The 51,285-nt window shown below is 63.4% G+C and carries 42 protein-coding genes, 3 tRNA genes and 1 other RNA gene; 8 read left to right on the top strand and 38 right to left on the bottom strand.

The features are described from left to right. The first annotated feature begins 478 nt into the window (after positions 1-478). The 5 genes from ACWI6D_RS04025 (at position 479) to ACWI6D_RS04005 (ending at position 4,095) form a co-directional block, all read left to right on the top strand. The gene (locus ACWI6D_RS04025) at positions 479-1,894 is read left to right on the top strand and encodes a CCA tRNA nucleotidyltransferase (protein WP_449133734.1); all 1,416 of its coding nucleotides are present in this window, start codon (positions 479-481) and stop codon (positions 1,892-1,894) included. 62 nt (positions 1,895-1,956) lie between these two features. Continuing rightward, a tRNA-Gln gene (locus ACWI6D_RS04020) sits at positions 1,957-2,030 on the top strand. Between the two features lie 21 nt (positions 2,031-2,051). Beyond that, positions 2,052-2,128 (top strand) — tRNA-Glu (locus ACWI6D_RS04015). Positions 2,129-2,163: 35 nt separating this feature from the next. After that, a tRNA-Glu gene (locus tag ACWI6D_RS04010) sits at positions 2,164-2,240 on the top strand. Positions 2,241-2,445: 205 nt separating this feature from the next. After that, positions 2,446-4,095 (top strand): amidohydrolase, encoded by a 1,650-nt coding sequence (locus tag ACWI6D_RS04005; protein ID WP_449133733.1) that lies wholly within the window; start codon positions 2,446-2,448, stop codon positions 4,093-4,095. A gap of 299 nt (positions 4,096-4,394) precedes the next feature. Here ACWI6D_RS04005 and thiD read toward each other — a convergent pair whose 3' ends face one another. From thiD to ACWI6D_RS03990, 3 genes are all read right to left on the bottom strand, one after another. Continuing rightward, entirely contained in the window at positions 4,395-5,204 is an 810-nt protein-coding gene (gene thiD, locus ACWI6D_RS04000) for a bifunctional hydroxymethylpyrimidine kinase/phosphomethylpyrimidine kinase (protein ID WP_449133732.1), read from the bottom strand. A 384-nt stretch (positions 5,205-5,588) separates the two neighbouring features. Then, complete coding sequence (gene thiC / locus ACWI6D_RS03995) at positions 5,589-6,911, bottom strand: phosphomethylpyrimidine synthase ThiC (protein ID WP_303251396.1); 1,323 nt, start codon at positions 6,909-6,911, stop codon at positions 5,589-5,591. A 127-nt stretch (positions 6,912-7,038) separates the two neighbouring features. Then, positions 7,039-7,698 carry a thiamine diphosphokinase gene (locus tag ACWI6D_RS03990; RefSeq protein WP_449133731.1) on the bottom strand — a complete coding sequence of 220 codons (660 nt, stop codon included), beginning with the start codon at positions 7,696-7,698 and terminating at the stop codon, positions 7,039-7,041. Between the two features lie 42 nt (positions 7,699-7,740). Here ACWI6D_RS03990 and rnpB point away from each other — a divergent pair. Then, positions 7,741-8,087, top strand: an RNA gene (gene rnpB / locus ACWI6D_RS03985) — RNase P RNA component class A. A 420-nt stretch (positions 8,088-8,507) separates the two neighbouring features. On the opposite strand, the gene ACWI6D_RS03980 is transcribed toward rnpB, so the two are convergent. The 21 genes from ACWI6D_RS03980 to ACWI6D_RS03880 form a co-directional block, all read right to left on the bottom strand. Further along, positions 8,508-9,392 carry a DivIVA domain-containing protein gene (locus ACWI6D_RS03980; RefSeq protein ID WP_302937817.1) on the bottom strand — a complete coding sequence of 295 codons (885 nt, stop codon included), beginning with the start codon at positions 9,390-9,392 and terminating at the stop codon, positions 8,508-8,510. Between the two features lie 43 nt (positions 9,393-9,435). Further along, the gene (locus ACWI6D_RS03975) at positions 9,436-9,696 is read right to left on the bottom strand and encodes a YggT family protein (RefSeq protein ID WP_129423051.1); all 261 of its coding nucleotides are present in this window, start codon (positions 9,694-9,696) and stop codon (positions 9,436-9,438) included. 48 nt (positions 9,697-9,744) lie between these two features. Then, positions 9,745-10,650 carry a cell division protein SepF gene (locus ACWI6D_RS03970; protein ID WP_449133730.1) on the bottom strand — a complete coding sequence of 302 codons (906 nt, stop codon included), beginning with the start codon at positions 10,648-10,650 and terminating at the stop codon, positions 9,745-9,747. Positions 10,651-10,727: 77 nt separating this feature from the next. Beyond that, positions 10,728-11,429, bottom strand: coding sequence for a YggS family pyridoxal phosphate-dependent enzyme (locus ACWI6D_RS03965; protein WP_288285360.1), 702 nt, complete (start codon positions 11,427-11,429; stop codon positions 10,728-10,730). A gap of 4 nt (positions 11,430-11,433) precedes the next feature. Further along, positions 11,434-12,285: a polyphenol oxidase family protein gene (locus tag ACWI6D_RS03960; RefSeq protein WP_449133729.1), complete on the bottom strand. Its 852-nt coding sequence runs from the start codon at positions 12,283-12,285 to the stop codon at positions 11,434-11,436. Positions 12,286-12,299: 14 nt separating this feature from the next. After that, a complete protein-coding gene (ftsZ, locus tag ACWI6D_RS03955; RefSeq protein WP_129423055.1) occupies positions 12,300-13,421 on the bottom strand; it encodes a cell division protein FtsZ in 1,122 nt (373 codons plus the stop codon). Between the two features lie 176 nt (positions 13,422-13,597). Beyond that, positions 13,598-14,566: a cell division protein FtsQ/DivIB gene (locus ACWI6D_RS03950; RefSeq protein ID WP_449133728.1), complete on the bottom strand. Its 969-nt coding sequence runs from the start codon at positions 14,564-14,566 to the stop codon at positions 13,598-13,600. After that, positions 14,520-15,449 (bottom strand): UDP-N-acetylmuramate dehydrogenase, encoded by a 930-nt coding sequence (murB, locus tag ACWI6D_RS03945; protein ID WP_449133727.1) that lies wholly within the window; start codon positions 15,447-15,449, stop codon positions 14,520-14,522. Before murB ends, ACWI6D_RS03950 begins: the two co-directional genes overlap by 47 nt. A 3-nt stretch (positions 15,450-15,452) precedes the next feature. Then, positions 15,453-16,853 carry a UDP-N-acetylmuramate--L-alanine ligase gene (gene murC, locus ACWI6D_RS03940; protein ID WP_449133726.1) on the bottom strand — a complete coding sequence of 467 codons (1,401 nt, stop codon included), beginning with the start codon at positions 16,851-16,853 and terminating at the stop codon, positions 15,453-15,455. A gap of 118 nt (positions 16,854-16,971) precedes the next feature. Next, positions 16,972-18,081 (bottom strand): undecaprenyldiphospho-muramoylpentapeptide beta-N-acetylglucosaminyltransferase, encoded by a 1,110-nt coding sequence (gene murG / locus ACWI6D_RS03935; RefSeq protein WP_449133725.1) that lies wholly within the window; start codon positions 18,079-18,081, stop codon positions 16,972-16,974. Between the two features lie 3 nt (positions 18,082-18,084). After that, positions 18,085-19,431: an FtsW/RodA/SpoVE family cell cycle protein gene (locus ACWI6D_RS03930; protein ID WP_449133724.1), complete on the bottom strand. Its 1,347-nt coding sequence runs from the start codon at positions 19,429-19,431 to the stop codon at positions 18,085-18,087. A 12-nt stretch (positions 19,432-19,443) separates the two neighbouring features. After that, positions 19,444-20,958: a UDP-N-acetylmuramoyl-L-alanine--D-glutamate ligase gene (murD, locus tag ACWI6D_RS03925; RefSeq protein ID WP_449133723.1), complete on the bottom strand. Its 1,515-nt coding sequence runs from the start codon at positions 20,956-20,958 to the stop codon at positions 19,444-19,446. Position 20,959: 1 nt separating this feature from the next. Next, positions 20,960-21,997, bottom strand: coding sequence for a phospho-N-acetylmuramoyl-pentapeptide-transferase (gene mraY, locus ACWI6D_RS03920; protein WP_288285352.1), 1,038 nt, complete (start codon positions 21,995-21,997; stop codon positions 20,960-20,962). Positions 21,998-21,999: 2 nt separating this feature from the next. Then, entirely contained in the window at positions 22,000-23,481 is a 1,482-nt protein-coding gene (locus ACWI6D_RS03915) for a UDP-N-acetylmuramoyl-tripeptide--D-alanyl-D-alanine ligase (RefSeq protein ID WP_449133722.1), read from the bottom strand. Positions 23,482-23,484: 3 nt separating this feature from the next. Beyond that, positions 23,485-24,978 (bottom strand): UDP-N-acetylmuramoyl-L-alanyl-D-glutamate--2,6-diaminopimelate ligase, encoded by a 1,494-nt coding sequence (locus ACWI6D_RS03910; protein WP_337368995.1) that lies wholly within the window; start codon positions 24,976-24,978, stop codon positions 23,485-23,487. 9 nt (positions 24,979-24,987) lie between these two features. Then, complete coding sequence (locus ACWI6D_RS03905; protein ID WP_449133721.1) at positions 24,988-26,994, bottom strand: peptidoglycan D,D-transpeptidase FtsI family protein; 2,007 nt, start codon at positions 26,992-26,994, stop codon at positions 24,988-24,990. A 6-nt stretch (positions 26,995-27,000) separates the two neighbouring features. Then, positions 27,001-27,468, bottom strand: a complete 468-nt coding sequence (locus ACWI6D_RS03900) for a hypothetical protein (protein WP_288285348.1) — start codon at positions 27,466-27,468, stop codon at positions 27,001-27,003. A 90-nt stretch (positions 27,469-27,558) separates the two neighbouring features. Further along, positions 27,559-28,518: a 16S rRNA (cytosine(1402)-N(4))-methyltransferase RsmH gene (rsmH, locus tag ACWI6D_RS03895; protein WP_449133735.1), complete on the bottom strand. Its 960-nt coding sequence runs from the start codon at positions 28,516-28,518 to the stop codon at positions 27,559-27,561. A gap of 18 nt (positions 28,519-28,536) precedes the next feature. Then, positions 28,537-28,986, bottom strand: a complete 450-nt coding sequence (locus ACWI6D_RS03890) for a division/cell wall cluster transcriptional repressor MraZ (RefSeq protein WP_449133720.1) — start codon at positions 28,984-28,986, stop codon at positions 28,537-28,539. Positions 28,987-29,396: 410 nt separating this feature from the next. Continuing rightward, entirely contained in the window at positions 29,397-30,314 is a 918-nt protein-coding gene (gene xerD, locus ACWI6D_RS03885) for a site-specific tyrosine recombinase XerD (protein WP_449133719.1), read from the bottom strand. A gap of 165 nt (positions 30,315-30,479) precedes the next feature. After that, the gene (locus tag ACWI6D_RS03880) at positions 30,480-32,084 is read right to left on the bottom strand and encodes a CTP synthase (RefSeq protein ID WP_449133718.1); all 1,605 of its coding nucleotides are present in this window, start codon (positions 32,082-32,084) and stop codon (positions 30,480-30,482) included. 279 nt (positions 32,085-32,363) lie between these two features. Here ACWI6D_RS03880 and ACWI6D_RS03875 point away from each other — a divergent pair, with 279 nt between their 5' ends. Then, positions 32,364-33,845 carry a DUF1846 domain-containing protein gene (locus ACWI6D_RS03875; RefSeq protein ID WP_129423070.1) on the top strand — a complete coding sequence of 494 codons (1,482 nt, stop codon included), beginning with the start codon at positions 32,364-32,366 and terminating at the stop codon, positions 33,843-33,845. A gap of 81 nt (positions 33,846-33,926) precedes the next feature. Here ACWI6D_RS03875 and murJ read toward each other — a convergent pair whose 3' ends face one another. Beyond that, positions 33,927-35,612: a murein biosynthesis integral membrane protein MurJ gene (gene murJ, locus ACWI6D_RS03870; RefSeq protein ID WP_449133717.1), complete on the bottom strand. Its 1,686-nt coding sequence runs from the start codon at positions 35,610-35,612 to the stop codon at positions 33,927-33,929. A gap of 64 nt (positions 35,613-35,676) precedes the next feature. On the opposite strand from murJ, the gene ACWI6D_RS03865 reads away from it, so the two are divergent. Next, positions 35,677-36,561 (top strand): NAD(+)/NADH kinase, encoded by an 885-nt coding sequence (locus ACWI6D_RS03865; protein ID WP_303251380.1) that lies wholly within the window; start codon positions 35,677-35,679, stop codon positions 36,559-36,561. A gap of 172 nt (positions 36,562-36,733) precedes the next feature. Here the strand turns inward: ACWI6D_RS03865 and ACWI6D_RS03860 are convergent, their stop codons facing one another. From ACWI6D_RS03860 to rpsJ, 13 genes are all read right to left on the bottom strand, one after another. Continuing rightward, positions 36,734-37,411, bottom strand: a complete 678-nt coding sequence (locus ACWI6D_RS03860; RefSeq protein WP_449133716.1) for a flavin reductase — start codon at positions 37,409-37,411, stop codon at positions 36,734-36,736. Between the two features lie 208 nt (positions 37,412-37,619). Further along, positions 37,620-38,837 carry a murein hydrolase activator EnvC family protein gene (locus tag ACWI6D_RS03855; RefSeq protein ID WP_449133715.1) on the bottom strand — a complete coding sequence of 406 codons (1,218 nt, stop codon included), beginning with the start codon at positions 38,835-38,837 and terminating at the stop codon, positions 37,620-37,622. A 108-nt stretch (positions 38,838-38,945) separates the two neighbouring features. Continuing rightward, positions 38,946-40,814 carry an asparagine synthase (glutamine-hydrolyzing) gene (gene asnB / locus ACWI6D_RS03850; protein ID WP_449133714.1) on the bottom strand — a complete coding sequence of 623 codons (1,869 nt, stop codon included), beginning with the start codon at positions 40,812-40,814 and terminating at the stop codon, positions 38,946-38,948. Between the two features lie 18 nt (positions 40,815-40,832). After that, positions 40,833-41,567, bottom strand: a complete 735-nt coding sequence (locus tag ACWI6D_RS03845; protein ID WP_161566576.1) for an aspartate/glutamate racemase family protein — start codon at positions 41,565-41,567, stop codon at positions 40,833-40,835. A gap of 23 nt (positions 41,568-41,590) precedes the next feature. Beyond that, positions 41,591-42,829, bottom strand: a complete 1,239-nt coding sequence (locus ACWI6D_RS03840) for a carboxylate--amine ligase (RefSeq protein ID WP_449133713.1) — start codon at positions 42,827-42,829, stop codon at positions 41,591-41,593. Positions 42,830-42,915: 86 nt separating this feature from the next. Beyond that, the gene (rpmE, locus tag ACWI6D_RS03835; RefSeq protein WP_302718017.1) at positions 42,916-43,389 is read right to left on the bottom strand and encodes a 50S ribosomal protein L31; all 474 of its coding nucleotides are present in this window, start codon (positions 43,387-43,389) and stop codon (positions 42,916-42,918) included. 279 nt (positions 43,390-43,668) lie between these two features. Continuing rightward, a complete protein-coding gene (locus tag ACWI6D_RS03830) occupies positions 43,669-44,991 on the bottom strand; it encodes a trigger factor (protein WP_449133712.1) in 1,323 nt (440 codons plus the stop codon). Between the two features lie 270 nt (positions 44,992-45,261). Further along, positions 45,262-48,555 (bottom strand): FtsX-like permease family protein, encoded by a 3,294-nt coding sequence (locus ACWI6D_RS03825; protein ID WP_449133711.1) that lies wholly within the window; start codon positions 48,553-48,555, stop codon positions 45,262-45,264. 3 nt (positions 48,556-48,558) lie between these two features. Further along, the gene (locus ACWI6D_RS03820; protein ID WP_129423080.1) at positions 48,559-49,260 is read right to left on the bottom strand and encodes an ABC transporter ATP-binding protein; all 702 of its coding nucleotides are present in this window, start codon (positions 49,258-49,260) and stop codon (positions 48,559-48,561) included. A gap of 112 nt (positions 49,261-49,372) precedes the next feature. Beyond that, positions 49,373-49,660: a 50S ribosomal protein L23 gene (rplW, locus tag ACWI6D_RS03815; protein WP_129423081.1), complete on the bottom strand. Its 288-nt coding sequence runs from the start codon at positions 49,658-49,660 to the stop codon at positions 49,373-49,375. Continuing rightward, positions 49,660-50,286: a 50S ribosomal protein L4 gene (rplD, locus tag ACWI6D_RS03810; RefSeq protein WP_129423082.1), complete on the bottom strand. Its 627-nt coding sequence runs from the start codon at positions 50,284-50,286 to the stop codon at positions 49,660-49,662. Before rplD ends, rplW begins: the two co-directional genes overlap by 1 nt. 31 nt (positions 50,287-50,317) lie before the next feature. Continuing rightward, positions 50,318-50,938: a 50S ribosomal protein L3 gene (gene rplC / locus ACWI6D_RS03805; protein ID WP_129423083.1), complete on the bottom strand. Its 621-nt coding sequence runs from the start codon at positions 50,936-50,938 to the stop codon at positions 50,318-50,320. A gap of 13 nt (positions 50,939-50,951) precedes the next feature. Further along, complete coding sequence (rpsJ, locus tag ACWI6D_RS03800; protein WP_042433704.1) at positions 50,952-51,260, bottom strand: 30S ribosomal protein S10; 309 nt, start codon at positions 51,258-51,260, stop codon at positions 50,952-50,954. Positions 51,261-51,285: the final 25 nt, after the last annotated feature.

The raw sequence follows: 51,285 nt of genomic DNA, 5'->3' as shown, positions 1-51,285 counted from the left end.
GGCCCTGCCTGCGCTGGCTTCACTGGCTATTGTGATCGTCTCTTGTCCAGTATCCGGTTCTCAAGGTTCCCGCCTGCGGGGTCTCCCCCGCGGCTTTCCCTTCGGAGCAGGCCCGCTTTCGCTTGCCGCCCCTCAAGGCGAGGATGTACTTTACGCCTCCTCCGCCGCCTTGGCAAGCCCCTATCTTCGAGATGCGGTGGTCTACACGTTTTGCACACATTTGGCGTCAGCGAAGCCCGAACTTGGCCTTCGTGCGCCTGAGCTTCCTTGTCCAAGGGCGGTACAGCGCAAGATGGAAGACACGTGAGCTCCGTTTTGCGCCCTTCGGGCTCTTCTTCTTGCACTTCACGGGCTCCGCTCCGCTTTACCCTTCTCTAGTTCATTTGCTCTTCCGTCCTTTCATTGTTGAATCTTCTTAGTATGTCGTTGGCTCTTTCGCCTACTATAGGGGTATTACTTTTATGAGGCGGTGATCCTTATGGTTGATTGTTCGCGTATGGTGCTGCCCGAGCGGGCTTGCAGGGTTATGCATGCGCTTGATGCAGCTGGTTATGAGGCATGGGCTGTTGGCGGTTTTGTTCGCGATGCCCTGCTGGGGCGGCCGTGCTCTGATGTTGACATTGCCTGTAGCGCATCTTGGCAGGAGACGAAGCGCGTTTGCGAGCTTGCGGGCATGCGGGCGCACGAAACGGGCACGCAGCATGGAACCATTACCATTGTTTGCGACGACGAGGCTTTCGAGGTGACGACGTTTCGCTCCGATGGGCAGTATAAGGATGCGCGGCACCCTGACGCCGTGACGTTCGTGCAGACCATCGAGGAGGATTTGGCTCGACGCGACTTCACGATGAATGCGCTGGCCTACCGACCCGACCGAGGGGTGCTTGATCCGTTCGGCGGGCAGGCGGATATGGAGCATGGGGTTATTCGCGCCGTTGGCAATCCTTATGCGCGGTTTTCGGAAGACGCGCTTCGCATTTTGAGGGCTTGCCGCTTCAGCTCGGAGCTTGGGTTTTCGATCGAACCGGCAACATATGAGGGGATGCTGGCCAACAAGGGGTTGCTTTCCCATATCTCGGCGGAGCGCGTGACGCACGAGCTTGAGCGTTTGCTGTTGGGCGAGCATGCCGGCGATGCGCTGCTGGGTTGTGTGGATGCGCTGGCGGCCGTGCTTCCAGAGCTGGTGGCGATGAAGGGGTTTGAACAGCATACCCCCTACCACATTTACGATGTGCTTGAGCACACCGCGCGCGTTATCGACGGGGTGCCGCGGTATCCGTTGGTTCGATGGGCGGCGTTGTTCCACGATATGGGCAAGCCGGCCTGTTTCTTCTTCGACGAGAACGGCACGGGGCATTTTTATGGGCATGCTGCGGTAAGCGCGCCCATTGCACGCGGCATTATGCAGCGCTTGACGTTTTCCGGGGCGTTTATGGACAAAGTGCTGACGCTGGTTCTCCGGCATGATGATGTGGTGCCAGCGCAGCCGAAGCCGGTGAAGCGCATGCTGGCGCGGTTGGGAGGCGATACCGAGCTGTTCGCGGCGCTGTGCGATTTGAAGCGCGGGGATGCCCGCGGGCAGTCGCCCGTTTACAGCGAGGGGCGCATCGAACTGGCCGATGGCCTGCAGCGCACGCTTGACGATATCGTTGCGGCGAACGATGCGTTCACGGTGAAATCACTGGCTATTTCGGGGCGCGATGTTATGCGGCTTGGCGTGCCGCAAGGGCCGCTGGTGGGCAGCGTGCTGAACGAGGTGCTTGAAGCCGTCATTGATGAGCAGGTGCCGAATTCAGCTGATGACCTGGTGAAATTCATTGAGACGTTAATTGGCGAGGAAAAATTTCAAAAAAATTTGCAATTAGGTGTTGACGAAACGAAGCAAGGTGCGTAATATATCAACTCGCGCTTGGCACTACGAACTAGTTCGAAGCAACAAGCGCTAAGGTTTGCCACTGGGGTGTCGTCTAATGGCAGGACAGCGGTTTCTGGTACCGTATGTGAGGGTTCGACTCCTTCCACCCCAGCCATTTCTTTGGTGAATCGATTTTGGCTCCGTCGTCTAGCGGTTTAGGACGTCGCCCTCTCAAGGCGAAGGTCGCCGGTTCGAATCCGGTCGGAGCTACCAACTTTTCTGGCCACGTTTTACGCGGCCTTTTTAATGGCTCCGTCGTCTAGCGGTTTAGGACGTCGCCCTCTCAAGGCGAAGGTCGCCGGTTCGAATCCGGTCGGAGCTACCAAGGAATCAAGCCGAGGTTAACACCTCGGCTTTTTTTGTTTTCTGCAACGATTGGCTGCAACTGCCGATGCGCGGATTGCGCCGGCCGGATTGTTTCCGTAAGCCCTGGACAGAGCTGGTCGGTTGGTTATATCCTCGCTGCTATTGGCGAAACCGATTATGCGCCGCGCAAAGGGGATGTGCGGCTTTGAAAGGGGTTGATTGCCGTGCGCATCGATCATGTGATTTGCTCGTCAAAGCTGTTTACCGGCGAAGGGGACAACGCTGCAGCAGGGGCCGTTGCCATAGCGGGCGACACCATTGCCTATGTTGGGTCACGCGACGATGCTGTCGCGTTCGCAAAGGAGCACAATGATGCCGGCGGATATGAAGCGGCGCGCGTGACCGATTATGGCGATGCGCTTATCGTGCCGGGATTTCACGATTCGCACGTGCACTTCTTTCATTCGGCTGTGTATTCGTCGCCGTTGGCCACGAACTTCTTGGGCGAAAACGAGGCGGATTGCGTTGAGCGCATGAAGCGATTCGCCGAGGGGCGCCCGACCGGGTGGCTGCTGGCGCAGGGGTGGCGCGAGTATCGCTGGAATCCGCCGGCGCTGCCCTCGAAGCGCTCGCTTGACGAGGCCTTCCCCACCCGACCGGTTGCCCTGTACTCCGGCGACGCGCACACGTTGTGGCTGAACAGCTGCGCGCTGGCCGAGCTGGGAATCACACGCGACAGCGTGGCGCCGGCGGGCGGCAGCTACGATCGCGATGAGGACGGAGAGCTGACGGGCATCGTGCGCGAAGCTGCCGCCATGGAGTTGATGCCGCGTATCATGAACGCGTTTTCTGACGACGAGATCGCAGATGCTTACCGTGGATTTTTGCGGACGCTGGCACGCAACGGCATCACGAGCGTGTGCGACATGTCGCTGATGGCCAATCCGGGGCTTGATTTCATCCGCGACGACGTGCACGCGCGCTTGCTTGAGAACGGAGAGTTGACGTGCCGCGTGAACCTGTTCCCCACCCTGCTTGACGATATGTCGAGGTTCGAGTCGATGAACAGGCAATATCGTGGTCCGGTCCTGCGGTGCGCGGGGTTCAAGCAATTCTTCGACGGCGTGTCGAGCCAGCATACTGCATGGGTGACCGAGCCGTATTCGAACGCGCGTTGCGACGACGATTGCGGACGCGCGACCATCGAGCCGGAGAAGATGCGCAAGCTTGTGATGAAGGCCGCCGAACATGGCCACCCCGTGCGCATCCACACAATCGGCGATGCCGCCATCCACGAGGCGCTGAATATCTTCGAAGCAGCGCGAGAGCGGTTCGGCAGCTTACCGAGACGGCAGCATAACTGCCTGGAGCATCTGGAGAACTTCCTTCCCGGCGATGTTGAGCGCTTGGCGCAGTTGGGCGTAGTTGCGGCCGTGCAGCCGCCGCACATGACGCTTGACCCCGGCGGTCCCGAGCGCGATTTGGGACCCGAGCGCGTGCCGTTGATGTGGCCGTTCAAGACGATGCAGGAAGACGGGGCGACGCTGGCGTTCGGCACGGATTCGCCGGTGGTTGACGTGAATTCCATGGGCGTGCTGTATAGCGCGATAACGCGGCAGGACCCGTATACGCGCGAGCCGCGCGGCGGATGGTTGCCTGAGCAGCGCATCAGCCGCGCCGATGCGATTCGCGCGTATACGGCCGGCAGCGCGGTAGCCGCGCAGCGTGCAGGGGAAGTCGGCGAGCTGCGCCCGGGCATGCTGGCGGACCTTGCCGTGGTGGATTCCGATTTGCTGGCATGCGATGCCGAGGACATTCTTGACGCGAAGGTTGTTGCCACCTGGATGGGCGGAACGTGCGTGTACGAGGCGTAAAGGTAAAGTAGCGAAAATGGGAGCGGTCCCGGCGGATTGGTTCGCCGGGACCGCTTTGCGTTGCTGGTGCGCCTTCGCGGTGGGATGTTGGGAGGTATAAGTTGCTTTGCAACTTGTGCAGTGCCGTGGGTGCTTTGCTGGTTTGCGAGCGTTTTTTGGGGAATGCGGTGACGCGCCTTCGGCGCTTTCTATTTGGGGTCAGCGCTTTCGTTCGACGCTACGGGATAGGGTTGCGAATCACCGGGATTCCCCAGGGTTACGTTGTGCGGGAGTCTTTGGTTTTGTCTTTTAAAGGCGAGTTACTGCGCGTAGGGCAGGTGGGGTTTGCCGTGGCACCACATGTGGTTGAGCGGGCCGCTTCCTTGTCCGAGGTTAAGGCCGGTGGACATGGCGCCGCGTACGAAGCCTTTCGCGCGGCGGACAGCTTGCTCGATGGTGTTGCCCTGCGCAAGGCCGCAGGCGATGGCGCTTGAGAGCGTGCAGCCGGTACCGTGGGTGTTTTCCGTGTCGATGCGCTTTGCGCGCAGCCAGGAAAGGCTGCCGTCGGGCAACACGAGCAGGTCGTCGGCCGTATCGCTGCGATGGCCGCCTTTGATGAGCACCGCGCCGTTGGTGTTTTGCGCAATGGCTTGCGCGGCGCGCTGCATGGCTTCGTCGTCTTCAACGGGAAAACCGCAGAGCACCTGCGCTTCGGGCATGTTCGGCGTGATGACGGTTGCAAGCGGCACGAGATGCTCGATAAGCGCCGCTACGGCCTGCTCGGCGATAAGGCGCGAGCCGCTTGTTGCGACCATGACGGGATCGAGCACGATATTGCTTGCTTCATGCGCGCGCAGGCGTTCAGCGATAACGGCAATGATGTTCGCGGAGGAGACCATGCCGATCTTCACGGCGTCGGGGCGGATATCCTCGAACACGGCGTCGATTTGGGCGGCAACCACAGCAGGGTCGATATCCTGCACCGCGCGTACGCCGCACGTGTTCTGGGCCGTGATGGCGGTGATAGCGGTTTCCGCGAACAGACCGTAGGACTCGATGGTTTTGATATCGGCCTGGATGCCGGCACCGCCGCTGGAATCCGAACCCGCGATGCTGAGAACCGTTTTCATGCAAACCCCCTCTTCGGTGATGGATTTTACACATTGAAGGCCTGAGAGCAGCCTTTGGTTGAACGGGCTTCATTATAGGAGAACTGTGTGCGAAAGGAAGCGAGACGAGTGCGCGCCCGCTAGGATGCCCGAGGAGGTTGTGGTGGGTTCACCTTTTGCGACGCGTGTGAATACGGTGGCGCGCCTTCGGCGCTTTTGATTTGGGATCGAGCTTTCGCTCGACCCTACGAATTTTGTTGAGACGACATCAGCTCAAGCAAGCGGAAGCTTGCCGCGAGGTAGATCTTGCCAGGCATTTGAAGCTATTTGCCCGAACAATGCTTCGAGCACAAAAGGCTCCCGAGCGATGCTCGAGAGCCTTTTGCGTTGGCGTGGCGGTTGAGATTACTCGTTATCAAGGTCGATGACGAGGCCGTCCATGATGGTGTTTACCGTGCGGACGGCGCACATCTTGCCGCACATGGTGCAGGTGCCCTCGTTGGCCGGCGGGGCGCTTTCGAAGACCTTGCGCGGGCGCACCGGGTCGATGGCCAGGCCGAATTGCTCTTCCCAGTCCATACGGCGACGGGCGTCGCTCATGCGGTTGTCGCGGTCGCGCGCGCCGGGGACGCCCTTGGCGATATCGGCCGCGTGCGCCGCGATTTTCGTGGCCACAAGGCCGTCGCGCACGTCCTGGGCATCGGGCAGGCGCAGGTGCTCGGCGGGCGTGACGTAGCAGAGGAAGTCGGCACCCGTTGATGCGGCAACGGCGCCGCCGATGGCGGCCGTGATGTGGTCGTAACCGGGCGCGATGTCGGTGACAAGCGGGCCGAGAACATAGAACGGCGCGTTGTGGCACAGGCGCTTCTCCAGGCGCATGTTCGCCTCGATTTCGTTGAGGGCCATGTGGCCCGGGCCCTCGACCATGACCTGCACGCCCGCGTCCCAAGCGCGCTTCGTGAGCTTGCCGATTTCGATGAGCTCGGAGATTTGCCCTGCGTCGGTGGCATCGTAGTTGCAGCCGGGGCGCATGGCGTCGCCGATGGAGATGGTGACGTCGTGCTCGTGCAGGATTTCCAGCACCTCGTCGTAGTGCTCATAGAAGGGGTTCTCGTTGCCCGTGGCTTCCATCCAGGCGAAGATAAGCGAGCCGCCGCGGCTGACGATGTTCATGAGGCGGCCGGTTTCCTTGAACGACTCGATGGTGCGACGGTTCATGCCGGCATGGATGGTGACGAAGTCCACGCCGTCCTCGGCGTGGCGGCGCACGACGTCGAGGAAGTCCTCGGCCTTGATGGCGATGAGCGCCTTCTCCAAGTAGCCGATGGCGTCGTACATGGGAACCGTGCCGATCATGGCCGGCGACTTCTCGATGAGCTTCGTGCGGAACGCCTGCGTTTTGCCGCTGTTCGACAGGTCCATGATAGCTTCGGCGCCCAGTTCAAGCGCGATATCAACCTTCTGCCACTCAACGGCCTCGTCGGCAAGGTCGCCCGAGATGCCGAGGTTGACGTTGACCTTCGTGCGCAGGCCTTCGCCGACGCCTTCGGGCGACAGCGACGTGTGATGGATGTTCGCCGGGATGGCGATGCGGCCGGCGGCAACGCCTTCGCGAATGAATTCCGGGCTGCGGCCTTCCTTTTCCGCCACGACGCGCATGGCAGGCGTGATCTGACCGGCGCGGGCGTAGTCGATTTGCGTGATGAGGTTCGACGATGCGTTCGTCATGAATGCTCCCTTCGTTGGCATTACCCATACAGGTTCGGCGGGTCGAAGCGTTGCGGCGCTTCCTCTCAGCCCGCCCGGCGCCGCGGCGCTTGCGAGCTCCCCCGATATGCGATTGATGTGGTGGCTATTATACGCCGGCGACCTGTTCGGCTGCGGCTGCGAGCGGGTAAAAGACATAAAGCGTGCCCGACTCGACGGCGATGGACGCCTCCTGGCCGATAAGCTCGTTGGAAAGCCCCAGGCTGGTGCGGTTCGTGAGCGGCTCGTCGTCAAGCGAGTACTCCAGGCCGCGTTCGATGACGCCCTCGGCCCGGTCGTTCGCCGCGAAAACGGACACGGTGCCGCTGTCGATGCCCTCGGGGATGGTGAAAGCGTCGGGGCCGGTGATAAGGCGGATGGCGAACGCGTCGGCAATGGCCGTGACGTACGCGCCGCGCTCGGAGAAGCTTGCGAACAGCTGCAGGTTCGCAAGCGTGTGATCGAGCCTGCCGCCGATGCCGCCGTAGATGAACAGCGCGTCGTGGCGGAAGTTCACGGCCTTTTCCATGGCAAGTTCCATGTCGGACTGGTCTTTGTGCTCGGGATAGCGGCTGACGCGCTTCGCCCGCGGCACGTAGCCGAGCGAATCGAAGTCGCCAACGGCCATGTCGGGGACGACGCCGGCCGCCTCAAGCGGGGCGAACCCGCCGTCGACGGCGATGATGCAATCGAATTCACCCGCGCGGTAGCGCCGCATGAAGTCCGCTTCGTTGAAATATGTTGCCCCGACTAATGCACAGGTTGTCATGATGCTCCTTGTCTTGTGTTCGGTATGGTAGAATACCACACGCGAGTGGGCCAGGCGATCGCGCGCCGCGGTTGCGGCGTGAGGAAAGTCCGGGCTCCAAAGGGCAAGATGCCAGCTAACGGCTGGGCGGGGCAACCCGACGGAAAGTGCCACAGAAAAGTAAACTCCCCCGTTCATACGGGAGAAAAGCTGAAACGGTGCGGTAAGAGCGCACCAGCGCGTTGGCAACAACGTGGCTTGGAAAACCCCATCTGGAGCAAGCGCAAATAGGAACGCGACACGGCCGCCCTTCCGTGCGTTCGGGTTGCGTGCTTGAGACGTGCGGCGACGCACGTTCGAGATAAATGGTCGTCCAACGACAGAACCCGGCTTATCGACTCACTCGCCTTTTCGATGGGAAAGCCCCTTGCATCCGTGGATGCAAGGGGCTTTTTGTTTTGCGACGAATGCCGAAGCTACGTGAGCCGCAACGTTGCTGCGCGTGATATAAGGGGGATTTACTGGTGCACCTTCGGCGCTTTTTGTTTGGGGTCGAGCTTTCGCTCGACGCTACGGATTAGAAGGAACGGAAACTTGTATTTGAGGCTCCCCTACGGCCGCAGCAACACTCGATAACCTTGCGTTCCGAATGTCCATCGCCGCAGGTGGCGCAAAAGTCAGCGAGGGCCGCTGTGGTGCCCGGAATTCGTGGGTTCGCGAAGACGCCGCGTACTTTGGTACGCAAGTCTTCGGGAACGCGCGAAGGCCGGGTGCCACAGTGGCCCACAGCGTCGAGTTAATTCGCCGGCCGGCAGGCCGGCGAAACCCATTTAGTCGAGGTCGTCGATTTCGAAGTCGTCGGCGGCGTCGCCATAGCCAGAGAAGTCTTTCTCGATACCGGCAGCGATAGGTGCGGCGGCAACCGTGGCGCCAGCAGCGGCGGCGGGCACAACGGGCTCGACAACCGGTGCGGGCTTGGAGTCGTACGCATCGGAACCGTCGATGGTCAGCGGCGCCTGCGGCGCGGTCATGGCCGCGGATTCAGACGGTTTGGCCGGAGCTTCCACATGCGTGGCGTAACGACCATGCTGGCCACCGGAAATAAGGGAAGCAGACGGGGCCTTCTCGCCGATTTCGGCCAGCTTGCGCGTGGCGTCGGTGATGTAATCGGACAGCAGGTCGCGATATTCCTCGCGCGCCTCCTCGCGGTCTTCCTCGAGCTTCTTGATGGCGTCCATGACCTTCTGGCGATCGTTCTCGGCCTTGTCGAGAATGCGATCGGCCTCGTCCTCGGCGTCCTTGATGGTGGCAGCGGCATCGGCCTTGGCGTTCGCGAGGATTTCGTCAGCGGAACGCTGAGCGATGATGAGCGCCTGCGCGATGGCGTTGTCGTCGGCCTTCTTCGCCTCGAGCTGACGTTCGAGCTCGGCGATGCGGGCGTCCTTCTCGGCCAGCACGGACTCGTCGATGGCGGGAGCAGCGGGCGCGGGCGTAGGCTCGGGCTGCGCAGGCTCTTCCTCTTCGATGACGGCCGGGCGGTCGAAGCCAGCGAACGCGTCGTCGCTGACCTGGCCCTGCAGCGAGGCAATCTGCTCGTTCAGCGCATCGATTTCGTCAGCGACATGCTCGAGGAACACGTCCACTTCGTCAACGTCATAGCCCTTGCGGTCAATGGAGAAGCTTTGGTTGTGGATTTCTGCCGAGGTGATAGCCATCTCATATCCCTTCATCAGATGTGCAGGTGCGCCCGGGGCGCAATTAGAACAAGTTTACCAACAAACGTACCCCGAATTGTAGTACAAGCAACGCGATGATGGGCGTAACGTCCACCATACCGCCAATTGGCGGGATGAGGCGCTTGAACAGGTTCAAATACGGGTCGCACACGCGTGCGAGCACGTTGTTGATGTCGGCGAGGATGCCTCGATCGGTCGGAAACCACGACAGCAGCACATACACGAAGATGATCATGCAGTACGCGTCGGACAGCGACACGATGAGGTATTTCAAGCTGAGCACGTGATAACTCCTTGCGAGAGCCGCCGGCAAGGCCGGCGGCACATCGGTTTACAGAACGCCTTGCGAACGCAGGCTTGCGCGCTCGGATTCGGAAAGCGCCGCGCCGCGCGCGATGACGAACACCTTGTCGGCAATGCAGTCGACGCTGGCATCGAGGGCGCTTGACACGCCGAACGAGAAGTCGAGCACGCGTTTTGCCAGTTCATCGGGCGTTGCCTTCAGGGCAAGCACCACCGCATCGCCCGCTTTGAGCGCCTTAGCCACCTTTTCGACCTCGCCATAGCAGGCGGGCTTGATGACGGTGACCGAGCGCGTGGGGCTGTGCGTGCCCGTGGCCGTGCCCTCGTATGCCTTGTACGGGTCGAACGACGAAGCGGCCGGCTTGGGCTTAGCCGTTGCAGTTGCTGCGGCAGCGGCGGGCGCCGCAGTGGCAGCCTCGCTGTTACCCGCCTCGGCAGCCGTGGTGCTGAACAGGGCGTTCAAGCTTTCGGAGCGCTCTTGGTTCGCTGCAGCGGCCGCGCGGCCGTTCGGCGTGTTCGCCGGTACGGAGAACGCTGGTTCAACCATGGTGCGGTTGCCGAACGAGCTGGACGTTGACACCTTGCGAGGCGGCAGCGGATCGCGATTGAGGCTGTCGGGGACCGTGGTGTGCGCGCGCACGTCGTCGATGGAGACAAGCTTGGCCGGACGATACCCGCTGCCTTGCGTCGTCGAGGAGACGCGGGCATGATTGCCGCGCGCCGGGCGCGTGGTGACTGACGAGTACGGGTCGTAGTTCGAGCTGGGCGCATCGTCTGCGTCGTCGTCATAATCGTCGTAGTCGTCGTAGTCGTCGAAATCATTGCGACCGCGGTCGTAACCGCTGTCGTAGCCAGACGTGCCATCGGAAAACCCGAGCTTGGACTTGATGCTGTCGAGCATGCCTTCGGGCTTATTGAACTTGGGCATTGCCATACCGCTCTCCTGCTTCGTTTCTTTGGGGACGACGGTCGAGCCGTCGCTGCGTGTTCGGTATATGCGAGGCCGCACGCTTAAGCGTCAGGCGCCTCGAACGTGTCGCTGAACAGAGCGCGGCCTATCCGCACCATGGTAGCACCCGCGCAAACGGCCTCGCGCCAGTCCTCGCTCATGCCCATGGAAAGTTCATTGAAGGCAGCCGCTTGTTCAGCAGAAAGCTGCGTTCGAAGCTGGTCGCGCAGCGCGGCCAGACCGTCGAAGCACTCGCGCGCCACCGCAAGGTCGCCCTGCGGAGCCATGGTCATAAGGCCGCGCACGCGAATGTGCGAAAACTCGACGGCATGCGCAAGCACGTCGGCAACGTCGGCCGGGGCCAAGCCGCTTTTGCTTTCCTCACCCGACACGTTCACCTCAAGAAGCACGTCTTGCACCTTGCCGACAGCTTGCGCGGCCGTATCGAACTTCGCAAGATGGCTTTCCTTGTACAGCGAGTGTACGAGCGTGGCGTTCGCCACAATCTCGGGGATTTTGCGCGATTGGATGTTGCCGATGAAATGCCACGTTTCGCTAGGAAGCGCTGCGACCTTTTCGGCAAGCAGGTCGGGACGGTTTTCGCCGAAGTCGTGCGCACCGGCGGCAACGGCCGCGCGCACGGCATCGATGCCAACCGTTTTCGAGACGGCGATGACCTTCACGTCGCGCGGGTTGCGCCCACACGAGGCGCAGACGCGGGAAAGCTCGTCGAGCGTGTTCTGGTAATGTTGAGCGAATGGCATGGTATCAAGCCTTTCTGAACGCGACGGCACCATGGCGGCCGCACGTGCCGCCCGATGCGCGATACGAATAATACGCTTGGGAATTGCACTGAGTGCAGATGCCCGCATCGCAGATGCGCGCCGCATCGACGCCGGCGGCAACAAGCGACGTGCGCAACGCGTCGAGCATGCTAACGTGGCGCTGCCCCTCGATGCAGCTAGCTCCGAACTGGGAACGGAACGTGTCGGCAACATCTTGGCCGACCTCGAAGTGGCAGGCGTGGATGTGCGGCCCGATGTAAACGTTGTAGCCGCCCAAGTTCGCGCGCACCTGATCGGGGCAGCACGCGCCATCGGCTTGCGCAAGGCGCTGGGCAGACAACACGGCGATGTTGCCGGCGACGCCGCGCCAGCCCGCATGAGCCACGACGAAGCGCCCTGTTGGCGACACGATGATGACAGGTGTGCAGTCGGCGAAGCACAGCAGCGCCGCGACGCCCGGAACGGATACCGCCAACGCGTCGGCCCCTGCTTGCGCGCGCTGCTGCGCGGCAACAAGCTGGGCAGCGCTGGCCGAGTTGATATCGACGATGGTGGTTCCGTGCACCTGGTTGGGAACGATGACGGGGGTATCCGGCGCGCCAAGCGCCTCCATGACGCGGGCTCGGTTCTCCATGACATGATCGAGGTTGTCCTGCACATGCGCCCCCAGGTTCAACGACGCGAATACGCCTTCGCTGACACCGCCCGCGCGACCGGTAAACGCCACGCGGACGCCGCACACATCGAAAAGCGCTTGGTCGGTGAGCATGGAAATGCGACGCGCGCCGCAAGGGCGCGCGTCGAGATGAGGTGCTGGTAACGTGTTGCACACCATATGCAAGCTATCCTTTAGCGCTGGCGCTTCAGGAAGTCGGGGATGTAGTCCTCGTCGGCGAAACGGCCGGGCGTGCTGGTGAGCGTGGAGTACGTGGACGGCTGAGGCGCCGGAGCAGGCTCAGGCGAAGACGTGGATGCGAACAGGTCTTTGCGGGAGAAGTCCATGGAAGACTGCTGCGGCGCGTTGACCTTGAAGCCCGTGGCGATAACGGTGATGCGCACGCTGTCGCCCATGCCTTCGTCGATGATTTGGCCGTAGATGATGTTGGCGTTCTCATCGGCGCACGCCTCGACGGTGCGGGCAGCCTCGTCGACCTCGGTAAGCGTGAGGTCGGGACCGCCGGAGATGGAGAACAGCACGCGGGAAGCGCCGGCGATGGAAGCCTCGAGCAGGGCGGAATTCGTGGCCTGCTGCGCGGCGTCGAGCGCGCGGTTTTCACCGGAGGAGATGCCGATGCCCATCATGGCCGTGCCGGCGTCCTTCATGACGGTGCGGATATCGGCGAAGTCGAGGTTGATAAGACCCGGGATGGTGATGAGGTCCGTGACGCCCTGGATGCCCTGGCGCAGCGTATCGTCGGCGATGCGGAACGCGTCGAGCATGCTGGTTTTCTTGTCGACGATTTCCAGCAGGCGGTCGTTCGGGATGACGATGAGCGTGTCAACCTTCTGCGACAGCAGATCGATGCCCTGCTCAGCCTGATTGCGGCGCGTGCGACCCTCGAACGAGAACGGCTTCGTAACGATACCAACCGTCAGAGCGCCGATTTCCTCGCGCGCGATTTCCGCGATGATGGGAGCAGCGCCCGTGCCGGTGCCGCCGCCTTCGCCAGCGGTGACGAAGACCATGTCGGCCTCCGCAAGCGCTTCGCGAATTTCAGCACGGGATTCCTCGGCTGCCTGGCAACCAACCTCAGGGTTGGCGCCGGCGCCCAGGCCGCGCGTGAGCTCTTCGCCAATGTGGATGGTTTTGTCCGCATCCGACATCAGCAGGGCCTGACGGTCCGTGTTGACGGCGATGAACTCGACGCCTTTCACGCCCGCCTCGACCATGCGGTTCACGGCATTCGTGCCGCCGCCGCCGACGCCGACGACCTTGATGACCGCCAGATGCTCGCCCGAATTGTTTGGCATTGTATTCCTCCACACTAATACGCTTGCTGTGAGCTGCGTTTCACACACTCGTGGTTATATTCACGTGGGATTATTTTACACAACGACCGATGGTTTGCAACGCTTCCCACGCATTCGACAACGACATGTTCATAGGATGCGCACCCGAAAGGCCTGATTGCACGGGCGCGCAGCTCCTACAGCGACCGCCACGTGGGACGATCGGGCGTGCGCACGTTGATGTACGTGACGCCTTCGGGGTGCTCCTTGAGGATTTGCAGGCACACGCGCTCTTTCTCGCGGATGTTGTCCGCCGTGCCGAAGACGATGTCGGGACCGTCTTTGATGGTGAGCGTGGTGGACTCCGTTTCCGTGGCCTTCACCGACGTGACGCGGTCGGCCAGCTCGGTGGTCATGCCCGCCACGATGGAAAGCGCGTTGTTCACGTTCGCGTCAGAGCAATACGAGCCGACGGCCGGCTTCGTGCCGTAGGGCACGTCGGTGATGTGCAGCACGTTTTCCGCGTCCTCGTACACCTTTGAACTGGTGCGACGGCCCGCGTCGGAGTCTTTGGCGGGGATGGGCATGAGCCACATGCCGTCGGAGGCGATGGCCCACTGCGTGGACGACTGCGCGTTTTCGGACGGCACCTCGACCACGGCGGTGATGGTGCGCTCCGTCACGTCGATTTCCAACGTGCTGGGAAATACGCGGCGCACCTTCACGTCGGCGACCCAGGCGTCTTTCATAAGGTTTTCCTTGATGCCGGCCGCATCGACGCGCAGAAGCGTGGTGCCGGCATCGACGCCGGCAAGCTGCTGCATGTCAGAGGCCGTAAGGTGCTCGACGCCTTTGACCGACACGCTTTCGATGGTGAATAGGCTTGAGTTGTACGCGATGGCGGCCGCAATGGCAAGCGCCACGATGACGCCGGCAACCACGCCGAGGCGCGCAAGGTAGCGATGATAGGTTTTCTGCGCGCGGGCGGCGCGATCGACCTGCGGCAAGTCACCCACGCGCACCGAAGTGAGGCGCGTGGCGCCGGACCGCTCGTACGTGCGGGCTTGGCGCGGGGCCACAGGGCGGCGGGTGTTGCCGGCCTGCGCGCGCGAGGCGGTCCTACGCGAACCCGAGGAAGCGGACTTCCGGTTGTAATTCGATGCCATACGCCTCGTATACCTTCGACCTTGCCAAATTGATAAGCTCCAACACATCGCGCGCCGTGGCGTTGCCGCGATTCACGATGAAATTCGCGTGCACCTCGGAGATTTGCGCGTCGCCGGATTGCACGCCTTTGAGGCCGACCGCTTCGATGAGCTGGCCCGCCGAGGCGCCTTCCGGATTCTTGAACACGCTGCCGCAGCTGGGAAGCGTGAGCGGCTGCGTTTTCTTGCGCCGCGTGTGCGAGGCTTCCATTTTACCGCGCAGCAGGTACGGGTCTGCCGGCTTGACGGAAAGCTCGCATTCGACGATGACGTCGTCGGGCGCAAACGAGCTTGAGCGATAACCCCACGTGATGTCGGACGCTTCGCGGCGCACAAGCCCCGTGCGCGGAGACAGCGTGGTGACGGACACCACCTGCGAGGCGATGCCCTGCTCGCGCGTGCCGGCGTTCATGCGCAGCGCGCCGCCAACGGTGCCCGGCGTGCCCACGGCAAATTCAAGCCCCGACAGGCAGCGGCGAAACGCTTCCTGTACGACGCTTGACAGCGGCACGCCCGCGCCGACGCAGAACCGGCACGTTTCCTCGTCGAACCGGCAGGCGCGGAAATCGCGGCCGAGCGTGATGACGACGCCGGAAAAGCCTTCGTCAGACACGAGCAGGTTGCTCCCCCGCCCCACGGCAACCCATGGAGTAGCCGTGGCCTGGCAAGCCTGCACCAGGCGCTTGAGCGCGCCGATGCTGGCGACCTGCACGTAGAAACGCGCCGGCCCGCCGATGCGGTACATGGTGTGCCGGCGCATAGGCTCGTCGGGGTACACGTCGGCCTCGAACGAGCCGTCGACGAGCAGCGCCTCAAGCGGCGAGCATGCATGACGCGCGGCCATGCGCTACGCCCGCGACTTCAACGCGTCGATAACCTGCGGGCCCATGGCGGTGACGTCGCCAGCGCCCATGGTGATGACCAGATCGCCCGGCTGCACCTTTTCCAGCAGGTGCGGGACGACATCGATGCGGCGCGGCACGAAATCGGCCTGCGGGTGCCCGTCGTGGTCGAGCACGACGTTGAGGAAGGTTTTGCCCGAAACGCCCGGGACCGGTGCTTCGCCGGCCGGATAGACGTCCATGAACGTGACGGAGTCGGCCGCGTCGAACGCCGAGCCGAACTCGTCGTGCAGCACGTGGGTGAACAGCGGCGCGCGCGAGTAGCGGTGCGGCTGGAACAGCACGTGCACGTGGTTGTAGCCAAGCTGCGCGGCGGCGTTGATGGTGGCCGCGATTTCGGTGGGATGATGCGCGTAGTCGTCCACGACGGTGACGTCGGCCACTTCGCCTACCAGATCGAAGCGGCGGCGCACGCCGGCGAACTGCGCCAGGGCGTCGGCAGACGCCTGCGCGTCGAGGCCGAGCGCCCACAGCAGCGTGATGACGCCCGTGGCGTTCAGCACGTTATGGCGGCCGGGGTTCTGCTTGACCGAGCCTGCGACCTGCGTGCCGTCGGGAAGCGCCACCGTGAAGCGGCTGCCGACGCCGTGCGGCTCGTAGGACACGACGCGCGCGTCGCAGGTGTCCTTGAAGCCGTACGTGAACATGCGGCGGCCTTCGGAGCGCGCGATGTCGACGACGTGGCTGTCCTCGCCGCACGCCACGATGACGCCATCGGCGGGAACAAGGCCCATGAAGTCGTGGAACTTTTCGTAGATCTCGTTGAGGTCTTTGTAGTGGTCGAGGTGGTCGGCCTCGATGTTCGTGACGAGCACGGCTGCCGGCGAGAGGTGCGTGAACGACTTGTCGGACTCGTCGGCTTCCACGACGTAGTAACGGCCGGATCCGGAATGGGCGTTCGTGCCATAGGAGCGCACGATGCCGCCGATAAGGAACGTGGGGTCGGCGCCGAGCACGTCGAGCGTGCTGGCCAGCATGGAAGACGTGGTGGTTTTGCCGTGCGTACCGGCAACGGCAAGCGTGTCAAGGCCGACGCCGAGGTGCGCAAGCATCTTGGCGCGGTGCCAGATCTCAAGGCCGCGGCGCTTTGCCTCGATGAGCTCGGGGTTGTTTTCGAGAATGGCCGTGGACACGACGATGATGGGGTTGCCCGCAGGGATGTTCTCGGCTTTCTGGCCGATGAAGATGGTGATGCCGGCCTCGCGCAGCTGCTTGGTGTAGCGGCTGTCCTTGATGTCGGAGCCGGTGACTTCCATGCCCTGGTCGTGGGCCACCTTCGCGATGCCGCTCATGCCGACGCCGCCGACGCCGATGAAGTGCACCTGCTTGATGCGTTCTGTGCTCATGTTGGATGCCCCCTGGTATACCGTGCGCAGGCGCGTGATGCGCGCCTGCGATTGCCTGCTTATCCGGGTTCGCGGCTGCGCAGCATGCGCCCGCGTTCCAAAACCGCCTTATTCTACCCTATCGCGCTTGCCCGGCGCCGGCCGCCTCACAGACTACATCTGCGAGCAGCCCTGCCGCATCGCGCGTTTTCGCCGCCGCGGCCGCCGCGGCCATGCGCTGGCGCGCGTCTTCGTCCTCGATGAGAGTGCGCAGGTAGTCCGTGAACTGGGCGCCTTCGACATCGGCATCGGCCACGAGAAACGCCGCGCCTGCCTCCACGCACGCGCGCGCGTTCATGGTTTGGTGATCTTCGGTGGCGTACGGGAACGGCACGAGCAGCGCCGGGATGTGGCGCGCGGAGATTTCCGCAAGCGACGTGGCGCCGGCGCGGCTGACGATGGCGTCGGTGGCCGCCATGGCCAGGCCCATCTGGTCGGTGTAGCCGAACAGGTGCCAGCGGCGAGCCTGCTCGGGCGTGAGCGCAAGCTGCTCGGTGACGCTGTCAAGCTCTTTAGGGCCCGTGACGTGCACGATGTGCAGGTCGGGATACCCCAGCAGCATGTCTTTGCGCGCGGCGATAGCGCTGTTGAGGTGGCGCGCGCCCAGGCTTCCGCCCGTGACCAGCAGCATGCGCGCGTCGGCGGGGATGCCGAACGCTTCGCGGCCTTGCTCGCGCGTGGCCGCGAACACGCTTGCGCGCACGGGATTGCCCGTGAGCACGACGCGGCTTTTGTCGGAAAGCGCCTCGGCTGCGTGCTGGTACGTGAGGCACACGGCCTTCGCCCGGCGAGCGAGATACTTGTTCGCCATACCCATGACGGAGTTCTGCTCGTGCACCACCACGGGGATGCCGCGCTGCTCGGCGGCGCGGGCCACCGGGATGCACACATAGCCGCCGAAGCCGACGACGCAGTCGGGCTTGACCTCGTCGAACCACGCGCGCGCAAGCTTCGTAGACTTCTGGATCTTCATGATGGACTTCGGCAGCGTCATGGGGTGGTTGCGGTTGAAGCCCGCGGCCTCGAACGCCTTGTACGGGATGCCGGCCGCCGGCACCAGCCGCGACTCGATGCCCGCAGGCGTGCCCGCGTAGAGCACCTCGTGTCCGCGCGCTTGAAGCTGGTCGGCTAAGGCCAAAGCCGGGTTGATATGGCCGGCGGTGCCGCCGCCGGAAAGCACGATACGCATAGCCTACCTCCGTTGAGTTCTGCGGCTGCGCGGCGCGAGCGCCGCGGCGTCGTCGCGGGCGTCCCTTGCGCGCCGCGAGCTTGATGAGCGTGTCCCATCGTCGGTGAAACGCGGGCGCTCGTAAGGTTGATCATCGTCGACGGCGCGCACGACGCGCAGGTTCGCGCGGCGCCGATCGTAAACCGTGGTGGTGTCGGCATATTTGGCAACCGAAAGGATAAGGCCGACCATGATGAACGTGGCGATAAGCGAAGAGCCGCCCGACGACACAAACGGCAGGGGTTTGCCCGTGGTGGGAACAAGCCCGATGACGCAGCCGATGTTCAAAAACGCCTGGAACACGATCATGATGGTGCAGCTTCCCGCCACCATGGAGCCGAAACGCGAGTTTGAGGCGCGCGCGATGCGCAGACCGGCAAACAGCAGCGCCAAGAAAAGCACGATGACCAGCAACGCGCCGATCATGCCAAGCTCTTCGCCGATGATGGAGAACACGAAGTCGGTTTCGGCCTCGGGCAGGTAGTCGAACTTCTCGCGCGAATTGCCCAGCCCCACGCCGAAAATGCCGCCTTCGGCGAACGCGTAGAACGAGTGGATAGTCTGGTAGCCGTCACCGTAGCCGTTTTCGCCATCGCCCCAGGGGTTGTACACGACCAGGCGGTCGGTGCGGTAGCCCGTGCCGAACGTTGCCACAAGCGCCAACACGAAGGCGACGCCGAGCAAGAGCAAGATGCTGCGCATGGACACCTCGCCCAGCCACATGACCGACAGGATGCCGATGAAGATGATGATGGTGGTGCCGAGGTCGGACTGCGTTTCGTACAAGAAAGCGATCGGCGCGATAAGCAGCACGATAATTTGTCCGATAAGCATCTTGCCCTCAAGCACGCCTTCTTGAGCATCGCTTAAAATGCGCGCTGCCATGAGGACGAACGCGATCTTCGCGAACTCGGAAGGCTGCAGCGAAATGGGCCCGAGCACGAGCCAGCGCTGGGCGCCAAGCGCCGTGGTGCCCATAGCCGCCGTGAGGATAAGCAGGCCGATGGCAATGGCGTACACGATCCAAAGCCCGACGCCCTTCCAAACCTCAGGCGGGGCGAACCGCCACAGCAAAAAGGCGGCCACCACGCCGATAATGGCGAATTTCAGCTGGTCAAACAGATACTCGGCCGGGTTCGCGTCGCTGAGCGTGCCGGCAGAGGCGGCGTCCGAGAGGATGGAAACCTGGGAGGCGGAGTAGATCATGACGAAGCCGATGAGCGTCAGCGCAAGCACCGACAGCACAAGCACGACCTGCGGCCACACCACCGACTCGGCGTCGGAGCGTCGCGAAGCTGCAAAAGATGCCATAGATGCAAGACCCTACGCGCCAAGCGCGGCCGCGCGCGCGGAAACAAGCTGCTTGAACACTTCGCCGCGCTCTTCGAACGAATGGAACTCGTCGAACGAAGCGCACGCCGGGGACAGCAGCACAACGTCGCCGGACGCCGCTTGGTCAAGTGCCACGTCGAGCGCATCTTCGAGATGATTCGCGCGCAGCAGCTTGAAGTCGGCTGGGGCCGAAGCCGCCGCGCCCTCGAACGCCGCCATGAAGCGGTCGGCCGCGTCGCCGAAGCACACGCACACGCGCGTATGACGATGCGCGGCCGCCACGAGGTCTTCCAGGTCGGTGCCCTTGTCGTCGCCGCCGAGCAGCACGACCGGGCGCGTATGGGGAAACGCCGCAAGCGCCTTGAGCGTGGCGTCGACGTTCGTTGCCTTCGAGTCGTTGTAGCACGCCGCGCCGCGCACGGTGCCGCAGGGCTCGATGCGGTGCTCGAGCGGGGCGAACGTGACAAGCGCTTTGGCCACTTCAGCGGCATCGACGCCGCAAGCCAACGCGGCGGAAGCGGCGGCAAGCGCGTTGCCAGCGTTGTGCGAACCCTTGATGAGCAGGTCCGCTTCGTTTACGAGCGCGTGCTCGGTGCCGCGCAGCGCCACCTCAAGTGTGCTGTCAGCAGCAATGAACGCCGCGTTTTCCGCGCCGCAGCGGGCGCGCATGTCGCCCGAGAGGCCCTCGGCCGTGCCCATGGGAACGATAGCGAAGCCGCAGCCGCCTTCGACCTGGCGCAGCTGGCGCACCTTGGCGCGCACGACGTCGTTCGACGCATCCATGACCGCCACGGCACCCGGCACGCTTGCCAGGTTGTCGAGCAGCTTGAACTTCGCGTCGCGGTAGTTTTCAAGCGTATGGTGCCAATGCAGGTGATCGGGCGTGATGTTGAGCATGACGGCCACGTTCGGCGCGAAGCGCTTCGTGGACGCCAGCTGATACGACGACACCTCGGCCACGTACACGTCGGCCGCATTCGCGCCCACGGCGGAAATGCACGTGTCGCCGATGTTGCCGACGGCCGCAGCGCGCAGGCCCGCCGACTTCAGCAGGTGCGCGGTAAGCGCGGTGACCGTGGTTTTGCCGTTCGTGCCGGTGACGGCAACCCAGCGGCTGCTTGCCGCCGATTCGCGCCACGCGAACTCGACTTCGCTGATAACTTCGTTGCTGACGCGCGCCGCCGCCTGATACAGCTCGGAGAATTCGGAGATGCCCGGGCTTGCGATGGTGAGCTCGAAATGCCCGCCTGCCGCTTCGGCCAGCTGCGCCACGGCGTTATCGCCGAACGCGACGTGAGCGCCCGCTGCGCGCGCGGTTTGGGCGAACGCGTCGGCATCGGCGCTGTGCGCGCCGCCGAAGATGGCAAGTTCGCTGACGCGCCCTCCCAAAAGCGGCATGAGGTAGTCCACGGCGTCGTGGCCGGACTTGCCTAGGCCGAGCACGAGCACGCGGCCAAGCGTTTCAGGAGCGTATTTTTTGCTTGCGATCATCGCAACATCGGACATGTTAAGCCACCGCCATCAAAGACTCTGCAAAGTACCAGGCAAAACCGAGCGCAGCAAGCACGCCCGAAACAATCCAGAAGCGCACGACGACCTTCGTCTCGGACCAGCCCTTCTTCTCGAAGTGGTGGTGCAGCGGCGCCATAAGGAAGATGCGCTTGTGGGTTTTCTTGTAGTAGAACACTTGGATCATGACCGACAGGGCCTCGGCCACGAACAGGCCGCCGATGATAAGCACGACGAACTCGGTTTTCGTGAACACCGACAGGCAGCCCAGCGCCATGCCAAGCGCCAGCGAACCGGTGTCGCCCATGAAGATGTCGGCCGGGAACGAATTGAACCACAGAAAGCCGATGCACGCGCCGGCCAACGCGGCGGCGAAGATGGCGGAATCAAGCATGTCGGAGCGGTACGCGATGGCTGCCATGACGATCATGACGATCATGACCGTGCCTGCCGCCAGGCCGTCGAGGCCGTCGGTGAGGTTCACGGCGTTGCACAGGCCCATGAGCAGGATGTCGACGAAGATGAGATAGAGCCACGGCACGGCAACCGGGCCGAAGTTCGTGGTGAGCACGCCTAGGTCGAACGTGTAGACAAACGGGATGTCCACCGTAGGCGCGATGCCCATGACGTTGACTGCCACCAGGCCGAACACCGTGGAGATGACGAACTGGCCCACCAGCTTCGCCTTCGGCGTAAGGCCCAGGCTGCGTTCTTTCACCACTTTCTCGGCGTCGTCGATAAGGCCAAGGCAGCCGGTAAGCACCGTGGCGATGAGCAGCGCGAACGTCTCAGGCGTGGGATGGCCCACCACCAACGCCGTGAGGATGACGGCAATGAGCATGATAACGCCGCCCATGGTAGGCGTGCCCTGCTTCACCAGGTGGCTTTCGGGGCCGTCGGCGCGCACCTGCTGGCCGATATGGCTTGATTTCAGGAACTTGATCCACGCGGGCATGAGCGCCATGGTCAGCACGATGGCCACCACGATGCCCACGAACACCAAAAACGTGGGATACGATTCGAAGATATGCAACATGACTACTTAACCAATCCTTCGACCACTCGAGTAAGGCCCATGAAGTGCGAGGCCTTCACCAGCACGGCGTCGCCCGGCGCAAGCTCGGGCGCGATGCTCGAAAGCGCTTCCTGCCAATCCGTAACGATGACGATAGCGCCTGCCGGCATGCCGGCAGCCTGCGCGCCGGCAGCGATGCGCTGCGCAAGCTGGCCCGCGCACACGAGGCTGTCCAGCTTGCAGCCGGCCGCGAACGCGCCCACCTCCTCGTGCAGCGTCGGGGCGAAATCGCCGAGCTCGCCCATGTCGCCGAGCACGGCGATGCGACGGCCCGAAACCTCCAGCGCGGCGAACGTGGAAAGCGATGCACGCATGGAATCGGGGTTGGCGTTGTACGCATCGTTGATCACCGTGACGCCCGCCGGCGTATGCAGCACCTCCTGGCGGCCCGACTCGGGCTGGGCTGCGCCAAGCGCGGCTGCCACCTGGTCGGCCGTCATGCCGGCGGCCAAGCCTACGGCCGCCGCCGAGCAGGCGTTCGACACGTTGTGCATGCCGCGCAGCTCAAGCGCGCACGGCACTGAAACCGGCGCGGGCATGCCGGCGAAGTTCGCGGCGTTCAACGTGAAGCGCGGGCAGCCCTGCGCATCAAGCGCGATGTCGGTTGCCCACACGGCGGGAAGCGCGGCGTCGGCAGCGCTGAGGTTTTCGCGACGCGCGGCCGCCTCGGCCGAGCCGTCGTAGAGCACGCACGTGACGCCGTGCTCATCAAGTTGCGCAAGCTGACGCACAAGCGGCGTCATGTCGTTGGCGGCGTTCACGAAGGCCATGCCGCCTTCGGGCAGCGAAGCGAGCAGCTCCGCCTTCGCGGCCGCGATGTTTTCGCGGCTGCCCAAAAGCTCGATGTGGCTTTCGCCCACGTTCGTGACAAGGCCCCACTGCGGGCGCACGAACGCGCACAGCGCGTCAAGCTGGTGCAGGCCGCGCATGCCCATCTCCACGACGACGTTGGCGGTGCCGGCATCTGCGGCAAGCACCGTGTTCGGCACGCCGAGCTCGTTGTTCTGGTTGCCGCGCGTTGCCACGACGCTGCCCGCGGCAGCCAGCACGTCGCGCACCAGGTTTTTCGTGGTGGTTTTACCCGTGGAGCCGGTGATGCCGATGACGCGGCCGGCCAGGCAGGTGCGCCAGGCGCGGGCAAGCTGCGTGACGGCAGCGGCCGTGTCGACCACCTCGATGACGCCGGCGCCCGCTTCGCGGCACGCGGCCACAGCGCTTTCGGAAAGCGCATGCTGCGCGAGCACGCACACGGCGCCGGCCGCAACGGCGGCAGCGGCGAAATCGTGCCCGTCGACGCGCTCGCCCGGCAGCGCCACGTACAGCGCGCCTTCGCTGACGGCGCGGGAATCCCACGTCAGGCTGGTGATGCACGCATGCTCATCGGCAGGTGCAACGGCAAACGAGCCGCCCACGGCGCGGGCGGCCTCAATCATCTGAAAACGCATAAATTACTCCGCAGCCCCTTCGCCGAATGCACGCTCAAGCTCCTCGCGGGCAACGACGCGGTCGTCGAACGACAGCACCTTGTCCCCCACCAGCTGGTAATCTTCGTGGCCCTTGCCGGCAACGAGGATGGAATCGCCGGGCTTGGCCAGCGAAATGGCGTGCGCGATGGCGGCGCGGCGGTCAGGTTGCACGTCGTAGCGGCCGGCGCCCTCGGTCATGCCCGCTAAAATGTCGTCGATGATGGCGCCGGGGTCTTCCGTGCGCGGGTTGTCCGACGTGACGACGGCGTGGTCGGCGGCAAGCGCCGCGCGGCCCATGATGGGGCGCTTCGACGCGTCGCGGTCGCCGCCGCAGCCGAACACGCAGATGGTGCGGCCGGGCGTGAGCGCCATGATGGACCCAAGCGCCTTCTCAAGCGCGTCGGGCGTGTGCGCGTAGTCGACGAACACCGACACGCCGCCGTCGTGCGGCGTGTGGATGCGCTCGAGGCGGCCGGGAATCTGCGGGGCCTCGCGCAGCGCGTCGATGACCGTTTGCACCGGAAAGCCCAGCTGCAGGCCGATGGCAAACGCGCACATGATGTTCTCGACGTTGAACTTGCCTACGAGCGGGTAGTCGAATTCGTAATACGAGCCGCGCACGTTGAGCGTGACCGACGTGTGCGTGGGATAGTACGCCACGTCTTTCGGGTGGATTTGCGCCGAGCGGTCGAAACCGGTGGTGATGACGTTGTCGCCCGCCTCAGAGCAGCGGCGCAGCAGTTCGCGGCCCCACTTGTCGTCGATGCAGATGACGCGGCGGGCCGGATAGTCTTTCCCGAACAGGCGCGCCTTCGCCTCGAAGTAGGCCTCGAACGTGTGGTGGTAGTCAAGATGGTCCTGCGTGAGGTTCGAGAACGCCGTGACGGCGAACTGCGAGCCAAACGTGCGCTCCAGGTCAAGCGCATGGCTGGACACTTCCATGGCCACCACGTCGCAGCGCGCGTCGCGCATGCGCGCAAGCAGGTGCTGCAGGTCGGGAGACTCGGGCGTGGTGTGGGCCGACTTCTCGTGAACGTCGCCGATGACGGTGCCCACGGTGCCGATGACGCCCGTGCGCTTGCCGGCCACGCGGGCGATGTGCTCCACCAGGTACGTGGTGGTGGTTTTGCCGTTCGTGCCCGTGACGCCTACCAGCTGCAGGTTGCGCGACGGATGGTCGTAGAAGTTCGCCGACACCTCGGCCATGGCCTTGCGCGTGTCGGACACCACCACTTCGGTGACGTCGGTGGCGTCGGCCAGGTACACCTTGCGCTGCACCACAAGCACCTTCGCGCCGTGGTCGATGGCGTCCTGGGCGTACGTGTGGCCGTCGGACGTGAAACCGACGATGCAGAAAAACGCGTCGCCGGGCTTTACCTGGTCGCTTCTGTAAGCGATACCCTCCACCACGTCGTCGGCGTTGCCGATGATGGTGCAGTCCATGCCTTCAAACAGTTCGGTGCAGGTCTTTCCCATATGGATACCTCACTCAGACGTAATGCCAAATCGGTCGATTGCTGAAGTCATTATATCCTTAAAGATTGGCGTGACGACGCGGTTCCCAGGAACCTCATTTGCGCCCACAAAGCACACCAATTTGCTTGACGAATCCGCCAAAAAGCCCGTGAACGCAAGGTTGTAGACGTTTTTGCGGTAGCCGCCGTTTTCCTCGTCGTAGATCTCGGCCGTTGACGTTTTGCCGGCCACGTTGTACCCGTCGATGGCCGCGAGCTTGCCCGTGCCGTCCGTGACGACGGTCTTGAGCATGGACTGCATGTCGCCGATGGCGTCTTTGTTCTCGATGACGTCCTCGGTTTCGTATATGGGCGTGTAGCCGCTTTGCGGCATGCTGAGCAGGAAGTGGGGCACGCATTCGACGCCGCTATTGACGATGGCGCCGTAAAAGCGCGTCATCTGCAGCGGCGTGACCGACACGCCCTGGCCGAACGACACGTTGTACGCCTGCACGGCCGACCACTGCTCAAGCGGAGCAAGCATGCCAAGCGCATCGATGCCTTCCTCGCCTTCGCCGGGGTAATCGACGCCTGTAGTGGAGTGCAGGTTGTACTTCACGATGTGGTTGTACAGCTCGTCGAAGCCCATTTGCTCGGTGGCAAGCGAAATGCCGACGTTGGACGACTGGTCTAAGATCTCGCGCAGCGTGAACGTGGCGTCGCCGCGCTCGTGCGCGTCGGAGATGGTGTAGCCGTCGGCCGTGATGGACGCCGGGCAGAACAGCTCGGAATCGGGCGTGAGCGTGCCGGTTTCCAGGATGGCCATGGTGGAGACGGACTTGAAGATGGAGCCGGGCTCGAACAGGTCGGTGACGCACTTGAGCTGCATGGCGCCTTCCTTGACCTCGCTGCGATCGGCGGGGTTGAACAGTGGCAGCGACGCCGCGGCGTAGATCTCGCCAGTGGAGCCGTCCATGAGCACGGCGCTGCCGGACGCAGCCTCAAGGTCTTTGCAGCCGTTCGTCAGGTATTCCTCCACGTCGCGCTGCAGGTTAATGTCGATGGACACGACGATGTCCTGGCCGTCGACGGCGTCGACCTGCTCGTGCACGCCGCCGGGAATGGCCTGGCCCGAGCGGCCGTATTCGGCCTCGTAGTAGCCCGGGGTGCCGGACAGCACGTCGTTGTACTGCTTCTCAAGGCCGCAGATGCCGTAGTAGTATTCGCGGTTCTTGTCTTCGTCCACGCCGATGCTGCACGCGCCCACCACCTGGCCGGCCACCTGGCCGTTGGGATACTCGCGGCGGCTTTCCGTGACGAAATGGATGCCGGATTGGACGGTTTGCGCCTGTTCGCCGGCGTCTTTTGCGCGCACGTTCTCCCGCTTCTGCGCTTCGGCCACGCGCTCGGTCACGCGCGACTGCAGATCGTCGCCGACCGACGTGTCGGCCTTGCGCTTGATGACGGAGTAGCGCGTGTTGTTCGCCGTAACCTTCTCCAGGTAGTCCGAGGCCTGGCCGCCAAGGGAGTCGGCAAGCAGCTGCGCGGTCATGTTGATATCGGTGACCTCGGTGGGGTCGACGTAGATGGTGGTGGCGTCGACGCTGGTGGCCAGCACCACGCCGTTGCGATCGTAGATGGTGCCGCGGCGCGGCTCGATGGTCAGATACGACGTGCGCTGGGCCTGCGCCTGCGAGGAGTAGTCGCCCGCCACGATGACCTGCAGGTACACCAGGCGAAGGAAGAAGACGGCCGCGAAGATGGCGAAGATGGCCAGCGGCCAGAACGCCCGGTTGCTGTCGAAGATGGCGAGCTTGCCCGCAATGCCGGCGGGAGCGGGCGCCCGATGCGTGCGGCGGCCGCGCGACGACTCGCGCGAGCTTGAAGCGCCGTGACGCCCGGAGCGCTGTGCGCTTCGGGCGTCGGATCGGCTTGCGTATTGGCCCAGCGAACGGCCGGATGTGCTTGTTGTGCGGCGGCCGGCTTGGCGGTCGCGGTTGGCGCCGTTAGAACGCGGCGGGCGCTGGTAGTTCGACATGCGGTTTTACTCCCCGGCGGTTGCGGCGGTCTCCACGCTGCGGGACAGGGAAAGCGACCCATCGTCGTTGGTGGACACCACGTCTTCGGGCATGGTGATGGTTCCCACTTCCGCAGGGGCTGCCATGCCGAGCTTCTCGGCCTGGCTGCGCACGCGGCTGGAATTGGAAAGCAGGCTCTGCGTCACCTCAAGCGACGAACCCGTGGCGCGGGCGTCGTCGATTTGGCTGGAGAGCTCCTGGGATTGCATGGACGTAGTCACCGTAGCGGCGGCAAGGCCTAGGCGGGCGAACGCCGCGCACGTGAGCACGATGAGCGCGACGGCCACAACCTTCAGGACGAGCGCGGGCGTGATGGCGGAGGCAGGAGCGGACGTGGTGCGGCTACGCTGACCGGGCACGACGGAGATGCGGGTGCGCGGGCGGCTTTCAGGCACGCGTTGCGGGTACAGGGAATAAGCGGGCTGCGCGCTCATGCTCCACCTCCTTTCATCGTTTAAGCTTCGTTTACGGTGGCACGATGCGCGAACGGTAACGTTCGGTTGTCGGTATGTCTTTCGGTTGCGTTACAGCTTTTCTGCAACGCGCAGCTTTGCGCTGCGTGCGCGCGGGTTGCGCGCTATCTCTTCGGCCGTCGGGGCGACCGGCTTTCGAGTGATGACCTTGAGTATCGGCTTTTTGCCGCACATGCACACCGGAAGGTCGGGCGGGCACGTGCACCGGTTCGCAAAGCTTTGGAACATGTCCTTGACGATGCGGTCCTCAAGCGAGTGGTAGCTGATGACGCAGATGCGCCCGCCGGGATTCGCCCAGCGAATGGCGGCCTCCAAGCCGCGCTTGAGCACATCAAGCTCGCCGTTCACCTCGATGCGAAGCGCTTGGAACGTGCGCTTGGCGGGATGCCCGCCGGCGCGGCGCGCCGATGCCGGGATGGCCGCCTTGATGACGTCCACCAGCTGGGCGCTTGTTTCAAGCGGGGCCTTCTCGCGCGCGCGGACGATGAAGTCTGCGATGCGGCTTGCCCACTTCTCATCGGAGTAAGCGCGGATGATCCGGGTGAGGTCTGCTGCGTTGTAGGTGTTCACGACCTCTGCTGCGGTTAGGGTGTTTTTCCCCGGGTCCATCCTCATATCAAGCGGGCCGTCCTCCTTGAAGGAGAAGCCCCGTGATGGCGTGTCGATCTGAACGGAGGAGACGCCGATGTCGAACAGGAACGCGTCGACGCCGGGCACCTCTACGCTCAGAAGCGCTTCGTCCATGTTCCCGAAGTTGTTGCGCACCAGCTCTAGGTGCGGGCGCACCTCATCGGGAAGCGATCCGAGTTTGCGGCCGGCCGCGGCAAGCGCCACGTCGTCCTGATCGATCCCGATGAGCGTGCCGCCGCGCCCGATGCGCTGTGCAACTTCAAAGGAATGCCCTGCCCCGCCGAGCGTTGCGTCCACGAATGTCTGCTGCGGTTTAAGGTTCAAGTACTCGAGGCACTCGGGGAGCAGGACCGGTATGTGCTGAAACTCTTGGTTTGCCAATGCGCTCACGCCTTTCGATTAGCCGAACAACAAGCTCAAGTCGATGTCGTCGTCTTGCTCATCGAAGCGCTTTGCGTCCCAGATCTCGAAGTAGCCCGTGTTGCCCAAAACGACGACGTCCTTGTCGATGCCGACGGCGCCTCGCAGCTCGGCCGTGATGCCGATGCGGCCAGCGTTGTCGACGCTGACGTTGTTGGCGCGGCCTTTGAGCTTGCGGCGCAAACCGACGTGAAGCGCATTCGTGGGATCGTATCCCCCGAACTTGCTTTCGAACACCGAGACGATCCAGTCTTCGAACGCTTGCGGCTCGAACACGTAGAGACACTCGTCCTTGGGGTTGCGGGTTACCACCAAATCTGTCGAAAGGACCTTGCGAAACGCGGCGGGAAGAGACATGCGGCCTTTGGCGTCTACCTTGTGACGGTAGGAGCCGTTCATATCGACTGGTTTGTCGATGCCTTCCGCCATGCCTGCCTTTCGCTGCTTTTCACTTGCTCCGTTCGGTGTTTGGGATTCTACCCCACTTCATCCCACTTCGCAACATCTTGCGCCCCATTTTGGACGGTTTCACACACCCGTTGACGACCTGTAACATGCCCGAATCATTCGGGAAATGGGTAGTTTTGGGGTGGGTTTCCATATGGTGCGGGGTCCAAGTTTTGAACCACAATATATAGATTTGCAATTCGGCGAAAAGGGGCGGGATAAAGTGGGAAACCAATTGTGCGGATTCGGTGGCGTGGGGCAAAGTGGGGCGCGTGGGACGAAGTGGGAGAAGGTGCGCGGAAGCCCGGCAAAGCGGCACCGACACGCAGGGGCGGTTACCGGTGTTAACCGAGCAGCAAGCCGGTTAACACCGGTGGGAAACGGGTGCCAGCTTATGCGCGCGGGTGGGCGTGCAGGTATTCCTCGCGCAGGTGCGAGCGATCGATGTGCGTGTAGATCTGCGTGGTGGAGATGTCGGAGTGCCCGAGGATGTCCTGGATGACGCGCAGGTCCGCCCCGCCTTCAAGCATGTGCGTGGCGAACGAGTGGCGCAGCGTGTGCGGATGAAGGTTGTCCACCCCGATGGCGCGCCCGGCGCGGGCCACTACCTTGAACACGCTTTGGCGCGTGAGCCTGCCGCCGCGCGCGTTGAGGAACACCGCGTCGGTGGGCTTGGCGTAGGGCTTTTGCAACTGGGTGCGCGCGGTGCCGAGGTATGCGCGAAGCGCGCGGTCGGCCGCGCCCGATATCGGGGAGATGCGCTGCTTGTCGCCCTTGCCGGTGACCAGCAGATAGCCCTGATCAAGCAAAACGTCGGACACGTTTAAGCCCACCAGCTCGCTGACGCGCAGGCCACAGCCGTAGAGAACCTCGAGCATGGCGCGGTCGCGCACACCGGCGGCCCCTTCGCCATCAAAGGCGTCGAACAGCTTGTTGACCTGGTCGATTGTAAGCACGTCGGGAAGGCGCTCCGGCGTTTTGGGAAGCGGCAGGGCCGCAGCGGGGTTTTCCTGCGTGTAGTCCTCGGCCACGCAAAACCGGTGAAAACCTTTCACCACCGAGATGCGCCTGGACACGGTGGAGGCGGCGAAACCGCGCTCGAACAGGTGCGCTTCAAAGGCCACGATGTCGTCGCGCGTGATGGCCGACAGCCGCTCGATGTCGCGCGAGATGAGGAAGTCCTGGTACTTTTGCAGGTCGGCCTCATAGGCCTCGATGGTGCACGGCGAGCTGCCGCGCTCGATGCGCAGGTAGGCGATGTACTCGGCGGACAGGTCCACGATATCGTCGGTGTCGATGGAGTCGTTCATGCCGGTACGCCCTTCCCTTTCGCGATTGCTAGGCTTGCGCCGCACGCTAGCAGATGCGCGGCGCGGCGCCCATGATAACGCAGACGGGGCCGCCCTGCGCAGGCGGCCCCGTCATCTCAACATATTATGTAAACCGGTAACCGGATGGCCCCGAACACCGCGGTGCTACTGTTTGCGGTGCGCAAGCGACGCGGCCACGAAATCGCGGAACAGCGGGTGCGGGCGCGTGGGGCGGCTTTTGAACTCGGGGTGGCCCTGGCTTGCCACGAACCACGGGTGCTCGGGCAGCTCGATCATCTCGACAAGGCGCCCATCAGGCGAAACGCCGGAAATGGTAAGGCCCGCGTCCACAAGGCGGTCGCGGAAGGCGTTGTTCACCTCGTAGCGATGACGATGGCGCTCGTAGATGATTTCCTCGCCGTAGGCCGCATACGCCACCGAGCCGGGCGCAACCTTGCACGGATAGGCGCCCAGGCGCATGGTGCCGCCCTTTTCCTCGACGTCTTCCTGCTCGGGCATCAAATCGATGACCGGGTACTCGGCGTTTTCGTCGAACTCGGCCGACGTGGCGCCGGGCATGTCGGCCACGTCGCGCGCGTATTCGCACACCGCCGCCTGCATGCCCAGGCAGATACCCAAAAACGGCACGTCGTGGGTGCGGGCGTAGCGAACGGCGCAGATCTTGCCCTCGAAGGCGCGCTGGCCGAAACCGCCGGGCACCAGGATGCCGTCCATGTGGCCGAGCACTTCTTCGACGTTGCAGTCGTTGAGGTCTTCGCCATCGATTAGATGCACGTTGGCGTGGCAGTTGTTGTGCACGCCGGCGTGGTAGAGCGCCTCGATGACCGACAGGTACGCATCGGGCAGGCTGACGTACTTGCCCACGATGGCGATGTCGCACTCGTGGTCGCAGTGCGCGGCGGCGTCAAGGAAGCTGCGCAGCGGCGTAAGGTCGATCTCGCGCTCGGGCAGGCCCAAGCGTGCAAGCACCTTCGTGTCGAACTGCTGGTCGTACAGGCCGAACGGCACCTCGTAGATAGACGGGCTGTCGGTGCAGGCAAGCACCTCTTCGGGGCGCACGTCGCAGAACAGGGCGATCTTCTCGCGCACCTTGTCCGTGATCTCGTGGTCAGAACGGCACACGATGAAGTCGGGCTGCACGCCGATAGAGCGCAGCTCTTTGACGGAATGCTGCGTGGGCTTCGTCTTCACCTCGTGCGCGGCGGCGATGTAGGGCACAAGCGTCACGTGCACGAACAGCACGTCGCCCGGGGCCTTCTCCTTCTTGAACTGGCGCGCGGCCTCGATGAACGGCTGCGACTCGATGTCGCCGATGGTGCCGCCGATCTCCGAGATGACGATGTCGGCGCCCGACTGGTCGGCGATGCGGCGCAGGCGTTCCTTGATGGCCTCGGTGACGTGCGGGATGACCTGCACGGTGCCGCCGAGAAAGTCGCCGCGGCGCTCGCGCGCGATAAGGGTTTTGTAGATGGAGCCCTGCGTGAAGTTCGATTCGCGCGAGAGGTTCTCGTCGATGAATCGCTCGTAATGGCCCAGGTCAAGGTCGCCTTCATGGCCGTCTTCGGTCACGAACACCTCGCCATGCTGAAACGGGCTCATCGTGCCGGGGTCGACGTTTAGGTACGGGTCCATCTTCTGCATGGTCACCTTGTAGCCGCGCGCCTTGAGCAGATGCCCCAAAGATGCCGCGGTGATGCCCTTGCCCAGGGATGACACGACGCCGCCCGTCACGAAAATATGCTTGGCCATGGTTCTCCTTCGCGCTTGTGGTTGTGCTTCAACCGCCCTTTGCGCACCCGGCGAACACGCCCGCAGCACGCAAACGGCGAACTCCAAACGTTGGTCTATTGTACGCGCAGGGAAACACCCCCGCAGGCCCGCGCGACGCGTTTTAACACAGCGGAAACGAAGCCGACACGCCGCGTTCATCCGCATTTCGCGTGTGGACTTGCGCCCGCCCTCGCGCGCGCGGGCGCGTGCTTTATACTGGTTCGGTTCAAGTGTATGTCATGGAAAGGGGTTGCGCCCATGCGCATCGGTTTCGATAACGACAAGTACCTGGCACTGCAGGCCGAGCATATTCGCGAGCGAATCGGCCAGTTCGGCGGCAAGCTGTACCTGGAATTCGGCGGAAAGCTGTTCGACGACTACCACGCCTCGCGCGTGCTTCCGGGTTTCCAGCCCGACAGCAAGATCCGCATGCTGCAACAGATGGCCTCCGACGTTGAGATCATCATCGCCATCAACGCCAACGACATCGAGAAGAACAAGGTGCGCGGCGACTTGGGCATCACCTACGACGAGGACGTGCTGCGCCTGCTGGACATCTTCCGCACCATGGGCTTTGCCACGGCCGGCGTGGTGATCACGCGCTACGAGAACCAACCCTCCGCGCAGGCGTTCCGCCATCGCCTGGAAAGCCTGGGCGTGAAAAGCTACCTGCACTACCCCATCGCCGGCTATCCGTACGACACGGCGCGCATCGTGTCGGCGGAAGGCTACGGTAAAAACGAGTTCGTGGAAACCACGCACCCGCTGGTGGTGGTAACCGCCCCGGGCCCCGGCTCGGGCAAGATGGCCACGTGCCTGTCGCAACTGTACCACGAGCACGAGCGCGGCGTCGAGGCTGGCTACGCGAAGTACGAGACGTTCCCTATTTGGAACCTGCCGCTGAAGCACCCCGTGAACGTGGCGTACGAGGCGGCCACCGTGGACTTGGACGACGCGAACACCATCGACCCGTTCCACCTGGAGGCTTACGGCAAGACCACCGTCAACTACAACCGCGACGTTGAGATCTTCCCCGTGCTGAAGGCCATGATGGAGCGCATCCTGGGCACGAGCCCCTACCAGTCGCCCACCGACATGGGCGTGAACATGGCGGGCATGGCCATCGTCGACGACGAGGCGTGCCGCGAGGCGGCGAAGATGGAGATCGTGCGCCGCTACTTCCAGGCCGCCGTGGACGAGCGCCGCACGGGGCTTCACCACGAGTACGTCGAGCACCTGGAGCTGTTGATGAACCAGGTGGGCGTGGACACGAACTTCTCGCCCGCGCGTTCTGCGGCACTGCTGAAGGCCGAGGCCACCGGTGCGCCCGCCGGCGCCATGGTGTTGCCCGACGGCCGCGTGGTGACGGGCAAGACGTCCGATCTTCTGGGCGCGGCCTCCTCGCTGCTGATGAACGCACTCAAGGGCGTGGCCGGCGTGGACGAGGACCTGTTCGTCATCTCCGACGAGGTCATCGAGCCCATCTGCGAGCTGAAAACCACTACGCTGCACTCGAAGAACCCGCGCCTGCACTCCGACGAGACGCTGCTGGCGCTTTCGGTGTCAAGCGCCACTGACCCGGTTGCCAAGCAGCTGGTGGACGCAGCCGATCAGCTGCGCGGCTGCGACGCGTTCTTCAGCGTCATCCTCTCGCCCACCGACGAGAAGCTCTACCGCACGCTGGGCATCAACATCTGCTGCGAGCCGAAATACGAGCAGCGCCGCTACTTCCACAAGTAAGCCCGCGTGCTCGCACGCAACGCACAACGCCCCCGCCGGCACCAAGCCCGCGAGGGCGTTTCCTTTTCATCGAGCGACGGCCTACCGGCCCAGCTTGCCGGATACTTTGCGGATGAGGGCGTTCACGAAGGCGGCTTCGGAGACGTTGAGTTTGCAGGCGGGCACGAATGTGACGGCAAGCGCCACCAGGCCACCAGCCACCACGTAGGCAAACGCCTGGCCGATCGAGCCGGACAGCGGCGCTACGAACGCCTGCAGCGCCCACAGCACGCCCGCACCCGCCAGAGCGCCTGCGCCGCCAAGCACCAGCGCGCACAGTACAGCACGCGCTGTCGAACGCAGCCCCAGCCTGCCCATGGTGCGGCGCAGGTACGCGAAGACGCACACGTCGCCCACCAGGTAGAACACCGTCTCGGCAACGGCAATGCTTTCGATGGGGAACACATCGGGGCGCGAGGCGGCAATCATGGTCAGCACCACCTGCGCAGCGCCGGCCACGAAATTGAAGCCCGCGAACACGTGCATCTTGCGCATGGAGCTGCAGATCTTCTGCAGATACGTGTTGATGGCGTAAAACGGCAAGCCCACGGCAAACACCGCCAGAAACGACGCGATGGTGTGCACGCTGTCAAGCGAGAACGCGCCGGCGTGATACAACATGACCAGCGGCAAGCTGAAAACGGCCAGGTACAGCGCGAACGGAATCATGAAGAACAGAATCTGGTTCGTGCCGCCCACGATGCCGCGCTTCATGCCCTCGACGTTGCCGTCGGCCTGCATGTCGGCAAGCTCCGTGAACATGGTTGTGGTGATGGGCACGGCCAAAAACGAGTACGGCAGCGTGAACCACAGGCGCGCGTAGGCAAGCACGCTTGGGCCGTTGTCGGCGAACGCGTACGACGCGGCGTTCTCCACGGACACCACCGCGAACGAGCAGATCATCACCAGCACGGCGGGAATGCCGATACCCAGCGTCTCGCGCAGCGCCGGATCGCGCAGGTCGATGCGTGGACGAATGCGGATGCCGTTGCGCTTGAGCGCCGGCAGCTGGATGGCCATCTGCACAAACACGCCCAGCGGATTGCCGATGGCAATGACGTACAGCGCCAGCTCCGGGTTGCTAGGCGCGATAAGCGCGTATCCCAGAAACGTGATGATGACGATGGCGTTGTTCGCAACAGGTGCAATGGCCGACCACAAGTAATCGCGATTGGCATTGAGTAACCCCGACACAATGGCCGAACATCCGTAGAACACAATTTGGATGGCGAAGAACTGGAAGAAGAACACCGCCTGCGTCATCTGCGACTGGTCGGAGTAGAAGCTTTGCGTGTAAATGACCAACGACGGGAACGCCATGCAGAACAGCGACAGCAACCCCAGCAGCACCACGACAATGGTGAGCAGGTTTGACGCGTACTCGTTGCCGGCCTGCTGCCCCAGGCGCTTTTTCACCGAAACGTACACCGGCAGAAACGCGGTGACCAACATGCCGCCGACCACCAGTTCGTACAGCATGTTCGGCAGGTTGTTCGCCACCTGGTACGAGCTGGAAAGCAGCGTAGAGCCCAGCGCGAAGGCCATAGCCCACGTGCGTACGAAGCCCGTGATGCGCGAAACGATGGTGCAGATGCTGATAAGGGCGGCGTTTCCGCCGATTGAGGCCGTGGAACCTTCCTGCTGGGGGACTTGCGAAGATTCGCTTGCCGGGGACGCGGACTCAGCAGCCGAGCGTGTGTGTCGAGCTCGTGCGAGCTTATCTGACATGAACGTGCGCTTTCTCGTGTTGGATATAATGGCTCATCATAGCAAACCCGGAAAGAGGCCCCGCATGCACATCCTCATCGTGCGTAATAACTCCAACTCGCAGGCGCAAGACGCATCGCTTTTGCTGGTAACGTACCTGGCCACGCAAGGAATCGACTACACCGTGGTCGACTCGTCGAAGTTGGCAAGCCCCCTGGCCGCACCCGAGCTTTCCGCGCTGTTCGACCACGGCGTGGACATGGCGGTTGCCCTTGGCGGCGACGGCACCATCCTGCGCACGGCGCGCCAGGTGGGATTTCACGGCACGCCCATCCTGGGCATCAACTACGGACGACTGGGCTTTCTAGCCAATCCGAACGAGTCAGGCGTCATGGAGCCGCTGACAGCCGCGCTTGCAGGCGACGCCACCGAAGAGGCGCGCGCGAACCTGTCCATCCACGTGGTATGCGAAGGCGAAGCGGACCCGTTCAACGATGTTGAAGGAGACGACGCCGATGAACCGCGCGAGTTCTTCGCGCTGAACGAAGTGGCCGTGACGCGCGGGGCGAACGGTCGCATCATCGACTTCGGGCTGGACGTATCAGGGTCGCACCTGGCCACGATGCGCGGCGACGGGCTGGTGGTGGCAAGCGCCACCGGTTCGACGGCCTATGCGCTTTCGGCCGGCGGACCTTTGGTGGCGCCCGGCTTCACGGGCTTGGTGGCCGTGCCCATCGCGCCGCACACGCTGCATTCGCGCGCCGTGGTAACAAGCCCGTCCGACGTCATAGAGATGGACTTGTCCGAAAACGCTGACGGCCGCGACGCCACGCTGTTCATCGACGGCGAATTGGTGGAGCTTGACCGACCGCTTCGCCGCCTGTACGTGCGCCGCGGGCCCGTTGCCACCACCCTGCTGCGCTACAAAGACGAAGGCTTCTACAATCACGCCGCGAAAGTATTCTTCTAGATGGTTCCGCTTGCCTGACGGCAAGCGGATTTACTCGCCGCTGCACAAGGCCCCAGGCACGCCGCCTTGCCCCTTGCGCAGCATACGGCGCGTACCAAAGTACGCTTGATGCTGCGGCGGGGCAATTCAACGCACCTGAGGCCCGATCGCTGACGTTATTTAACCTGCGATTTTACAGTTCCACGCGCTCGAAGAATTCCTTGCCGACGCCGCAGATGGGGCACACGAAATCGTCGGGCAGCTCATCGACGTATTCCATGTGGCCGCAGATGGTGCAGCGCCAGGCAACCTTCGGCGCAGCGCCTGCGCCGCTTGCCGCAGCAGCCGGTGCGGGCGCCTCTTCGCCCAAATAGCTGGAAGCCTTCGGCGGGGTTTTACCGCCCTTGACCTGGTGATAGAACGCATACGTCATGGCTTCGGCCGCGCCTTCGACCTTGTGTGCCTCGTCCACTTCGCCGATGAACAGCACATGCGTGCCCAGGTCCAACTCGGTAACCACCTTCGCAGAGAACGTGGCGCACACCTGCTCGGCCACATAGGGCATGCCAGCCGCATCGCGCGCGCTGGCGTGCTGCGCGAACTTGTCGAGCTCGGTTGACGTGTGGAACCCGAATGTGCCGATAAGCTCCATGGTGGCGTCCTCGGACAGGCACGATGCCGTGAAACGGCCCGCCTCGCGCACGGCCGCCATGGTGGCGTTTTCCTTGTTCAGCGCAACGCTCACCTGCATGGGCGAAGACGTGACCTGCGCGAACGTGTTCACCACGCAGCCGAAATCGCGGTTTTGGGCGTGCGCGCCGATAACGTACATGCCGTAGCTTAGGCTGTGGAACGCGGATTTGTCGATCATCAGATGCCCCCTGTCTTTTCGAATTATGCTCTTAATAATACTTATTCTTAATAATGGAATCAAGCCGCTGTAGCGCCTGCGGCCTTCTTTACCCATTGTGCGGTCGAATACCGCCGTGCAACGGTACCGTTGACGAACCGTTGCACGCCCGCCGACCAGCCAATGAGCGCGCAGCACAAAAAAAAGGCGGCCCGAAGCCGCCTTTTCGCTAGAAGCTGTAGTAGTTGCGCGGATTGACCGGCGAACCGTTGATTTCGATCTGGAAGTGCAAGTGCGGGCCGGTTGACAAGCCCGTGGTGCCCACGTAGCCGATAACGTCGCCGGCGTTGACGGCTTGCCCCACCGTTGCCGCCGTTTGGCTTTGGTGCATGTAGATGGTGCGCATGCCGTTGCCGTGCGAGACGATGACGGCGTTGCCGCCCGTGCCGTACCAGCCCACGTACGTGACCGTGCCCGGGCCGGCCGCCAAGATAGGCGCGCCCGACGCGGCGCCAAGGTCGATGCCGTTGTGCGAACCGGTGATGGGCGAATAACCGAACTCGCAGGTGACGCCGTAGTAGCTTGGGCACGGATTCACCCAACCGCCGATGGCGGACGCGCCGCCACCGCCACCGGTGTAGCTGTTGCCGCTATCCGAATAGCTGCCGCCGCCCGAATAATCATCGATGCCGGCCGATGCCGAATAGCTGGCAGCCACGCGCGCGGCCTCTTCCTCGCGCTGCTTCGCCTCTTCGGCCGACAAGCGCACGGACTCTTCCTGGCCTTGCAGCAAGGCGACTTCCTCCGTCACCTTCGCAAGCTCGGTTTCCATGGTGGATTTCGTGGCCTCGATCTCGTCTTTGGCGGCCTGGGCTGCCGTCATCTCGTCAGCCGCAATCTGCGACTGCTCCTCGAAGCTTGCCTGGGCCTCGGCCGCTTCCGTGCGAACCTGCTTCGATTCGTCGATCAGGTTGGCGTCCTGCTGCGCGATGCGCTGCAGCGTGTCCCACATGTTCACGAAATCGTCGAACGACGACACGCCCATGAGCACGCCCAGAAACGACATGCTGCCGCCGGATTTGTACATGTCCACGGCGCGCCCGCCAAGGCGCTCCTGCAGCTGCGCCGTGCGATCATCGGCAGCCTCTTTGCGTTGCCGGGCGTCGTCGGCAGCGGCCTGCGCCTCGTCATGCTGCTGCATGGCGGTGTTGTAACGCTGCTGCGCGTCGTTGAGGTTCGTTTGCAGCCCGTCAATCTTCTGGGCAAGCGTATCGGCTTCGGCCTGCTTGGCCACCGAGGACGCAGCCAGCTCATCGGCCTGCGCCGTAAGGTCGTCGGACTCGGCCGCGAACGCCGTGTTCGCGCCCGCTACCGGCACAAACGCCAGCGACGCAGCAACGACGACGGACAGGGAAAAACGGGAAACCCGTTGCGTGAGATCAAGCATACACACACCTTTGCGTGGTTTGAGAAAGCTATGGGTACAAAGTTGCCATTCAACTATAGCAAAAGGGGCCCGAAGGCCCCTATGCGCTCCAAACCTATTCCATGGGAACTACGCGCGGCACTGCGCGCGCTCGCCTTCGCCGAAGAACTCCTCGTACCAAACGATGAACGTGTAGAACGACCAGATCTTCTGCATGTTCGACACGCGCCCGGACTTGTGCTCGTCAAGCAGCTCCACCAGCTTTTCCGGCACGAAGAACTCCTGCGCCACCGGGCCTTCGAACGCGTCTTTCACGCGATTATAGAACTTGTCGTCGCGCAGCCACACGGCCAACGGCGAGGGGAAGCCGAGCTTCTCCTTGTTGTACACGCGCTCGGGCAGATGGCGGGCCGCTGCGCGGCGCAGCGCCACTTTCGACTCGTCGTTGGCCACGCGGTAGCGCGCCGGAATGGTAAGGGCTAGCTCAAGCACCTCGCGGTCCAAAAACGGTACGCGCAGCTCAAGCGAGTGCGCCATGGACATGCGGTCGGCCTTCAGCAAGATGTCGAACGCCATCCACGTTTGCATGTCGACGTACTGCAGCTGCGACACGGCGTCAAGGCCAGCCACGTGGTCAAAGTAGGGCTTGGAGCCCTCCTGCGGCGTGGGGCCTGTGATCTTGTCGCGCAGGTACTGCTGGCGGTCCTCGTTTTCAAACACGTAGTCGGCTCGGCTGAAGCGCTCCCACGGCTCCATGGCGCCGTGCGTGAGGAAGTGCTTGCCCTTCACCGCCGGCAGCGCGCCGGCAACGGCGCCCGCAACCTTGCGCACGCCGCGCGGAACGCGCTCGCAGTAGCGGCCCAAGTGGTCTTCGGCCAGGTAGTTCGGGTAGCCGCCGAACAGCTCGTCCGCACCTTCGCCCGAAAGCACCACCTTCACGTGCTTCGCCGCATTTTCGGCCAGGAAGTACAGCGGGTTTTCAGCCGGGTTCGGCAACGGCTCGTCCATGTAGTACTGGATGTCGGGCATGGCGTCGAAGAAGTCGTCGGCCGAAATCTTGTTCGCGATGTTTTCCACGCCCAGCTCCTCCGAGAAGCTTTGCGCATACGACAACTCGCTGTACTGCTCCTCCTCGTAGCCTACGGAGAACGTGCGGATGTTCGTACCGGCCGAATACGCGCGCTCCACCGCGTAGCTGGAGTCGACGCCCGACGACAGGAAGCCGCCCACCTCGACGTCGGCGATCATATGCGCGTCCACCGACTTCGTGAACACGTCCTCGATGCGGTCGGCCCACTGCTCAAGCGTCAGGCTTTCGTCGGGCTTGAACGTGTAGTCGTAGTAGCGCTCGGTCACGAAGCTGTCGGCCGTCCACTCGAACCAGCTGCCGGGCATAAGCTTGAACACGTCGCGGAACAGCGTCTTGTTATCGGGCAGGTATTCGTAGGACAGGTAGTCGGGGATGCGTTCGCGCACCACGGACTTCTTGAACGCCGGATGGTCCAGGAAGCTTTTGATCTCGGAGCCAAACAGGAACGTGGAGCCGGCACGGTAGTAGTAATACGGCTTGATGCCGAAAATGTCGCGCGCGCCGAACAGCTTCTTTTCGCGCTTGTCCCAGATGGCAAACGCGAACATGCCGCGCAGGCGGTCGAGCACGCCGCGGCCCCACTGCTCGAAGCCATGCAGGATGGTTTCGGTGTCACTATGCGTGGCGAACACGTGACCAGCGGCCACCAGTTCCTCGCGCAGCTCTTGATAGTTGTAGATTTCGCCGTTGAACACGATGACGAGGTTGCCGTCTTCGTTGAACATGGGCTGGCGGCCGCCTTCAAGGTCGATGATGGACAGGCGGCGGTGCGCAAGCGCCACGTCGTCATCGACGTAGTACGTGGCGTCGTCGGGCCCGCGATGGCGGATGCGATCGCCCATCAGCTCGATGACGCGCTGGGCGTCGATGCCGGGGGTGTTGTTGATGAAACCGGTGAAACCGCACATGGTTTGAAAGCTCCCTTGCTATCGTTTCGAAACGGCCGCTGCAAGATCTTTTGCCGGTGCGCCGCACTCCTGCACGCAGCGCCACGCCAGCACGTCGAGCGCGTCGATGACGGTCATGCCCATGACGTGCACGGGGGCGCCGATGCACGACAGCTCCGTGCACCCAAGCACGATGCCGTCGCAACCGCGCTCCAAAAAGCCCGCGCACACCACCTGGAACCGATCGAAGTCGACGGGGCGGCCCGCCTTCACCTCGTCGTAGATGATGCTCATGACGATGCGCTGGGCAGCTTCGGAAGGCTGTTCGAAGCCAAGCCCTTCGCGGGCGAACGCGTCCTGGTACACGCCGGCGGCAAGCGCGCCGTCGGTGGCCATGACGCCGACGCGCGTGCAGCCGAGGCTTTTCGCGAACGCGGCCGTTTCGCGCGGCATGTGCAGAAACGACGCGCGCTCAAGCACGCCGGAGATTTCGTCGTAGCGCGAATGGGCCGTATTGCACGGCGTGCACACCACTTCGCAACCTGCCTGCTCCAAATCGCGCGCAGCCTGCTGCATGACCGGGATAAACGAGGGGGCGCCGGACCGTCCGAGCAGATACGCCGTGCGATCGGGTATCTGCGGGCGGTTCAAGATGGTGATGTCTAGGTGGTCCTGGTCGCGCGCCACGTCCGTCAGCTCCACGATGCGCTGGAACAGCCGAACGGTTGCCGCCGGGCCAAGACCGCCGATGATGCCGAGTTTGCGCGTATCCACGCGCCCCCCTTCCCGCACAGACGCTAGTCGTCTATGCCGCGGTGGCCGAAGCACGCCGCATATTGCTTGCGATAATTCCGCTGGTTGACCTGGTAGCTAATCCAGCGGGCCAGCGACTTGTCCTGCGGGCTCCAGTACGACGTGCGCACCTTCCCCGCGCGGATGAGCCGCTCGGCGCGTGCCAAGGCTTCGGGATCGGAAACGTAGGTGCGGATGACGTCGAGCGGGATCATGGTCCACAGCACTTCGTCGTCAAGCGTGGCGACGTCAAGCGGCCTATCTTCGCCGTACACCACGTCGCGCACCAGGTAGCGCGCCAGATTCTTGTTCGAAGCCGTGGTGAAATAACTTGAACGGCCCTGGCGCGGGTTGATCTCGAACAGCTTGAACGAGCCGTCGCGCTTATCGTACTTCAAATCGAAGTTCGAGAATCCTACGTAGCCTATCTCTTCAAGGAAACCCTTGATTCGCTCGTTGATGTCGGCGTTGTAACCCGTCATGATGGCGCCGTAGCTGCCGATGCCCTCGGGCGTGTGCTCTTCAAGCAGCACGTCGCCAAGCGCCATCATCTTCACCTTGCCGTGGCTGTCCGAGTAGCAGTTCATCACGCGCATGCACGTGTCGTCGCCCGGCACGAAATCCTGCACGATCATGGCGTCGCGGTACGTGGACGTTTCCGAGTACACGCCCGCCAGGATGCGGCGCATCTCGTCGGCGTTCTGCACGACGAACACCTTCTTCTTGCCCGGGTAGTCGCAGTTCCAGTACGCAACGCTGTTCGAGGGCTTCACCACCACAGGGTATTCGAACGGCGGCTCGAAGCCGGCGGCCGTCACGGGCGTGACCTCGCACGTTTTCGGGAATTCAAGGCCGAACTTCACGCACGTGTCGTAGAAGCGCTCCTTCGTGGACAGCAGCGCGAACTGGTCGGGCGACATGATGTTGAAGCGATACGCGTCGCGCAGCTTGTCCTGGTTGCGCACGAGCATCTTCGTGTAGTTGTCGCCGCACGGCACCAGCACCAGCGTTTGCCCCTTGTGGGCGGCCGCGTAGTCAAGCAGCGTGCGCGTGAACACGTCGTCGTCCTCAAGGTCAGGCTCGGTGACGTCGAACGTCAGGATCTTGCTGTGCTGGCAGATGTGGAACGCGCCCTTGCCGATGGCGCGCGAAGCGGTTCCGAATTCTTCGTAAAACGAACGTGCCATGCCGTACGCGTTGGCGTCACCGCCAAGCAAAACGGGCAGGAAATCGTTTGTTGCCACGTGAATACCTCTTTAATCGGTTGATAATCGAACGAGAGCCCGGAAAACCGGGCTCTCGTTACACAGTCGCTATTGCGTGAGGTGCGCTATTCGGCAGCGTTCTCGACCAGGGCGTCGACAGCAGCCTCGTCGGCAGCGGTAGCCTCGGGAGCGGCTTCGGCCTCAGCAGCGGCAGCGGTAGCAGCCTCGAGCTCGGCAGCCTTCTCAGCCTCGGCAGCAGCCTTCTTGGCGAACTCCTCAGCACGCTTGGCCTTAGCGGCGGCCTTAGCCTCGCGCTCGGCCTTCTTGGCGGCCTCGAGCTCGGCAGCCTTAGCGGCGCGCTCGGCCTTCTTGGCGGCCTCGCGAGCAGCCACCTGCTCCTTAGCGGCGCCGAACTTGTCGGCGAAGCGCTGGACGCGTCCGCCGGTGTCGACGAAGCGCTGCTGGCCGGTGTAGAACGGATGGCACACGTTGCAGATGTCGATCTTCAGCTCAGGCTTCGTCGAACGAGTGGTGAACGTGTTGCCGCAGCTGCACTTGACGGTGCACTCCACGTACTCCGGATGGATTCCTTGTTTCATAGTCTGGTACTCCTTTTACCGTGCCTTGGTTTCCGACCAAGGCGGAAGACAAGCCTTTGCATAATAACACCGAACGCCGCGCCCGGCCAGAGCCAAGCGCGGCGTTCACAGGTTCTACGCTATTGCAACGGTTGTGGAATGCGAGCGAAGAAAGCTCCGCTCTCCCCCCTGCGTCTGCCCAACCTTCGAAGCCTGGCGGCATCGGGCGATTCCTACCATTTGTCAACAGAAAGCGGGACAAAGGGACTGTCCCTTTGTCAACTGTCCCGCTTACGCGCATTATTCGGCCTTCGGAGCCTCTTCGGCGGCAGGCGCGGGCTGCTGGCCTTCGACGACGACGTTGGCGTGCTCGAGCAGCCAGCGGTTCGCCTTCAGGCGGCCGGCCGTTTCGCGCAGCACGAAGCCCTGGCCGTTGCCCTCCATCTGGCGACGCACGGTGGTGGGGTCGGCGGGGTTCATGGCGCGGCATGCGGCCAGGATGTCCTCGTCGGTAAGGTCCATGTTCTCGTGGCGGAACAGCGCGTCAAGCGAGTAGCCCTGCACGAGCATCTGGCGCGCCTGCACCATGAGCATCATGCTGAACTGCTGGATGCCGCCCTGCATGGCCACGAACTCGTCGAACTGCACTCCCTGCTGCGCCAGCGAGCCCTTCACGTTCTGCATGAGCGTCTCGCGCATGGCCTCGTAGACCTCGTCGTCGATCTTGCCCGTAAAGCGGCTGCCCAGCTCGTCGGCGGCCAGGGACAGCTGCATCTCACGGTACTGCGCTTGCTGCTCGGCAAGCAGGCTTTCGCGGATGGAACCGCGCAGCGCGGCGGCGTCGCGCACCATGGGGATGTTCTTCGTCACCCATTCGTCGGTAAGCTCGGGCACTTCCTTGCACTGGCACTCCAGCACGGTGACGGTGCACTCGATGGGCTCGGCGCCCTCTTCAGCGCCCGGCACGTCAAAGCTGAACGTCTTCGTGTCGCCCTCGGTCATGCCGATGAGGTTCTTCTCGAAGCCTTCGGGCAGAAGGTTCATGCCCATGATGTACGTGCGGCCCTCGGTGGACAGGTGCTTGTGCGGCTGGCCGCCCTGCGTGGCCTCCACCTTGATGCGCGCGGCGTCGTTCTCGCCAAGCGGATGCGGGTCGCAGCGCACGTACGTGGCGTAGCTTTCGAGCACCTGGCGCACCTGCTGGTCGACCTGCGCCTCGTCGAACTTGAACGCCGGCACGGTGATGGTGACCGGGTCGTAGCTGGTCAGCTCGTACTCGGGCTTCGGCGTGACGCGCAGCTTGAACTCGAACGTTTCGCCGCGCTTGATCATGTTGCCCTCAAGGATGGGCTTGGGCGGATAGGCCGGGCACAGGTTGCGCTTGTCCACGGCGAACGGCACCAGGTAGTCGACGGCAAGCTGCTGCGACACCATGTCCAGGTTCACGATGCCAAGCTCTTCCTCGGCCACCTTCTCGGGCGTCTGGCCCGGGCCGACCTGCACGCCCATGTTCGCCAAAAACGAGTAGTGGGCCACGTTGAACGCCTGCGCCACCTCGGCCGTGGCGGCCACGGCCGTCAGCTCGTAGCGGCCGTCAGCAAGCTTCTTTTCGGTAACCTTCATTGGGAATCCCCTTCTGATTGTAAAAACGCACTGAGCGGTATTGTAACGCAAGCGCGCGAAGCGCAACGCGGGCCTTTCGAGCGGCATGCAAGCGTGCGGGGCGCGCACAGCCCGATGCGCGCGGCCCACCCCATGCGCACGCCTGGCGCGGCGAAGGCGGTTCGCGGCCTGCCGCACGTCTGGCCGCCTGGCTCGCGCACGCACACTGCAACGCGCGTGCCAGGCGGATCCTGCCGCGCTCAGGGTGCAGGGCATTCCGCGCGCCCCTCCCTATTCGTTGGACTTCAGGCTTTCCACCATGTCGATGCGGCGCAGCTTCTTGCGCATGGCCACCGCCACGATAAGCGAGAACAGCAGCGTGAGCGCGAACGCGATGACGAAGCTGGCGGCGTGGATGTCGCGGCCGAACATGACCTGGTCCACTTCGGCCGTGGTGATGACGAAGCCCTCCATGACGACGCCGAGCAGCATGCCCACCACGGCGCCGATGACGGAAAGCAGCATGGTTTCGCGGAAGATGTAGGCGTCCACTTCGCGCGGCGTGAAGCCGAGCACCTTGAGCGTGGCGATTTCGCGGGCGCGCTCGGTGATGTTGATGTTCGTGAGGTTATACAGCACCACGAACGCCAGCAGCGCCGCGGCCACCACCAGCACCACCACCACGCTGTCGACCGTTTTCAGCATGGTGCGGTAGCTGTCGATCGTCTCGTCGTTGTACGTGACCGTTTTCACGTCGTCAAGCGCCAGCGTATCGTCCGAAAACGCATCGCGGTCGGCGCCGTCGGGCAGGCTGGCATACACGGTGGAGAAAGAAGGCTCCTGCCCCATCATGTCCCGATACACCTGCGCCGTGACGTACACGTACTGGCTGACGTAGTTCTCCATGATGCCGGCAACGCGCACGTCGTGCGGCTGTCCCACCAGGTTGCCGATGTCGTCCTCGTCGTACAGCTGCACGGTATCGCCCACGGACACGCCAAGCTGGCTCGCCAGCTTCTCGCTGATGATGGCCCCTTCGCCGTCAAGCTGTAGCGGCGTTTGGCCCACGCGCGTGCGCATGGTGACGAACTGCTGCAGCGCTGCGGCGTCTTGGGCCACCACGAACTCCACGCGGTGCTCGGTGCCCGTGTCGGGCGCGCAGGCGATCTTATTGCCCGTGGACACCCACGTGAACGCGTCGGTTTCGCCGCCCACCGCCGCGGCCAGGTTGTCCTTGTCATCCTGGCTAGCTTCAGAGTCCATGCGCACGATGGTGTTGAAGTGGTAGATCTCGCCGTACTGCTTATCGATGATGTCGTTGATGGCGTTTTGCAGGCCCAAACCCGTCAGCAGCAGCGCCGTGCAACCCGCAATGCCCACGGTTGCCATGAAGAAGCGCCGCTTGTAGCGGAACAAGTTGCGCGCCGTGACCTTCCAGCTAAACGACATGCGGCGCCACAGCGGACGGATGCGCTCAAGCAGGATGCGCTTGCCCGCTTTCGGCGCGCGCGGCAGCATCAGCGACGCGGGGCCTTCGCGCAGCGTGGCCGCCGCCGCGAACCACGTGGCCGCCACGGTGATGCCCACGCCCAGGCCGGCCGCCGCAGCCGCGATGCCCGGGTCGATGGGCGTCGGCGCGCACGGCACCTGGTACATGATGGAGTACGCCTTCATGATGAACCACGGCAAGAACTGGCTGAGCAGCGCGATGCCCACCACGGCGCCGGCGCCTGAAGCCACCACGGCGTAGATGAGGTATTTCGACGTGATGCGCGCGCCCGAATAGCCCAGCGCTTTGAACGTGCCGATGAGCACGCGCTCCTCTTCGACCATGCGCGTCATGGTGGTCAGCGAAACCAGGGCTGCCACCAGGAAGAACATGAACGGGAACACCTGGGCTATCTGGTCGATGCGCCCGGCATCGGAGCGGAAGCTTTCAGCGCCAAGGTTCTTCGTGCGGTCAAGCACGTACACGCTGGCGTCTTTGTCGGCGATGGCGTCGATGTCGGCCTGCGCGCTTGCCAGCTTCGCTTCGGCGTCGGTGAACTGGGCCTGCGCATCGGCGCGGCGCTCGTCAAGCTGCGCTTGGCCATCCTGATATTCCGCCAGGCCGCTTTCGTATTCTGCGACGCCCTGCTCATAGCTTTGCTGGCCCGCCGCGTATTGCTGGCGGCCCGAGGCCAGCTGCGCCGCGGCGGCGTCAAGCTGCTGCTGCGCGCTATCGAGCTGGGCTTGAGCGGCAGACAACTGGGCCTGCGCTTGGGCGCGTTGGGCGTCAAGTTCGGCCTGCCCGGCGGCCAGCTGGTCAGGGACGCCGGCCGTTTGCGCATCGATAAGCGCGATGGCCGCCTCAAACAGCGCGGCCCCCGCGGCCACCAGCGCGGCGCGCGCCAGCTCAAGCTGCACTTCCAGCTGGCCGCGCTGCGCCATGGCGGCGTTGTACTGCGTCTGGGCTTCGTCAAGCTGCGCCTGGGCCTGCGCCAGCGATTGCTGCGCTTGCGCACGCTGGGCGTCAAGCTGCTGCTGGCCGCTTTCCTGCTGCGCACGCCCATCGGCCAGCTGCTGCGCGCCCGCGTCAAGCTGGGCCTGGCTGCTGGAAAGCTGCGCAGCGGCGCTGGACAGCTGGGCCGCCGCATCGTCTAGCTGCCCGCGAGCATCGTCTAGCTGAGCCTGCGCATCGTCAAGTTGGGCTTCGGCATCGCGCTTCTGGTCCTCGAACTCGGCGCGCTTGTCGTCAAGTTCGCGCTGCGCGGTTTCCTGCAACCCCGCGATACGGGACGCGGACAAGCCGCCTGCGATGTCGTTCAGGCGCTGCTGCACCTCGTCGACGCATTGCTGATAGGCGTCGCTTGGCCACTGCTGGTCCTTCGCGCCGTCAACGGTGACGAACGCTTCCGTATAAGGGTAATCAGCACTGAACGCGCCGGGCGCCACGTACACGTACGACGTCAGCTCACCCGAACCCAGCGATGTCGAGCCCGTGTTCGTGGAGCACGTGTAGTACGACGAGCGCACGAACCCGGTGACGGTGAAGCGCTTCACGGCGAACACGTCGTCAAGATCGGCAGTGCCCTCGATAAGCTCGACGGTGTCGCCGATGCGCACGTCGTTCGACCACACGGTGTCGGCGGACAGCAGGCATTCGCTATCCGTTTCAGGCCACGTACCTGAAACCAGGATGGGGCGGTTGATGTAGTCGTTATCGGAAGATTGCACGTGCAGCCCGTCGTCGCACGTACTTGCGCGCGCGGCGTCTATATCAAGCGAGTGGTAGCGCAGCGTGTACTGCACGCCGTCCACCGACGAGATGGCGTCCGCCTCGTAAGCCGGCATGACGCCCGACACGCCGCCGACCGCGCGAACCTGATCGATTTCGGTATCCGTCAGGCCCAGCGAGCCCACCACGCGCACATCGCACAGATTCGTGGCGTCGTAGTACTGCTCGCCCGCCAGGCGCATGTCGGGCCCTGTCATGCGCAGGCCGGCATAGAACCCGCAGCCAAGCGCTGCCATCACGGCGATGGCCAGAAAGCGCCCCCACGATTTCGTGATGGAGCGCAGCACCTCTTTCGAAAACGCGCGCATGCCTCACCACTCCAGCGTTTCGGCCGAAGCGGGATGCGGATTCACCTGCATGCTGGCCACCCGGCCTTCGCGCACGTGAATGACGCGGTCGGCGATGGCGGCGAATGCGGAATTGTGCGTGATGAGCACCACCGTCTTCCCCGTGTTGAGGCACGTGTCTTGCAGAAGCTTCAAGATGGCCTTGCCCGTTTTGAAGTCGAGCGCGCCGGTGGGTTCGTCGGCCAGCAGCAGCTTGGGGTTTTTCGCCAACGCGCGCGCAATGGCTACGCGCTGCTGTTCGCCACCGGAAAGCTGCGCCGGGAAGTTGTCCATGCGGTGCGCCAGGCCCACCTGCGCAAGCACTTCGGCCGCGTCAAGCGGGTGCGGGCAGATCTGGCTTGCCAGCTCAACGTTCTCAAGCGCCGTGAGGTTTTGCACCAGGTTATAGAACTGGAACACGAATCCAATGTCCAGGCGGCGGTACTGCGTCAGCTGCTTCTCGTTGAACGTGCTGATTTCGCGCCCGTCAAGCACGATAGACCCCGAGGTGCACGAGTCCATGCCGCCGAGCATGTTCAGCAGCGTGGTTTTGCCGGCACCCGAAGGCCCTACCACCACCACGAACTCGCCGCGTTCGCACGAAAACGTCATGCCGTCGGCGGCGGCCACCTCGACCTCGCCCATCTTGTAGACCTTGCGCACATCATTGAATTCTACGAACGCCATGGCACCCACCCGTTCATTCGCCAGCTGTGTTTGTACCTGATTATACAAAAAAGCGCCCCGGGGGTTCCGGGACGCTTATCAAGTTAAGCGTAAAGCTTCAGGCAACGGCAGCTTAGTTAGCGCCGAACAGCTCAATGGTATCGCCTTCCTTGAGCGTGACCATAGCCTTCTTCCAGGTACGGGTCAGACCCTTCTGGTAGCGAACGCGCTTCGGCTTCGGCTTGACGTTAAGGGTGTTCACCTTGACCACGGAGACGTTGAAGATGGCCTCGATAGCCTGGCGGATCTCAACCTTGTTGGAGTCCTTGGCCACCTCGAAGGTGTACACGTTGTTCTCCATCTGGTCGTAGCTGTGCTCCGTCACGATAGGACGGATGATGACCTCGCGGGGATCCTTCATTATGCGAGCACCTCCTCGATGCGCTTCAGGGCCTCGGCGGTAAACACCAGCTGCTTGTTGTCGAGCAGCTCGTAGGTGTTGGCCTCGGCGACGGGCAGAACGTTGACCTTTTCCAGGTTGCGGAAGGACAGCCACGTGGTGACGTCTTCGTTGCCGATGACGAGCGTGGTGCGCTGGCCCTCAAAGCCCATGGCCTGGATGAACGCCTTGGCGTCCTTCGTGCGGGGTTTCTCGAAGTTGAAGCCGTCCACCACGGTGAACTGGCCGTCGGCCAGCTTCGCGGACAGAGCGGAGCGCATGGCCAGCTTGACTTCCTTGTTGTTCACGCGGAAGGCGTAGCTGCGGGGATGCGGACCGAACACGGTGCCGCCGCCGCGCCACTGAGGGGAGCGGATGGAGCCCTGGCGGGCACGACCGGTGCCCTTCTGGCGCCACGGCTTCTTGCCGCCACCGCGGACGTTGCCGCGGGTAAGGGTGTTGCTGGTGCCGGCACGCCAAGACGCACGCTGAGCGCGCACAACCTGGTGCATGACGGGCACGTTCGGCTCGATGCCGAACACGGAAGCGGAAAGCTCGGCGTCGCCGGCCTTCTTACCGCTTGCGTCCTTGATCTCGATAGTCGTCATGGTAGTAGAAACTCCTTATAGATAGTCCAGGTTACGCCATGCGCACGCGCACGATGCCGTTCTTGCCGCCGGGGATGGCGCCCTTGACCAGGATCAGGTTCTGCTCCTCGTCGACGCGCATGACGGTCAGGTTCTTCACGGTAACCGTGTCGCAGCCCATGTGACCAGGCATGCGCAGGCCCTTCAGCACGCGGGAAGGCGTGGCGCACATGCCCACGGAACCGGGAGCACGATGGAAGTGAGCACCATGGCCACCCGGACCACCGGCGAAGCCGTAACGCTTCATAACGCCGGCGAAGCCCTTACCCTTGGAAGTACCGGTGACGTCGACCTTCTTCACGTCGGCAAAAGCCGCCACGGTCTGCTGGTCGCCCGGCTTGTACTCGGCAGCGTCCTCGACGCGAACCTCACGCAGATAGCGGGTCGGCTCGACGCCCTGCTTGGCGAAATGGCCGCCCATGGGCTTGTTAACCTTCTTCGCCTTGATGGCGCCAAAGCCCAGCTGCACAGCCTCGTAGCCGTCGGTGGCCTTCGTCTTGACCTGGCACACCGTGTTCGGCTCGGCCTGGATCACGGTCACGGGGATGAGCTTGTCCTCCTCGTTGAAGATCTGGGTCATGCCGATTTTCTTACCATAAATTGCGTTAATCATTCGTTGACACCCCTTACAGCTTGATCTCGATGTCGACGCCGGCAGGGAGATCCAGACGCATCAGGGAGTCCACCGTGTTCGGGGTGGGCTCGAGGATGTCGATCAGGCGCTTGTGAGTGCGCATCTCGAACTGCTCGCGCGAATCCTTGTCCACATGGGGGCCCTTGACGACGGTGAACAGGTTGCGCTCCGTCGGCAGCGGGATGGGACCGGACACCTTAGCACCCGTCTTCTGAGCGGTATCGACGATGAGCTTCGTGGACTGGTCCACGATCTCATGATCGTATCCCTTGAGGCGGATGCGAATCTTCTGATTAGCCACTTTCATTTCCTCCGTTAAGCTTTCG

Source organism: Senegalimassilia sp. (assembly GCF_977052095.1).
The sequence above is the reverse complement of the archived record's forward strand: the minus strand, read 5'-3'. Positions and strand labels throughout refer to the sequence as shown.

Coding starts and splice junctions, on each gene's coding strand:
- ACWI6D_RS04025 (WP_449133734.1), top strand. CDS start 479: ATGGTTGATTGTTCGCGTATGGTGCTGCCCGAGCGGGCTTGCAGGGTT.
- thiD (WP_449133732.1), bottom strand. CDS start 5,204: ATGAAAACGGTTCTCAGCATCGCGGGTTCGGATTCCAGCGGCGGTGCC.
- thiC (WP_303251396.1), bottom strand. CDS start 6,911: ATGACGAACGCATCGTCGAACCTCATCACGCAAATCGACTACGCCCGC.
- ACWI6D_RS03990 (WP_449133731.1), bottom strand. CDS start 7,698: ATGACAACCTGTGCATTAGTCGGGGCAACATATTTCAACGAAGCGGAC.
- ACWI6D_RS03980 (WP_302937817.1), bottom strand. CDS start 9,392: ATGGCTATCACCTCGGCAGAAATCCACAACCAAAGCTTCTCCATTGAC.
- ACWI6D_RS03970 (WP_449133730.1), bottom strand. CDS start 10,650: ATGGCAATGCCCAAGTTCAATAAGCCCGAAGGCATGCTCGACAGCATC.
- ACWI6D_RS03965 (WP_288285360.1), bottom strand. CDS start 11,429: ATGCCATTCGCTCAACATTACCAGAACACGCTCGACGAGCTTTCCCGC.
- ACWI6D_RS03960 (WP_449133729.1), bottom strand. CDS start 12,285: ATGGTGTGCAACACGTTACCAGCACCTCATCTCGACGCGCGCCCTTGC.
- ftsZ (WP_129423055.1), bottom strand. CDS start 13,421: ATGCCAAACAATTCGGGCGAGCATCTGGCGGTCATCAAGGTCGTCGGC.
- ACWI6D_RS03950 (WP_449133728.1), bottom strand. CDS start 14,566: ATGGCATCGAATTACAACCGGAAGTCCGCTTCCTCGGGTTCGCGTAGG.
- murB (WP_449133727.1), bottom strand. CDS start 15,449: ATGGCCGCGCGTCATGCATGCTCGCCGCTTGAGGCGCTGCTCGTCGAC.
- murC (WP_449133726.1), bottom strand. CDS start 16,853: ATGAGCACAGAACGCATCAAGCAGGTGCACTTCATCGGCGTCGGCGGC.
- murG (WP_449133725.1), bottom strand. CDS start 18,081: ATGCGTATCGTGCTTTCCGGCGGCGGCACCGCCGGCCATATCAACCCG.
- ACWI6D_RS03930 (WP_449133724.1), bottom strand. CDS start 19,431: ATGGCATCTTTTGCAGCTTCGCGACGCTCCGACGCCGAGTCGGTGGTG.
- murD (WP_449133723.1), bottom strand. CDS start 20,958: ATGTCCGATGTTGCGATGATCGCAAGCAAAAAATACGCTCCTGAAACG.
- mraY (WP_288285352.1), bottom strand. CDS start 21,997: ATGTTGCATATCTTCGAATCGTATCCCACGTTTTTGGTGTTCGTGGGC.
- ACWI6D_RS03915 (WP_449133722.1), bottom strand. CDS start 23,481: ATGCGTTTTCAGATGATTGAGGCCGCCCGCGCCGTGGGCGGCTCGTTT.
- ACWI6D_RS03910 (WP_337368995.1), bottom strand. CDS start 24,978: ATGGGAAAGACCTGCACCGAACTGTTTGAAGGCATGGACTGCACCATC.
- ACWI6D_RS03905 (WP_449133721.1), bottom strand. CDS start 26,994: ATGTCGAACTACCAGCGCCCGCCGCGTTCTAACGGCGCCAACCGCGAC.
- ACWI6D_RS03900 (WP_288285348.1), bottom strand. CDS start 27,468: ATGAGCGCGCAGCCCGCTTATTCCCTGTACCCGCAACGCGTGCCTGAA.
- ACWI6D_RS03890 (WP_449133720.1), bottom strand. CDS start 28,986: ATGGCGGAAGGCATCGACAAACCAGTCGATATGAACGGCTCCTACCGT.
- xerD (WP_449133719.1), bottom strand. CDS start 30,314: ATGAACGACTCCATCGACACCGACGATATCGTGGACCTGTCCGCCGAG.
- ACWI6D_RS03880 (WP_449133718.1), bottom strand. CDS start 32,084: ATGGCCAAGCATATTTTCGTGACGGGCGGCGTCGTGTCATCCCTGGGC.
- ACWI6D_RS03875 (WP_129423070.1), top strand. CDS start 32,364: ATGCGCATCGGTTTCGATAACGACAAGTACCTGGCACTGCAGGCCGAG.
- murJ (WP_449133717.1), bottom strand. CDS start 35,612: ATGTCAGATAAGCTCGCACGAGCTCGACACACACGCTCGGCTGCTGAG.
- ACWI6D_RS03865 (WP_303251380.1), top strand. CDS start 35,677: ATGCACATCCTCATCGTGCGTAATAACTCCAACTCGCAGGCGCAAGAC.
- ACWI6D_RS03860 (WP_449133716.1), bottom strand. CDS start 37,411: ATGATCGACAAATCCGCGTTCCACAGCCTAAGCTACGGCATGTACGTT.
- ACWI6D_RS03855 (WP_449133715.1), bottom strand. CDS start 38,837: ATGCTTGATCTCACGCAACGGGTTTCCCGTTTTTCCCTGTCCGTCGTC.
- asnB (WP_449133714.1), bottom strand. CDS start 40,814: ATGTGCGGTTTCACCGGTTTCATCAACAACACCCCCGGCATCGACGCC.
- rpmE (WP_302718017.1), bottom strand. CDS start 43,389: ATGAAACAAGGAATCCATCCGGAGTACGTGGAGTGCACCGTCAAGTGC.
- ACWI6D_RS03830 (WP_449133712.1), bottom strand. CDS start 44,991: ATGAAGGTTACCGAAAAGAAGCTTGCTGACGGCCGCTACGAGCTGACG.
- ACWI6D_RS03825 (WP_449133711.1), bottom strand. CDS start 48,555: ATGCGCGCGTTTTCGAAAGAGGTGCTGCGCTCCATCACGAAATCGTGG.
- ACWI6D_RS03820 (WP_129423080.1), bottom strand. CDS start 49,260: ATGGCGTTCGTAGAATTCAATGATGTGCGCAAGGTCTACAAGATGGGC.
- rplW (WP_129423081.1), bottom strand. CDS start 49,660: ATGAAGGATCCCCGCGAGGTCATCATCCGTCCTATCGTGACGGAGCAC.
- rplD (WP_129423082.1), bottom strand. CDS start 50,286: ATGACGACTATCGAGATCAAGGACGCAAGCGGTAAGAAGGCCGGCGAC.
- rplC (WP_129423083.1), bottom strand. CDS start 50,938: ATGATTAACGCAATTTATGGTAAGAAAATCGGCATGACCCAGATCTTC.